This window comes from Microcoleus sp. T3_B1 (assembly GCF_036700445.1).
In the GTDB taxonomy this organism is placed as follows: Bacteria; Cyanobacteriota; Cyanobacteriia; order Cyanobacteriales; family Microcoleaceae; genus Microcoleus.
Map to the genome: position 1 here is coordinate 1 of NZ_JAUBOX010000013.1, position 57,547 is coordinate 57,547.

A 57,547-nucleotide genomic window follows, 5' to 3' on the forward strand; every position below is an offset into this window, starting at 1 on the left:
TGAGAGGGATGAAGCTGAGGCGTACTAATAGACCGAGGGCTTGACCTCTCTTTCTACATGGTGATGATGATGACTTAATTCTCTGCAGTCTTCAGGGTTTTTTACCCTTATTTTTTTTCCGTCTCTACACAGACGCACTGGCATCACTGGGATACTATTCCTTTTTCCGTTGTTAGAAGTCCGGGTTGCTAATCTGAGGGAAGAGGATATGATTGCGTCTAATTTTCATCAATTCCGCAATGGGTGCATGGCAAAGCTCCCTCCCTACTCCCTCCGCTTCGCTGCGCCCACGATTGACCGTATAATCCAATTCAAAAGCTACTATGACGGCGTTGCGATCGCCTCGACGACCGTAAGGCGACCGATGTATGTAGGAATTCCCATAAGCTTGAGCTTGTGTCCTTGTAAAATCGCACAACTATAAGCAACTATAAGCTAAAGCTATTAAAAATATTAAAGTTTTATAATATTAAAGTTTTGAGGCGGTCGTCACCAGGGTAACTTTTTTCAAGATTATAGCCTCCTGTTTTACAATCCTTAAACATTGCTTCGATACCACTGCGACATTTAAACGCTGTTACAGCTTGTTTCAATTTCGCGATATTGGTGAGTAAATACCAGTCTTCATCTTCGCCACTATTTCGATATTTTCGTTGCCCATAACCAGCGACATCAAAACAGCCAAATCCTTGCTGCTGATTTTAACTCCTGTCACATAAAAGCTCGTACCTGCTACTAAACCACACTCACTCAACCGCTTAAATTCCTCTCCTTCTTCTTGAATATAGCGTCCCTGTTTTACTCTCAAAACAAACCTTATGTTATTTTCACACAGCCCACTTGCCAGCTTAACGCTTGCAAATTCAGGCGTTTCCTAAAAGGACCATTTTATATTTTTTTAGCAGACCAAGAATGGGGCAGATTAAGCTTTGTTGTTCTCGGATGTTGCTACAGGCACAGCGAAGGCAATATCTGCTACTACAACGGTAAAGCTCTCTTGTCCCCAATCAGGCTAATCATCAACATATTTTTATCTCGCCACTGCGTTCTATCAATGGCGACCTTCAACTCTTGTTTCTTTTTAAATTGAGTTCTCCAGATATATTTAAGCAGATGAAACCAAAGCTTTTCTATCTTGAGGATAGGTAGCTTGAGAAACCGTTGAATAGAACGTCGTCTGCTCTCAAACATGATTGGGTATGGCATCAATTTCGCCAATAACTCAATACTCACTTGTTTATGGGTTGGGAGCAGAAAAACTAAAATAGTCACAGTCAAGTATTCGGTGTTTTTGAGCTGGTGTTGGAAACAAATTTGGTATGATTGAGGTAACATTTTTAACTGATGGGGCTTCTTAACAAGACTGACCCCATATTTTTTTTACCAAAAATCGGTACTAGCCCCGTCATCTGTATTGGTTGATATATTTTACCATAAGCTCAGGAGAGCTAGAAACGTTATATATTCCTGCGTCTCGGATTGATATAAAAAAAGAAAATTAATAGTGTAGGTTTTGTTTCTCAACCTAACCTACACTATTAATAATTTGTGTAAGGGGAATGTTTATTCCTAACTCTCATTCTTCACGACACGGAAGTTACGGAAATACGGATAACTGTTGTTTTCCTGATTCCTTCTTCTTTTTTGCTTATTCCTTCTTCTTTCAACGTCCCCATTCCTAATTACTAATTCCCAAATGACTCGCTTAGCCACAACAATAGAAGCCATACTTTACCTAAAAGGTCAGCCAGTGTCGATCGCAGAAATCGCCGAGATTGCCAAGTGCGATCGAGCCGAAGCCGAAGACGCCATCATCGAACTCATGTCTGACTCGTCCCACCGCGACAGTGCATTAGAAGTCGTCGAAACCCCCACAGGATACAGCCTGCAACTCAGAGAAGAGTTTGCCAGTTTAATGCAAACTTTAATACCTCCAGAATTAGGTGTGGGAGCTTTGCGGACGCTGGCGGCGATCGCCCTCAAAGGCGGCATCGCTCAGCCAGATTTAGTTAACTTGCGAGGTTCAGGAGCTTACCAACAAGTGCAGGAACTGGTAGAAATGGGTTTCGTCCGCAAACGGCGGCCGACTGAAGGGCGGTCGTATTGGTTACAAGTTACCGAGAAATTTCACCGGTACTTTCAAGTAGACCAACTGCCAAAACAATTACAAATTGACTTTCAGGCAAATTTGTACCCAAGCAATGACGAGTAGTTTGAAGTAGAATGTAACCAGCCAGAAATTAAGAATCGCCAAATGGTTTTTCACCCTGACTTTGACACATCCAATGCCCAACAAACCGCAGTCAATCCACTGCTGAAGTACCTCCAACACCAATCCCCGGAGGTGCTAGCCCGCGTCGCCAAGTCTGTCAGCCCCGACATCAGAGAAATAATCTCTCATAACGTTCAAGGACTTGTCGGCGTTTTGCCTTCAGAAAATTTTAACGTCGAAATTACCACCGATCGCGAAAACTTAGCAGGTTTGCTAGCTTCAGCGATGATGACAGGATATTTTTTGAGGCAAATGGAGCAAAGGATGCACCTCGAAGAAAATTTAGCAAGCACCAGCTCGATTCAACCAAACTCACCCAAAGACAAGTAAAAAGGTCAACGGGTTGGGGAAGCCAGAAAGATGAAAGTTGTTCAGAAAAATCCATAATCCTGAATCATGGAGGCACAGGGAATTAAGAAACCGGGCTGTTAACCGGCAATCCCTAGCGCTACACCGAGGATTTTGGTGAAAAAACCCGGTTACTGCTTCCAGGACTATAAAGCATCAGATTCATCTTCCATCCTCCACCCTTGCAACTAATACCAATTTCAAAAAAGAATGCAACTGCAGATAAGATCCAAATCCTTATGCAGTAAGTCATTCTTAATTCTTTAATCGAAAATCGAAAATCGAAAATCGAAAATGGTATTACCCACCGGCGGAGCTACCCGATAGGGGAAAAGCACCCGGACGTACTTTAATATTCTGAACTTGACCCAAACGGTTAATTTCCAGTTCGAGTTCTTTGCCCACAACCGTGTTTTCCACCCGTTCTTGCACGTCACCGGGAGTGTTAACCGCAATTCCGTCAACTTTTTGAATGACATCTCCGGGGCGCAAGTCGGCTTTTTGAGCGGGGGAATTTTCCACGACTCGCGCCACGGCTACGCCTTGATCGAGGGTAATTTTATTATTATCGAGCTGTTTGTTGAGTTCTGCCTTGGTGGCTGCTGTCAAGCTGACCATTTGAATGCCGAGATAGGGATGTTCGGCTCTACCTTTGGCGAATAGCTGATCGGAAACTCGTTTGGCGGTTTCGATCGGAATTGCAAATCCCAAGCCCTGAGCGTCGGCGCGAATCGCGGTATTGATGCCAATTACTTCGCCTTGGTCGTTGAGCAGCGGGCCGCCTGAATTGCCGGGGTTGATGGCGGCGTCGGTTTGGATGAAGCGGACTCGCTTGTCGGGGATGCCGACTTGGGAACTCGATCGACCCGTAGCGCTGATAATGCCCACAGTCACGGTATTGTCGAGACCTAAAGGATTGCCGATCGCGATCGCCCACTGTCCCGGTACAATATTGTCCGATCGACCCAAAGCCACCTGCGGCAGTTCCTTAGCATTAATCTTAACCACAGCGACATCCGTCAGCGGATCGACTCCCTGCACCTTACCCTCAAACTCGCGGCCGTCTTTGAGCGTCACCTTGACAGTATCCGTCCCGGAGACAACGTGAGCATTAGTAACGATGCGGCCGTCAGAAGTGAGAATAAACCCGGAACCCGTACCTCTCTTGGTTCGTTCTTCCGGCTGCGGCAAATTCTCCCCAAAAAACCGACGAAACAAAGGATTTTTGAAAGCTTCGGGCACTTGATTCGCCACCTTGCTTGAGGCGTCAATCCGCACTACAGCCGGGCCGACTTTTTCGGCTGCTTCAGCAATAAAATTGGGATTGCTGCGATCGACCGCCCGATTTTCCTGAACTGAAGGAGAGGGATAGGGGGGGATTTGCTGGCGTACTACTGGCAAAACCAATCCGGTTTCCAGATTGTTTGAGCCTTGCAGATAGCGATTTCCCAACCATCCCATACCTCCGCCGATTGACAGCAGAGTCACATAAAGGGTCGCTTGCTTAAAAGATAAACTCATTTAATAACTCCCGCTAAATACCTCATCCCCGCAGACAGGTTCCGAATCAAGCTTTTTTGTCTTGGCGACGGGAAGGAAGCGGGGCGGGGCGTACCGCTTCCTCAAGAACATAGCTGTTAACAGGCAGGCGCCCATTTGCATCACAGGCAATTTTGCCGGATTTGCCAAGAGCGACTCAAACTAATAATTCTCATCCTAACTTGGCTTAGCCTGGGATTTACAGTCTGGGGGGTGGCTAGAGCTTGTAAATATGCAATTTTACAGGATTTTAAAATTGTCAACTGTCCGAAATGAATACTTTTTTATGTACATAATGACTTTTAAACCCTTATTTCCGCTGATTTTTGCACTAATTTGGTCGATCGCACCCGTTGAGAAAACGGCGGCAAATACCGAAATCCCACCTGCAAATCTTCCTTCAGGTGCACCTGTAGAAAACCCCGACCCCGCACGCGATTGCCCGAGTCCGGCTATGTCTCGGTTGCGCCGCCACACGGTGGCCCAGGGCGAAACAATAGAAAGCATCGCGCGGCAGTACAATGTGATTCCTGGGGCGCTGATCGGGATAAATCCGATGTTGCGGGGCGGTGGAGTATCTGCTGGAAGTGCGATCGTCATTCCTCCGTACAGTGGCATCGAGGTAGAAGTGCCTGCAGGCTGGAATTGGCAAAAACTGGCAGAAGCTTACAAAGTGCGCGCAGATTTGCTATTTGAGGCGAATGGGTGCAGGCCTTTGGGGAAAACGGTGTTTGTGCCTGCGGTGAATAGGTCGATCGGGCCTTCTATCAATCCCGATGCAACGCCATCGGTGCAAGGATTTCCGCTGCCCGCGCCAGCAGTGGAAGCTTTGCGTTACGGGCGGCAATTGCATCCGGCGCGGCGCGAATTTTTTTTCCACAGCGGCGTAGATTTTTTGGCGTCGGAGGGTACGCAGGTTTTGGCGGCGGGCGAAGGGACTGTCGCCTTTGCCGGGCCGCAGGGGGATTACGGGAATTTAGTGGTGGTGAACCATGAAGCGGGGAAGCAAACGCGCTACGCTCATTTGAAAGATATTGCGGTAAAAGTCGGTCAAAAAGTGCAGTCTGGAGAAGTTTTGGGAACTGTGGGGACGACGGGAAAACGGGACATTACGCCATCTCATTTGCATTTTGAAGTTCGGTACAATTCGGGTTTGGGTTGGGTTGCTGAAGACCCGCTGCTTTATTTGCAAGCGACTATTAAAAAATAGGATTGTTAGTGTGCTGGGGGTGACAACCCGCCCCAAATCCAGACGGGGTAAGGATTGAGCTGTGTTGTGGTAAAAAAAGATAGGCAGCAGAATTATTACACGATTGCCGATCGCAAAAAATATGTTACCAACATTTTACCAGACTCACTTACAAAAACAACTGACGCAAACCCCGTTTATTTTACTCACAATCTTTTTGAACCTGATAGAATCCGAGAAACAAGTAACGATCGCACTAATCGGGTTTCCATTAATCACTTATTGGTGAACAACTTATTGCCCGATCGCACATTTCTCTCAAATTCGATCGCCCTGAAACCGACTGAAAATTTGTGTGCTTTGTGACACAGCCCGCCGGGGGTTGAAACCCCCGTCTCATAGCTAAAGCACGGCCCGCCGGGGGTTGAAACCCCCGTCTCATAGCTAAAGTCGGTTGAAACCGACTAAAGATTCGCCTCAAACCGATAGGCATCAACTAACTCTTCAGTCCTCTTTCAGAGGACTTTCGCTATGAGACAGGGAATTCATTCCCTGGCGGACTCGCGGACAAACCAACTGGCTTTCCCTGCGCGGACAAACTAACGGACTAACAAATCAAATTCGATCGCACATTTCTCTCAAATTCGATCGCCCATCCACAAAAAACCCGATCGCCCCAATCAACACAAAAACCTGATCGCCCGTTTCTCAAAAAGCCGAGATCCCTTCCCATTCTCCCGCAGTTGGGTAAATTTGACAAAATTTGATAGTTTTGCTATAATTCCCTGAAATTAATCACAATTAAAGCTCAACTATAAATGTATGGAAGCTGTAATTGAAAGCATTGTAAGTAAGCTGCGTTATTTAGGTAAACCGCAACGAGAAGTTGTTCTTAATTTTGTTGATTTCCTAACTTGGAAGTCAGCGCCGAGCCTGTTATCAACCGTAAGTGATTCTGATGCAGAAATCAGCGATTGCGAGTTTGAAATACTTTTAGATGAATTGGCTGATGAGTTCATTCAAAACATGGGAGTAAATGTCCCTAGGGTATCGGATTTTGCGGTGAGTCGTGCTGGTATCTATGAGGATCATCCCTAGCGCCGAATGAATCATTTAACTAACAGCGTATTCGGTAAACTTTCTAGTAAAACCAGACTTAAAAGCAAGTACGATATCAGTTTTTGGGACTCCGAATTCGACCAATTCTTCAGCTATTCCTGTATCTGTCCTATCCTGTTGAATCCAGATTTTATCATCTTTAAGCTCAATGTGAACTGAAACGCCGTAGACTCTTAATTGGTCGTTCCAGCCTGCGAGAATAACCAGGTAATTACCGCTTTCGCGATCGCGAATAATTTTAACTTCTGTTCCTTCTCGTACAACCATGTCTGAGAAGTTGTTCAGAATTTTGTCGATCGCTTCAGTATAGTTTAATTTCTCCATAAGACAATTTCCTCCGAATCGGGACGAAAAATAATCAGCTTGATATCGTATTCTTCCACACGTCCTTGAATGAATTTTAACCTAAATAATTCATTGTAGGTTTCTAAAGGAACTGCTAAGTACACAATCAAATCTGGCATAATATCTCTCAATGCCGCTCGACAGTTGAGAAATTGACCGAGGGCTGCATGAAACTGGTAGAAATCCGATCGCTCTCGAAAGCTCTTGACTTCCACAGCTATTTTTCGACCTGCTTTTTCTGCACTGATTAACTTTTCTGCGGTCAAATCGATAAACATTGCTAAACCTTCGTCATCGACTTGCACCCGAAAGTTTTCACGGATAACTATCCATCCATCTTTTTGTAAGGCAGCTTTGACAGTATCGTGAAAAACATCTTTAGCAGGTATTTACACACTTCATTGCTCTCACTCTCTATTTTATACCAATCATTAAAACCCGATCGCCGGATCAACAAAAAACCCGATCGCCAGATCAACAAAAAACCCGATCGCCCATAAAGCCAAAAAATCCCATCGCACATAAACCCAAAAACCCGATCGCACATTTCTCTCAAATTCGATCGCCCCTCCACAAAAAACCCGCTCGCCCATAAACCAAAAACCAGGCGGTTGAAACCCCAAAAACCCGGCGGTTGAAACCGCGTCTACACAGACAAAACCCGCGAAGGCGGGTTGAAGATTTCACCCGATGATTTTCAATCTCCGAATACCCTCTTCGTCCGCGTAGGCGGACATCGTTTGTGTAGACGCGGTTTCTAACCGCCGGGATTTCAACCGCCGAGGATTTCAAATTAGATCGCCCATCAACTCAAAAACCCGATCGCCCAAAAACCCAAAAATTCGATCGCCGCAATCAACACAAAAATTCGATCGCACATTTCTCTCACATTCGATCGCCCTGAAACCGACTGAAAATTTGTCTGCTTTGTGACACAGCCCGCCGGGGGTTGAAACCCCCGTCTCATAGCTAAAGTCGGTTGAAACCGACTGAAAATTCGCATGAAACCGATACACATCAATTAACTCTTCAGTCCTCTTTCAGAGGACTTTCGCTATGAGACAGGGGTTTCAACCCCTGGCGGACTCGGCAACGAACCAACTAGCCCCTGGCGCGGACTAACTAACGGACTAACAAATCAAATTCGATCGCCCGATCGACAAAAAACCCGATCGCCCATCAACCCAAAAATCCGATCGCCCATCCACAACAAACCCGATCGCCCTTAAACCAACTCCACACCACACACCGCTCTACTGTCGAATTGAGTAGGGATCTGGGTTAATCCACCAGTGAGAAAAAAGTCAGGCAGAGCCCCGAATGAAGCGAATCCATTAGCGTTGTCTCTTATACCTGTAATGACAACACTACCCGATATTCCTGGCCTACCAGTAGCCGCAAAACCAAGATCATCACAGTCCCCAAAAGCGTTTGACTTATTTCGGATCTCGAAACTTACCGTGCCACTCGAAGAGGAAACGGGAATGTTTTTGGTTTGTATTTCACCACTTCTTGTCCTAAGTTCTACGAGTATGTTGTTTAGTTTGTTTTGTGGATCGCAGTAGGTAACTTTGACTTCTGCCGTTTGTCCATAATTGAGAACTGAAGGGATGACTTCTGCCTTAAAGACTTGCTCCGAACAAGTTGGTGGAGGTGTTACAGGAGTAGTCGCAGGTTTATCGCAAAAGTCAAATGGAATACCCGTCTTATCAGCAAGAAACTTTCGGAACTGAGGCAAAAAGTTGGTTTTAGAAGGTTCTGTCGGCTTCTCTTCCCCAAAAAATAAATCAGTGAGATCCTTAGTAGATGAAGCTAAATCTAAAGTACCTCCTACAGCATTTTCTAAGTCTTCTGCAAGTCCTGCTGATTTGAGAGCTTTCTCAATTCCTATCCCAGTCAATTCGTCAATTACCGCATCACCAAGGTCTTTATCGCTACCTGTAAGAAGTTTGCAACTGTAGTCAAGGACTTTAAATCCAACAGACGCTGCCTTCAATTCTGCGCCAATAACGTCAAGTGATAGGCTAAGTCCTCCACTAGGAACAGCAAACAATATACCAGTAACTAATGCAACGTTAGCAGCAAAATCAACCACTTTAGCCAGTTTTGCAGTTCCTTCACAGAAGTCTTTAACCGACTGACAAGCTTTCGCAAAATCTGGTTGACCAACGGTCGGAGGAGTAACTGGTGGTTTAGGAGTAGGTATTGGAGTTGGCTCGATTGGCAGAGGAAAATTTACTTTGTCAATAACCTGACCATCCTTAAGCCACGATATAACACCTTGATCCGGCTTTCCAGTTTCTTGACTTTGTTGATACTCAACTCGCGCCGTTTCATTAGAGCCTTCAAGCGTGATATCAGCGCTTCTACCATCTCGATTAAAGAGCGTTGTACTACCACGAACACCAGTTGTACGATTGGGTACGAATATAACTGATTCTACGAAACGTCCGTCAGCATCATCTTGAATAACAGTGATATATTTGCTACCATCACTCGCCGGAAACTCCATCTGAAATCTGTTGTCAGAGAGCTTTTTTACTTCCGGTAAATTAATGGTGACTCTATCTTCAGGACGATCTGGTTCCACATCATAAAGTCTGAAACGACCTCTTAAATCATCTGGTGTAACTCCCAAAACAGTACCTAACAAAGCCCCTGTTGCAGCCACCTTAATATCCACAGCCGAACCACCCGAAGGCTGCAATTTCGACTCTAAAACAATATCGGATTCCTTAAGATTTGTACTAAGTCCGATGAAATCGATCGTTCTTTGAAAGTCGGTGATTAAGTCAAACGTAGGAGAGCCTAAAGCCGCCTCAGAGCGCAGAAAAAACACATCTTGACCCGCACCACCAGTCAGGGTATCGTTGCCCAAATCGCCAATCAGGAAGTCATCGCCATCTTCCCCATTCACAATATCGTTACCGCGACCACCCCGCAAAAAGTCGTCTCCACCTCCACCGAAGATTACGTCATTACCTGCGTTTCCGTTGACACCATCGGCACTTTCACCACCCTGCAAAGTATCTGCACCATCACCGCCAAGGAGACCATTTTGGCCCGCACCGCCACTGAGAAAATCGTTTCCCAAGCCGCCGTAGAGCAAATCAGCACCACCGAGGCCCTCAATTCGGTCATTTCCTTCGTCGCCATAGACGATATCCCCAGATTCCGAACCCGTAATCGAATCCGCACCGCCTAAACCCCGCAAACCACCTAAAAGGGTATCCAGCAAACCGATCGCGATCGTAAATGTGTCGCTTCCCTCAGTTAAAATGTAAGCACTACCATCGCTCGAAAGTGAGCCAATGCCGACTTGAGAAGCCGATCGCCCGATATCCCCATCAACACTACCGGAGATAAAGTCATTTCCCGTGTTACCATTCAAAAAGTCTGGCGCGATCGAACTTTCTAGCGTATCGTTGCTTCCCAAGCTAAAGATATTCTGAGCATTCGATACCGTCTCTTGAGTCGTGGCTTTTTTCGAGCCACAGCCGCAATCCGCTTGATTCGTGGCGCTGCTACCGTTCAATATGTCATCGTTCTTGTCCAGCAAAGCTAAATTGTCAGGCATATACTGTTGCTTTGTGTTGGTGATTTAAGAAATCTACCTCACCTGTCTCATCTATGTCATGGCTGAAAAAGCCCGAAAAAGACTGAAAAAGCCCGAAGTTTCCTTAACTTTATATTTCTTCACTTAACCCATGCAGCCCAACGACGATCGCCCGTTGCAAGCCGTCCCTGACGATAACGAATTGCTGAAATTGGTCGATGGTCTAATATTTGAAAAAACAGGTAAACATCTCAACACGCTACAGCAGTTAGTGTTGCAGGGAATGTATGATGGCAAAACCTACGAAACGATCGCCCGCGACACCCGCTACACTACAAAATACGTCCGAGAAGTCGGCTACAAGCTACTCAAAAGTCTCTCCGCAGTGATGGATGAAGAGATGCAAAAAGGCAATCTCAAAGCTGCGATCGATCGCAGAAATATTAGCAATACCTCAAACTTCGGCAGAGATTATATTCAATACGTCGAATACGTCCACACCCTCAACCTCAACCCCTGTCCTTCTTTGCCTAGCAAATCTGACAACAAATACGCCACTGAATCCAGATTCAAAACTCAGATCGAACGACTCGAAATTGATGTTGCTGATGTCGTTTGTAAGTTGCACAGTCAAGGTATCGAACCATCCCAAATCGCTCAGTTGCTTGGTCTGCCAGATGTGACGATAGAAACAATATTGCGTGAATTATCATAGCTAAGATGCGAGATATTTGTAGGGTGCGTCGCTGGGAGATTTTCAAGTTGATTTAGAGATTGTCGATCGCGACGCACCCTACGATATAAAGTAAAATATAATTAATTATCTCGAAGTTCTTTTTCTTGCAAAAGTTGGGTAGCCCAAACCCGATCTTCTTCCGATAGAGACGGTACGGGTTCTCGATCGTAATCGATCCGATAATCATAGCCAGCGCGATCGTAAATACCTGCAAATATTTCTGGTAAATTAACAATAGGTTCTACATCTTCCTCGCGCAAGGGAAGCGGAAATATAGGTAGAGAATCGCGGAGATTAAAAGCATAAAGTTCGGCAAACGGACGGCGATTACTGGGACTGACCAAAACCCGATAATCGCTTTGAATAGAGTTATTAAGAATGGGCATAGATTCCCATTTTCGTAGTAAATCGATTTCGACTAAATTGGTTAAGCTGCCTAAAATACTCTGGCGTTTTTTGAGATAAGTAATTCTTCCTTCTCCACTACGTTTGTTGACAGGAGAAAGAATTTCAATTGCGGTGACAACTTGTTTCGTTGCCATTTCTCGCACTTCCAGGTAAGTCTGTTTAATTTTTTCAGGAGCAGGCACTTTGACGGTAGTCGGAAGTGTTACAGTTAAAGTGGCAACTGAACCTGTAGGAATATTCGGGTTATTAGATTGACGCTTAATCGCGACATCGGGGATACCTACTAAAAGGGACTCGTCGTTACTTTCATTTGGATCGGTAATTTCATAGATTCGTTTGTCGATTGCAACCTCATATTTAGGGCGAATTTGAGGGACTAAGGATGCCGCGATCGCAGAAATTAACCAATGATGAGTTTCCTGCCAGAAATCGGGGTGTTCTAAGTAGGGATCCATTCCAGGAAAGGGTGAAGGCATAGGACTGTTCTCCGATGTATTGACTCTCAAATCATTTTAGCATTTTTAATTTGGTAGGTGCGTCGCTTTAAAGCGAGGCAGATCCTCTGGATATAGGTTCCCAGGCTGAGCCTGGGAACCAGTTAAAGCTTGTCAAGAACAGGCATCCTGCCTGTTCCACAGTAATTATTGGAGATGTCTATTTGTAGATGAATTTAATCTGTTGTGGAACAGGCATCTTGCCTGTTGCAAAAAGCGGGCTTTCCGGCCCACCCCACAATAAATTTAATTTTTTGTGGAACAGGCATCTTGCCTGTTCCTAAAATCATAGACACCCCAAATATCAACTACAAAACAGCAGCAACACTTGCCATCAACAACCCTTGAAACAATTTCACCCCATCAGTTTCGCCCAACATCGGATCGGATGCCCGTTCTGGATGCGGCATCATTCCTAACACATTGCCCGCCCGATTGCAAATACCGGCAATATTATTTAATGAACCGTTGGGATTCCCAGCATCGCTAATTTTGCCCGCCGGAGTGCAGTAGCGAAACAACACTTGCTTGTGCTCTTCTAGTTCTGCTAATGTATCCGCATCAGCATAATAGTTGCCTTCACCGTGGGCGATCGGCAAATCGATGATTTCACCCATAGTATAAGCCGCAGTCCAACGAGTATTACCGCGTTCGACTTTCAAAGAAGCGCGATCGCAAATAAAATTCAATCCCGCATTCCGCACCAGAGCACCGGGCAACAAACCAGCTTCAGTCAACACCTGAAAACCGTTGCAAATACCCAGTACAAGTTTGCCCTGTTTCGCGTGTTCCGCAGTAGCCCGCATCGCCGGAGAAAAACGGGCGATCGCGCCGCACCGCAAATAATCTCCATAACTGAAACCACCGGGAATTACAATGATATCAATATCCGAAATATCGGTATCTTCGTGCCAAATCATGCGAGTTGGTTGGTGCAGTAACCCTTGAGTCACCCACACCACATCGCGATCGCAATTTGAACCCGGAAAAACAATAACTCCAAATTTCATAAGCTGAAGGAAGAAGGAAGAGGGAAGAAGGAAGAAGGAAGAAGGAAGAAGGAAGAAGGAAGAGGGAAGAGGTGTAAACTTAAGACTGAAATCTTATGTTTCTCTCGCTTGTATCTAAGTCTCGATCCCCCTAAATCCCCCTTAAGAAGGGGGACTTTGAGTGTTCCGAATCCCCGCTTTTTAACGAAGACTGTGAATGCTCTTGTCCCCGCTTTTTAGCAAAGACTTTCAGAACCCTCTTGTCCCCCCCTTATTAAGGGGGGTTAGGGGGGATCGAAGAGCTAGGGGCGATCGCATTTATGCCGCCGCTGTCTCCACAGCAACAGGAATTTCAGTCAAATCAAAGCGATAATTTTCAATCACTGGATTGGCCAAAAGTTGGTCGCAAACGCGATCGAGTTGTTCGCGGGCCTGGGACTCACCAGCAGCAGTCAGCGTCAATTCAACGTATTTCCCGATTCGCACACGCTCAACATTGTCGTATCCCATGTGTTGCAAACCAGACTGTACGGCTGTGCCGGCGGGATCTAAAACAGAAGGGCGGAGGGTAACATAGATTTGGGCAAGATATTTCTGAGTCACGGGAATGTTGCGGTAGGTGATGTGAAAGTTAGCCCCATTGTATTCTACAACCGAGCTGCGCGCCGATCGCCCTTTGGTTCGCCCAAGTAAGATAGCCTAGAAACAGGGACTGATTTGACTCTAGCAGATTACACAAAAAAATTATGAGAACCAACCGCACCCGCAGTCAGGAGCGTATTTTACACTTGCTCAAGCACTTGAATCGATCGCTCTCAGCACAAGATATCTACTTAGAACTGCGTAACAGCGACCAAAGCATGGGCCTAGCAACAGTTTACCGCTCCCTCGACGGTTTAAAGCGAGAGGGGTTCGTTCACGTCAGAACGCTTGCTAGTGGTGAGTCTCTCTACGGTGCCGCCCACCAAGATCAACATCACCTAACTTGTCTGGAATGTGGCGCGTCAATTACGATCGACGAATGCCCCGTCCACCACTTAGAAAGCCAACTACAACAATCTCATTCTTTCAAAATTTATTATCACACTTTGGAGTTTTTTGGATTGTGCGATCGATGTACTTTGGCTCAAGAATCTTAGAGAAGTTATTAGTCATGAGTGATATCAATTCCGGTTGCACGAGTGAAATGATTGTTGAGTGTTGAGTGTTGACTGTTGACTGTTGACTGTTGACTGTTGACCGAAAGCCTCCAGGATAAAAGCCCCCGGATTCATTCCGAAAGCAGACTCAGGACCCAGAAATAAAAAACGTGTCTCCGATGAAACTTGCCGAACGTATTTATCCGTGGGGTCAATGCTTCAATCTAAAATCTAAAATCTAAAATCTAAAATCGATTGACTCGGTGTCCAACCGCGCAGGCGGGTTTTGTTTGTGTAGCGACAGATTTCAACCTGTCGTTTTATTAACTAGCTCAAGGATGCAAAAACTCTAAATGGTCTCCTGGAATCGATCGCAATTTTGCAGCCGAGCCTTGCATTTTCAACCTGCCGCGTTCTAACATGATAATCCAATCGGCGCGATCGATCACTCGCGGCCTGTGACTGATAAAAATCGTCGTTTTCCCGTGTCGATACATCAACAAATTTTCTAAGACTTCCGCTTCGCTTGCGGGGTCAAGCCCTGCGGTAGATTCGTCTAAAATCAATACTGGTGGGTTGTTGAGAATGGCGCGGGCGATCGCCAATCTTTGTCTTTGTCCGCCAGAAATATTCGCTCCAAACTCCCCTAAAACTGTTTGATATTTATCAGGCAATTGGCTGATAAATTCATCCGCCCCCGCAATTTTGCAAGCTTTCACAATCTGTTCAAAGCTGATATCTGGACTGCCCAATCGAAAATTTTCCATAATCGAACGGCTCCAAAAATGCGCTTCTTGGGGTACAAGAACCACCTGCTGTCTGAGACTGTCGAGAGACAAATCCTGCAAGTTGTAATCGCCAATTCTAATATTACCAGATTGCAGCGGGTACAGACCAGCAATTACTTTTGCTAGCGTACTTTTTCCGCAGCCAGAATAACCAATTAAAGCAATTGCTTGACCGCCGGGAAAGGTGACAGAAAAATTTTCCAGCAAATCAAGTCTGCCGGGGTAGTGAAAATTAACACTCTTGCAAACAATACCGTCGCGCCCCTGAATAGTTACAAAAGGTTTATTCGTATCGTCTTTAGTTTCCGGTTCAGCATCAATGACTTCCGACAGCCGTTGAGTTGCTGTCTGCACGCGAGTCATTTCATCAGTAAATCCTACTAGCGAATTCACCCAAGTAGTAACGTTTTGATTCATGCTAATAAACGCTAGCAACTGACCTATACTCAATACCTTGTCAATCACCAAACCGCTACCAAGCCACAGCAGAGTAATGCTGCCAGCAGAGGCAACAAAACCTGAAAATATATTGTTGAGAATGCCAATCTGTGTAGTGCGAAAAGTGAGCTTGGCTAAGCGACCGAAGCGGGTTTGAAATTCTTCCCAAAGTTGCTGACCGCTGCTAGTAGTTTTGACAGTCAGCGCGCCTTTAAAAGTTTCTACTAAAACGCCTTGAGTTTCTGCTTCCAGCACAAATAAACTGCGCGTTTTTTGCTGCAATACGGGCAAAAATACCACTGTAGAGGCAGTCATTAACAGAGCTATAGCTGTAGCTGCTAAAGTCAGTTCCTTGCTGTAAAATAACATAAAAATAAAAGAAACTACAGCGATAAAAAATTGACTAGGCAAGCTGATAGCGACTTGAGAAACTAATTTATTGATTTCTTGGATATCTTGTAATCTACTGACAATTTCGCCACTGCGTCTGGTTTCGTAAAAGCTCAAAGGCAATCGCAGGAATTTGCGCGCGAATTCCATCACCAATCCCAATTCTAAACGCTGGGAAAACTGAGCAATTAAGTTCGACTCTACCAATCCTAAACTGCTGCTAAAAAGGTTCATAACTATAACTGCGATCGCCACACTCGCCAGGAGTTGTCTGTCGCCCCGCACCAGGATGTCGTCAGTGAGCAGTTGAACGAGAAAAGGCGAAGAAATCGACAGCAAACCCAACACCACATTCAGCAAAAATGCTTCCATTAAAATCGGGCGATAAATCCCAATCCGGCGCATCCATTTTTGTAAGGAATTGGCGGGCGGTTGACCCTCTGCGGCCGCAAAAAACCGCTCCGCATCGGGTTCTACTAGCAAGCACAGCCAATCTGTCCAAGCTGCTGCTAATTCTGCTTTAGAAACATAGCGCATACCGACGGCTGGATCGCCGATCGCATATTTGTTGCCCTGTTTTCCGTACAAAACAACCCAGTGATAGCCGCTCCAGTGAATAATCATCGGTAGAGGGGCATCATCGAGCTTGTCTAAAATAGCAGCCGCGGCTCGCACGGATCGAGCATTAAAGCCGATCGCCTCAGCTCCTTGTTTCAAGCCCAGTAAACTCGTCCCTTGTTGCCCAGTGCCGGCAAATTCTCGCAAGCGGCTAATTGTAAAATTCTGTCCGTAAAATTTGGTGATCGAAGCCAAACAAGCCGCCCCGCAATCTTCTTCGCTCTGCTGGAGAACAACCTGATATTTCTTAAACCTGTTAACTTGTCCGAATAATGGCATTTTGCCGATCAAAGGGAAGTTCTTTAACATTTTGCAAAATGAATAATGGTAGAGCATAAATAAGATTACTCATCACCAACTACCAAATCAGCAAAAAGCACCCATAAAGTTATGGGTGCTTTCTCGATTCCACAGTTATATATCTGAATAGACTAGCACTAAACTTTAGTAGTAGGCGTAGCGGACTACTCTTCTGTATGAACCGTCGCAATTCCGGCGGTACACGACCCAACTGCGCCGCTGCCGCTGACAATTGTATCGATTAGTATAGTGACCGCCGTTGACGCTAGCTGATTCTTCAGGGGTGAGTTCAGCAAACAGTGAATCGTCCTTTGTTTCTTGCATGATTTGACTCCGTTTAAGTTAATAAAATTGAAGGGAAACTAGAAATATTATTTAATTTCTAGAGCCTCGTGTAAATACTGACTAATACTTCTGGTAGTGCTGTGCGGCTTCCGGAATATTACCGATAAATTTTGAAAGTTTACTCGATAGCACAACTTGACTCAGCTATCTAAACCACTAGGGTTTTGTAAGGGCGATCGCGGCTCGGATCGTACAGATAAAGCTGGCTAGGCTGCGGCAGGAAAAACAGCATATTCAGGCCATAGCTGCTGTTATCAGTCTCGCTGTTGCTGTTAGCGCCACTGACACCGCTGGTAATCCTGCCACCGCTGACAGTAGCAGATTCTCGATCGGTTAGTTCGGTGAAGAGTGAATGTTGTTGATTTTCGGACATAAAGAACTCCTACTGATATTTCATAAACCTGTTGACTTGTCCGAATAATGGCATTTCTCGGATAAAAGGAATGTTCTTTAACATTTGGCAAAATAAATAATGAGTAGAGCCTAATGAACATTACTCTTCACCGAGTACCCAATCAGCAAAAAGCACCCATAAAGTTATGGGTGCTTTCTCGATTCCACAGTTATAGATCTGAATTGACTAGCACTAAATTTTAGTAGTAGGCGTAGCGGACTACTCTTCTGTATGAACCGTCGCAATTCCGGCGGTACACGACCCAACTGCGCCGCTGCCGCTGACAATTGTATCGATTAGTATAGTGACCGCCGTTGACGCTAGCTGATTCTTCAGGGGTGAGTTCAGCAAACAGTGAATTGTCCTTTGTTTCTTGCATGATTTGACTCCGTTTAAGTTAATAAAATTGAAGGGAAACTAGAAATATTATTTAATTTCTAGAGCCTCGTGTAAATACTGACTAATACTTCTGGTAGTGCTGTGCGGCTTCCGGAATATTACCGATAAATTTTGAAAGTTTACTCGATCGCACAACTTGACTCAGCTATCTAAACCACTAGGGTTTTGTAAGTGCGAGCGCGGCTCGGATCGTACAGATAAAGCTGGTTAGGCTGCGGCAGGAAAAACAGCATATTCAGGCCATAGCTGCTGCTGTTATCCGTCTCGCTGTTGCTTTTAGAACCACTAACACTGCTGGTAATGCTGCCACCGTTGACAGTAGCAGATTCTCGATCGGTTACTTCGATGAAGAGTGAACCTTGTTGATTTTCTGACATAAATAACTCCTATTAATACCTATGTACTTACTTACTACCTACGCATACAGGAAAAACCCGGTAACAGTGCCAAAACTCTTTGCGGAAACGCCGTATTTCATGACCACGAATTTCAAAGGTGGTACCCGCCACGTGATTTATCCGTGGAATCAATCCAAAATCTAAAATCGAAAATCACTTATTGCCCCCGCATTTATCTCGCGCAAGTCAATCCAAAATCTAAAATCTAAAATCTAAAATTGAATGACAGTGGCCCGCTGGCTTCACTCCTCTTGATATTTGGCGAAGTTTGTGGGTGGGAACGGCAAAGCTGTGCGGATTTTTACCTTTACCCTGTGAATTTTGATTTAGACTTCTAAACCTATGCTTGGTTTCCGGAAAGCCGATCGTAAAAGTGACAAAAGAAATCAGCGATTGAGCTCTCCCTCTCCCCCAACTCAAAACTCAAAACTCCAAACTATTCCCCTCTCCCCCTTGCCGCCATGTCTCTCACTCCCGAAGCCACACCCACTGAAACCTTTGATAACGACCAGTTTTTGCCCCCTGTCAGCCGCTGGACGACTTTGGGGGGCATTTTGATGGTGGCGACCTTTGGCGGGGCGATCGCCCTCGCTAGCGTCACCAAATACAGCGCTACAGTCAAAGCAGATGCGATCGTCCGTCCAGCCGGAGAAGTGCGCGTCGTGCAAGCAGCAACCGAAGGAACCGTCGAAAGCATTGCTGTCAGCGAAAATCAGACAATAAAAGAAGGAGATGCGATCGCAGTTGTAGACGCTTCGCGTTTGGGCGACCAAAAAAAGCAGTTACAAGAAATAATTAATCAGTCTCAAACAGCAGCACAGCAAATCAACCAGCAACTGCGCGACTTAGAAAATCAAATTTTGGCCAGCGCCCAATTTAAAAACATCCAAAGTGAAACTTCCGCCCAACAGGAATTAATCGAAGCCGCTTTAGTAAAATTTGCCACATCGCTGCCAGATGTCGCCGAAAGACTGGGCAGAAGTCGGCGGGTTTTGCTCGTTAAGCGATCGTCTCTTCAACAACAATTGATTCAAGCTAAAAAAGAACTAAATCAAATTGACTTAAAACTCGAAAATAGCGTGATCCGCGCGCCCGCTGATGGTACAATTCTCAGATTGGAAGTACGAAATACTGGTCAAACCGTACAAGCCGGCAGCGCGATCGCCCAAATCGTCCCCAGCGACGTACCCCTGGTAGTCAAAGCCAAGGTGACATCCCAAGACATCGCCCGCATCCAAATCGGCCAACCCGTACAGATCAGGATTTCAGCTTTGCCTTTCCCCGATTACGGCACATTAAAAGGAACTGTCAGCGAAATCGCCCCAGATGCGATCGCCCCTCAAAATCCCACTAATAATTTAGGTACAGCTTATTACGAAGTGGCAATTAAGCCCGAACAAACTTATTTAACAAAACTCAAATCCGCCAACGGCCAATTCTTCGGAAACTCCCAGGCTAATGTTCCCCGCCAGTATTCGATTCAATCGGGAATGGAAGGCAGAGCCGATATTATTACCGGCGAAGAAACTGTTCTGACATTTGTTTTGCGGAAAGCCAGGTTGCTGACAGATTTGTGATTAGTCATTAGTTATTTTGAGACGGCGGTTGAAACCGCACACTCTTCAACCCGCGAAGGCGGGTTTTGTTTGTGTAGACGCGGTTTCAACCGCCGAGTATAGTTAGATATATACTAAATACATAACATCGATCGCAAATATGAAAATCAACGATAAACTCAAGACCATTTTAACTGAATTGCGATCGCACTTCGAGCAACTTTACGGCGATCGTCTCACCCAAATGGTACTCTACGGTTCCCAAGCGCGGGGCGACGCAGATCCCGACTCAGATATTGATGTTTTGGTAGTTCTCAAAGGGCAAGTCAATCCCGGCGAAGAAATCAAAAGAATCAGCCATATTCGGGCAGACTTGTCTCTCCAAAATGATGAAGTGATTAGCTGTTTGTTTATGGACGAAAATCGGTTTTTGCACTACAACGGGCCTTTATTGAGGAACATTCGTAAAGAGGGAATAGCTTTATGAAACCCGAACAATTAGAATTAATCCAGAAATCTCGCGAAAGCATCAGTGCGGCAAAATTACTGTTAGATAATGGCTTTCCCGGCTATGCCGCTGCTCGCGCTTATTATGCTATGTTTTACATTGCTGAGGCATTTTTAGCGGAACAAATTAACTGTGCTGAACAATTTATCGAATTAGATCAAAATCTGATTGGAACTCTGCCGTCATCCTAAATACCAATGCTGAAAATGCGATCGTTAATATTAATTAAACACTCCAAACTTTTATAAACCTAAACAGTAACGAACCGCCGATTCAACTTCTAACATCTTTTCTGCGGAAAGTTCCCCTGCAGAATCAGTAGGAAATCGCTCTCGATCCAAAGATCGAATCTGAAAACAGAGGAAAACTGTTTCTATTTGCAAACCACTTTCAGACGCAGAAACACGCACATTTGTTCTATATTCGCGGTGAATATTAGTTCCTTTAGTGCCGAGAATGACAGTAACAACTAAGGGTGACTGGTTAATAGTATCAATCGAAAGCACCAAAACAGGTCGCATTCCAGCTTGTTCTCTTCCATGAACTGGGTTAAGATTGACAAAATAAATTTTCCCTCGCTGAATGCTCATAGTGCTTGTAAACCATCCATTTCTGCCACAATAAACTCTCGATCGATCGCAGCAATCTCAACTTGAATATCTGGATCGTTGGCCATCTCTGCTATCTCTGCTTCCAGGTATTTAGCATTAGCGAGTTTATTAGCTATGTAAGTTTTCTCCCGCACTCGGCAAGCGATACGTTCCAGCAGCCAAAGTTGTTCTTCTATCGACAGGGAACTAATAGAACGTTCAATTTCTACTAAAGTTTGTGAAATCATTTTAGTTTCCTCTTGTTTTTTGCCCCATCGCAAATCATCGAGATTTTTTTGAATGAGACCGGGCCCATTCCGAATAGATTCATTATTGCGATCGCTTACTTATCTTGTATCTATATTATACGACATAGTGGCGTAGCAGCTTATGACGCACACTCCAACGACTCCAGACGATTCAGCAAGTCGGGTTTTCCCCTTGTTTTTCCCCGACAAAGAATGTAAAATTCTAAAAACATGGGTTGTCAGCAATGAACGAAGCGCGCCACCAAGGCTATCTCAATCTGATTGAATCGCTACTGAATTGCCCCAACGGGGAAGAAGTCCAAATTTTGGAGGCAAACTCCGAGTTAGTTGATACAGGGTTGGTGCAGGTAATGTTAGATGAAGCAAACAATCTTAGAACTTTTAACAACCTGGATGATGCTAATTCTTTAATGACTCTTGCAGGGCATCTCCTGGGTAGTTATAGCAATACGATGCTAGAGAAATCCTCACCTTACAGTTATATTGAATTCCTAATGGAAGTGTTGCAGAAAACGCAAGATAGCAATGGCGACCGTACTGTAATTTATGCCCTGGTGCGGGATAATCTAAACTTAATCAATGATAATTTTGCTGCGGTTTTGCAAAATTGGGCGAGGGAAACTTTGCCAAAGTTAGATAAAAAAAAACAAATTTATATAATAGGAGTCGTTGGGAATTTTAGTAATGCAATCGCGGACTTTTCTTTAGGCAGCAGGGCGAGTAATTTGGAAATTGCAATTGCAGGTTATGAAGTTGCCATGACAGTTTTTACCCGTCAAGAATATGCTGAGAATTGGGCAGAAACTCAAAATAATTTGGGGATTGCCTACCTGTACAGAATCAGAGGGAAAAAAGCGGAGAATCTCGAAAAAGCGATTGCCACTTATCAAGCATCGTTACAAGTTTACACTCGCGAGGAATATCCTGAAGATTGGGCGGGGACTAAAAATAATTTGGCGAATGCCTACCGCGACAGAATCAGAGGGAAAAAAGTGGAGAATCTGGAAAAAGTGATCGCATTTGATCGGGAATCATTGGAGGTTTACACCCGCAAGGCATTTCCCTTTAAATGGGCAATGACTCAAAATAATTTGGCGAATGCCTACCTCTACAGAATCATAGGCGAAAAAGCGGAGAATCTCGAAATAGCGATCGTTACTTATCAGGAATCATTGGAGGTTTACACCCGCGAGGCATTTCCCTTTGAATGGGCAAGGAGTCAAAATAATTTGGCAAATGCCTACCGCAACAGAATCAGAGGGAAAAAAGCGGACAATCTAGAAATGGCGATTTCCGCTTATCAAGCAGCTTTGTCAATTTACACCCGCGAGGCATTTCCGATAAATCATGCTGAAACCTTATTTAATCTCGGACTTGCCTACCGAGATAATTACCAACTCCCAGCAGCTTACAATACCTTTAATGCTGTCATTGAGACAGTCGAATCAATGCGGAGTGAAATCATTATCGGCGGCGAAGCTGACAGACAGAAATTAGCTGAAGAATGGAATAAACTTTATCAGCAAATGGTAAAAGTTTGCCTAGACATGGAAAACAAAACCGCCGCCCTAGAATACATCGAACGCAGCAAAACCAGAAACCTAGTAGAATTGTTTCACAAATCTCGCAGTCTCCCGCAAAATGTACAGCGGATTAGTTTTCAAGAAATTCGCAGTCTGTTACGTGAAGATGAGGCAATTTTGGAATGGTACATCACCTTTAACGGGTTTAAAGTTTTTATTATCACCCGCGAGTCCCCTCAACCAATTCTCGGACACTCTTCATATCAAGACTTGGAAGCATTAGAGAAGTTTCAGCAGGAGTATATCGACGACTATATCAATCACCCTGATAACTGGATAAATCAGCTAGAAACCCGCCTGGAAAAATTAGCTGAAATATTGCACATTGATGAAATAATTTCTATACTCCCCGAAAACTGCCAGCGCTTGATATTAGTTCCCTTCCGATATTTGCACTTATTCCCGCTTCACGCCTTAAGCAGCCGAAGGCTAAGACAAAATGTAGAAGAAACTGGCAGTCTCCTCGAACTTTTCCCAGGCGGTGTGAGATATACTCCCAGTTGTCAGCTATTACAATTATCTCAGCGGGTAAATCCGACTGGGGAAGAGTCATCACCCACAAGATTGTTTGCCATTCAAAACCCGACAGCAGATTTAGACTTCACCGACATCGAAGTTGAAGCAATTGCCAAATCCTTTAATCCTGCCAAAGTTTTGATTCGGGAAAAGGCAAGTAAGACAGGATTGCAGCAACAGCTTGAAGCGTTGCACAATGCCGACATCGCCCACTTTTCCTGTCACGGCTTTTTCGATTTTTCCAATCCCCGGAAATCAGCTTTAATCTTAGCTGGGGCAAAAACTGCCACCGATGGTACTGACTCCGAAAACAAAAGTTATATTCGTTCTCCCCAAGACGAATTGTTGGACATTAAAAAATGTCTGACGCTGGAAGAAATCTTTGATTTGCCGCTGAGTAAGTGCAGTTTAGTTACGCTTTCCGCCTGCGAAACAGGGTTAACGGATATTAGAAATAGCACTGATGAGTATATCGGATTGCCTAGCGGTTTTTTATATGCCGGGGCAACGAGTATAATTAGCACTTTGTGGACGGTGAATGATGTATCTACCGCGATTTTGATGATTAAGTTTTACGAACTTTTGCTGTCTGAAACTCGCCCGCCTGTGGCGATTGCTTTGCGGGAGTCTCAAATGTGGCTGCGGGATGCAACGGTGCAAGATTTGGTAGATTGGGCCGAGCGTTCAAAGTTACTGGATAGTGAAAGTAAAAACAGGATTCAAAAGAATTATAAACGCGATTACGATGATGACGATCGCCCTTGCCAATCCCCTGTATACTGGGCGGCTTTTTGTGCCGTTGGACAATAACCCAAAGGTTTTTTGCATGAGTGGGGGCGGGTTTATTAGTTGGTTGGTTTGATTTATAAATCTCGGCGAACCCGCCCCTACAAATTTGTTAAAATTGGGGATTTGATATTGTAAAAAATAGATATAATTGCTGTAGGGGCGGGTTCGCGACTGTCTGTGAAACCACACCGTAAATCTCAAAAACCCGCCCCGGCATCGTGGGTGGGGGCGGGTTTATTAGTTGGTTGGTTTGATTCCAAAACATCGGCGAACCCGCCCCTACAAATTTATCGAAATAGGTGATTTTATGAACTTAAAACCTCCCCAACTAATTTTCGGAATTGTCCCGTTTGCAAATTTAAGCTGAAACGATCGCCCTCCATTAATTCAATTACTAAGTTATCATCGCTCGCCGAAAATTGTTCGGGAACATCGGGCAATCCGCGATTAAATCTGAGGGAACCATTCGAGTTAAATAATAATATCTCATTTTCAGTCAAAACAGCAGTTACTTTGTGAATAACAGCCATCTGAATTAAATTACCCGTCAAAGGCATTGCCAGACAAATGCGGCCGCTTTCCAGGCAAATAGCTACTAACTGCTGTTCAATTCCCATCCATAGCATCTTTTTCTCGTGAGAATGCTCGATACTTAACTCAACTAATTGACCCCGCCAACTCAGTCCGTAACATCCCAAAACTTCCCCCAAGTCAAGGCAAGCAAATGTTTGAGCGTATTCGTGGCCAATAATTTGCCGAATGCCTGGAATTTTGTCGAATTCTGATTTGCTAATAGTTTCAATTTTCATGGTAGCTGGTTATTGATAAATTAACGGTACAATTGAAGTAACTTGAGGATTTGCATCTAAGTCGCCTTCAGGATAAAAATATCGAACCACAATCGCCCCCGGTTTTTCTCCCCCTCTCAATTCTACTTTACGAGAAATGTTTGCGCCATATTCGTTAATTGTTCGATCGCCTTCAACTTCTGGTGCATTTAATCCTTCGGCAAATATTTCTAATAGCTTTTCTTTCCCCCCAGATACTTCGTCAATTCCTAGCGTTCTCAAATCTCTTAAATTATCTAAAGACCGCCTAGTATTTGTGGGAGTAGAGGTGACGCGACCAAAAAAGAAGTCAAATTTACTAGATTTGACCGTGAATCCCGCACCTTGAATTACTTCATCACTTGAGGTCAATGCTTGCAACTCCTAAAAAAATTGACACTAAATTGTCTCCGATGGTATCATAGAATTCACATAGAGACAATGCTCGAACAAAAATCCTAAAAATCTCCAAATTCAATTAACACAATAGAAAATCTGCCATGAATGACGACCAACGTTATATATCAGCATTTCTGCAAGTTTTTGAGACTAAAGCCGAATTATTAGAGGATGTGGGAGCAGTAGAAGATTTAGCAAACCTCAACCAGATGATATCTCAGATGGTTGATGAATCTGATGAGGAAGTAGCGGATACTATTGGGATATGGTGCAAAAAATATCCTAAAATCAGAGATACCCTCCGTTCAATTATTAATAGAAAACCAGAACCCCAACCCACCAAAAAAGAAGAGCAAGAACCAAAACTATTAAACCGCTATCCAGAGTTACCCGAAAGCCTCAAAAAACGCCTCCCCAATTCACAGCCACCGCGCCAATAACATGAGCGACAAAATTTCTGCCCCCAATGTCTATTTATATGCTTTCCAACTGTACAATGACAGTCAGGGCAGCAATAATCCTCTGTGGAAACACTGCGACAATATCCTCGCCAACTTCACCGATAAACAGCTAACATCCAACCTAGTTTTCCCGCAAAATTCCCACAGCTACCGCGAGGATTTGTTGCAAACAGTCGCACTACGATTTAACAGCAATCCGCCCGTAGAAGGTTTTGCCCAACCGCTACAAATTCAAGACAGCTATGCTTTCTGCTTAAATATAGGTTGCCCGGAAGACGGCACTGCTGATAATATAGATGTCGATCTAATCCAGCAATTCAACCCAAATCAAGCCTTACTCATCAGTGGAGATGATAACTTTTTAGGTCAAACTCTTCTGATTACCGCATGGCTTCCCGAAAACTCACCAAATAATTTAGATTCCCTCAAACCCCTCGCCGATAAATGTCGCGATGCTTTATTTCAGGGCGACTCGCCGCCTGTATTTTACCGAGCGAGTAAACTGTTCGGTAGTCCGATTTTTGAATACGGTTCAATTAGCGATATTGCGAATTACCGCCACCTGCTTGTCTGGCTGCTTTCCGACAAACAAACCGACAAGGATTTTAACACTTGCCAGGAAGAAATACTCGACCTACTATTTCACCGCAACAAAATTATCAAAGCTTTTCAAGACAGCCGCCAGATTTACCGCGAACTCGATCGCGAATACCGCATCATTGAGAAAAATATGGAGATTTTGCAGGCTCAATTTTCCAGAGGAACTGTATTAACTTCCGCCCAATTGCAGGAATTTCAGGAACAGTTAAAGCAACTCTTCAGCAAAGCAGTAACTTATACTCGCCTGCTGCGGAAACTCGAAGATTATGACAATACAATTGCGCTAAATCTTAACAATTACACTGACATTTTGTCGAAAATTTGTGATATACTAGGAATTGATAAGGAAGAACTATCAATATTAAATAACTTCAGTAGAAAAACGGCTCCTTATATGCGATCGCAAATTGCCGGAGACTTAGGATATTTCCGACACGGAACAAGCTTAATCGAACAGGCGCTCGCCTCAATTCGCGGCATAGTAGAAATAGAACAAGCCAGGAGCGATCGCACCAACCAAATCGCACTCCGCAACAGCGAGATAGCAGAGAAAAATCGGGACGATCGCCTAGAAAGCACAGTACAGGCGATCGGCGTCGGTTTAGCAGCCGGCGGCATCGCAGCCTCCAGCGGCACAGACAAAGTATTGCAGACAGTGCAAAACCATCAAATCCCAATTTTAATGCAATGGCATCCCTTTCTATTTTCGTTTGCCTTGAGTTTTGCTATCGCTCTTTTCGCAGCCGGCCTCACTTGGTGGCGCACTAAACCGAAAAACAGTTGACAGTTGACACTTGACAGCGAGCTTTTTAAGGCTGGGATTTAGATCCTTGCCGATCGCTCGAATTTCAACCAAGAGTATCTTAAATCAAAATAACGTGTCAATATAGAAATGTGAGTTCAATTCTATTCTTTCCTCATGGGCAAACAGCGCGTTCTTTCGGGAGTTCAGCCAACCGGCAATCTTCACCTCGGCAATTATCTCGGTGCCATTCGCAACTGGGTAGAAAATCAAAGTCAGTACGAAAATTACTTCTGCGTAGTCGATTTGCACGCAATTACCGCACCGCACAATCCAGCAACTCTAGCCTCCGACACATACACGATCGCCGCACTCTATTTAGCTTGCGGCATCGATTTAGAATATTCTACTATTTTCGTGCAATCCCACGTCTCGGCGCACACAGAACTAGCATGGCTGCTCAACTGTATTACGCCGATTAACTGGCTCGAAGATATGATTCAGTTTAAAGAAAAAGCAGTTAAACAAGGTGAAAATGTCAACGCCGGTTTGCTAAATTATCCGGTGTTAATGGCAGCAGACATTTTGCTTTACGATGCCGACAAAGTGCCAGTGGGAGAAGACCAAAAACAGCATTTGGAACTCACCCGCGATATTGTCATCAGATTAAATCACCAATTCGGCACACCCGAAAAGCCAGTATTGAAACTTCCCGAACCGTTAATTCGGACTGACGGTGCGAGGGTGATGAGTTTGACAGATGGCACGCGCAAAATGTCGAAATCTGACCCTTCCGAACAAAGTCGAATTAATTTATTGGATTCGCCAGATACGATCGCCAAAAAAATCAAGCGCTGCAAGACAGATGCCGTGCGCGGTTTGACTTTTGACGACCCCGATCGCCCCGAAGCTAGAAATTTGCTGACACTTTATCTCCTGCTTTCCGGCAAATCTAAGGAAGAAGTAGCAACAGAGTGTGAAAACATGGGTTGGGGAGATTTTAAACCCTTGCTGACAGAGACGACAATTAATGCCCTCAAACCTATTCAGGATAAATACAAGGAAATAATGGACGATCGGGGATATTTAGAGTCTGTACTACGTCGTGGAAGAGAACAAGCAGAAGCTATTGCTAATCAAACTCTAACTAAGGTTAAGACAGCTTTCGGTTATTCTTTACCTGTTTAGTTGTTAGTGGTTAGTTGTTATTGGTTACTGGTTAAGAATGACCACTGCCAACTACCCACTAACAACTGTCAACTGTCAACTGTCAACTAACAACTGTCAACTGTCAAATAACAAATAACCCATAACAGACAAATAATCATGAACCGTTTTCGCACAGCCTGCACCACCCCCGGAGAATTTATAATTACCGCCGAAGTTGCCCCCCCAAAAGGCGGCGACATGACTCACACAATTCAAATGGCTGAACGCCTCAAAAACAGAGTGCACGCCATTAATATCACCGACGGGAGTCGCGCAGTGCTGGGAATGTGCCCCCTAGCAGTTTCGGCGATTTTAGTTCAGCACGGAATTGAGCCAATTTGTCAAGTTGCTTGTCGCGATCGCAATCAAATTGGCCTGCAAGCCGATCTCATGGGAGCCCACGCTTTAGGCATTCGCAATGTATTAGCACTTACAGGCGATCCCGTCAAAGCGGGCGACCATCCGAAAGCAAAAAGTGTATTCGACTTGGAATCAGTTCGACTGTTACAAGTCATTCAGAAAATGAATGGCGGCAAAGACTGGAATGACAAACCTTTAACAGACGGATTTACCGATTTATTTGTCGGTGCTGCCGTCGATCCGCAATGCCCCAGTTGGTCGGGTTTGCAAAGTAGATTTGAGAAAAAAGTAGAGGCTGGAGCACAGTTTTTTCAGAGTCAATTAATTACTGATTTTGAAGTTTTGGATAAGTTTATGCACCACGTTGCTGCAGGCTGCAACAAGCCAGTTTTAGCAGGAATATTTTTGTTTAAATCAGCTAAAAATGCTGAATTTATTAAAAAATACGTGCCGGGAGTTCACATCCCACAAGAGACGATCGACCGTTTGGCTAAAGCTCCAGAACCCTTGCAGGAAGGCATAAAAATTGCTGCCGAACAAGTCAAGCTAGCGCGGCAGATTTGTCAAGGAGTTCACATGATGGCCGTCAAACGAGAAGATTTAATTCCTCAAATTTTGGATTTGGCAGGAATCGAACCACTGAGCTAAAATTAACCGTTGGGGCGGGTTTTACCAACTATCAATGCCTAACATTAACGATCTTATAAACCTGCCCACCCCCGCGCTACCATTTTGAACATCCAACTGTTGGGGCGGGTTTGACCAACCATCAATGTATAAAACTAATGAGCTCGTCAACCCGCCCTCCCCCGCTGTAGATAATCCAATAACTTCTGAGTTTGATTAATAAACTACTTTGAAAAATGCTCGATCGACTAAACGGTTATTAAATAGGAGCAACTGGCAATGACTGACTCAGAAATACTTAATTCTGATACGATTAAAATACTAGATACTAGCATATCCGAAGTTACAGTTTACACCGATCGCGCTTTGGTGACGCGGCGCGGTACAGTCGCTTTGACGGGAAACGAGCGAGAATTGGCGATCGCCTCTCTCCCCGCAACCCTCGACACAGAGTCAGTCAGGGCCACGGGTGCGGGTACAGTTGCTGTGCGATTGCTGGGAGTGCGCTGCCACAGAGTGTTTAGCAGCGAACCAGTGGGCGATCGCACTGCCGAATTAACCCAACAAATTAAGGAGTTACAAACCCAAAGACGGGGAATTAACGACAAAATAACCGCCCGAAAAATTCAGCTCCAATTTGTGGAAGGTTTGAGCGAAAAAAGCGTCGGTTTCTTTTCCAGCAGCATCGCCAAACAGCAGGTAGGTTTAAACGAAACTGGCGAATTGCTCAATTTTTTAGGAACTAATTACCTAAAATATGTAAGTGCGATCGCCCAACACGAAAAACAGCAGCGCGAAATAGACAAGCAAATAAAAGCTTTGCAGCAGCAGTTGGGGCAAGTACAAACTCCCCATTCGCAGCAAAGTTTTAACATCATTGTTGCCATTGAACCCAGTGGCAGCGGGAATTTTGAACTAGAAGTTTCCTATGTAGTCACGCGAGCCCGTTGGACTCCCCTTTACGACTTGCGAGTAAACACTACCAACAACCAAATTAATCTCAATTACCTAGCCGAAGTCAATCAAAATACCGGCGAAGATTGGACGGGAGTAGGGCTTACTTTATCTACAGCCAAACCCGGAATGGGAACTCTCCCACCAAAACTAGAACCTTGGTATATTGATAAAACCGAGCCAGAGCAATTTTTTGGTAGGGGTTCATCAGAGAATGATTTTTTAGACCTAGAAGAGGTATTATCTGAAGGTTTTGCAGGCCGTTCACGCTCCATAACACGAGCGCCCCTAGCAGCTCAAATAGCCACAGCCCAAGTATCTAGAGAAGGCGGTACAGTCTCATTTCAAGTAGGCGGAAATACTAAGATTCCCAGCGACGGCACGCCGCACAAAGTCACTATTTTCGGCGAAAATTATCCCTTTAAACCTGAATATATTGCAGTTCCGCGATTAGTCAGTTTTGCCTATTTGCAAGCAGTTGTTGTGAATCCGCTGACAGGCGCAACTCTGCTTCCCGGTAAAGCAAATATCTTTCGCGACAACACTTTTGTTGGTACTGTGCAGTTAGAAAATGTTTCCCCCGGCCAAGAATATAAACTGAATTTAGGAATAGATGAAGGGCTAAAAATAGAGCGGGAATTAGTAGAAAGACAAGTAGATAAAAAACTGATCGGTCAGCAGAGGCGCACGAGTTACGCTTATCGCTTAAATGTGACAAACTTGCATCAGGTGCAGATACACCTGACACTAAAAGAGCAATTGCCCGTCAGCCGTAATGAACAAATTAAAGTGCGATCGACTCTCACTAATCCGAAGATAGTAGCAGGTGAAATGGGACTACTAGAATGGATAATGTCTCTGCCACCGCAAGCAAAGCAAGAGTTATATTACCAGTTTGTTGTCGAACATCCTCCCGACTTAACAGTCACGGGTTTAGATATTTAATATTAAGTCGATAAAAACTTGTTTGTAGTCAGGACTTTAGTCCTGATTCGTCACCACGGATGAGGACTGAAGTCCCGAAAAACTATCAAATTTACCTGTAATTGGTAAACTGCAAAGCCATCGGATAATCTTCTTGCTTCAACCGTTGAATCACCAACTGCAAATCATCCTTATCCTTAGCCGAAACGCGCACTGCATCACCTTGAATCGAACCTTGAATCTTTTTAAACTCATCTCGAATTAATTTAGTGATTTTCTTGGCAACTTCCTGGTCAATCCCTTTTTTCAGTTTGATTTCTTGGCGTACTCTAGTACCACTAGCAGCTTCAATTTTCCCATAATCAAAAATTTTCAGAGACAAATTGCGCTTGGCGGCTTTAGTTTGCAAAACAGTGTGAATTGCGTCGAGAGTAAATTCGCTGTCCGTATTTACCGTAATGGATTCTGCGCCCAATTCTACGGTAGTTTTGGTATCTTTTAAGTCGTAGCGGCTTTGAATTTCTCGCGTTGTTTGGTCAACAGCGTTAACTAATTCTTGCCGATCGAACTCGCTGACAATATCAAAGGAATAACTAGCAGCCATAAATTAGTAATTGGTAAGGGGGCATTGGCAAAACAGGGCATTGGGCATTGGGCATTGGCCAAACAGGGCATTGGGCATTAACAACTAACCAATAACCAATAACCAATAACCAATAACCAATGACTACTGAAAATTAGCCGTTAACAGCCATTAAACTGAAATAGAATAAAGAAACAGTGCAAGAAGAACTAATCGCAAACATGAGCGATCGCGCCAGTGGCACATTCAGAATATAGAAAACCGAAAACAACAACCGGGCGATCGTAAAAGCGATCGCAGCCCAACCCGCCGGTTCCGAATCTACCCCCGTCACAAAAGCCATCAAAGCCGCCGCTGAAAACAGCATAAACGTCTCAAACGAATTTTGGTGAGCCCAAGTTGCCCGCTGAGCGTAAGCAGGCAACCTCTCAAACATAGCGCGGGGGGCTGCTTGATCGTAGCCTAGCTGCAAGCGGGCGAACGCAACCACCAAAAACGGTGCGTAAACCAGCGCAGCAGCAGCTGCAATACAATCAAGCAGAATAACCGACACAGGTAATCCCAACAGCATCATCCGCCTCGCAGTTCAATCAAAATAGAACAGAGTAACCACCTTGCGCTGTTCCTCCGCATCCTGGCAAGTTTTCAGCAAAGTGTGGCTTTCGTGAAAAGCAAAACATATCAGTTGCTGGCAGCGAGAAATAATCTCCTGATTGCACATGGCGCTTGCTTCCGGGAGAGACAAGCTATCATTTTTGGGATTTTCTACCAAATGTATCACTTGTTCGAGTTGGTCGCGAGACTCCCGAGGCTGGCGACTCATGCTTTGTGGCAAAATCACCGTCAGCAGATTAGGATCTGCTCGCATTGCCCCCCGAATTGCGGCTGAATTGGTGCCTGTAGCGCCAGAAGTGATGAGCTGATTGCCTCCCAGAACTATGGCGTAGCTCAGCATCTCAATTAGCTGCTGGTGGGTAATAGGAACGTGGCGAGAACCCAAAAGAGCAATCCGCTTGGAGCTGGTTTGCTGGATCGCCGCTAGTTCTTGTAAAAAATCATCTACTCTGGGTAGCTCAATTGATTGACTCAAAGAATTTATTAAATTAAATAAAACTACGTTGTGGATTTTAGCAGACTCACTAGCCATTGCCGCCAAAAAGAAGTTAAGAATTGCTGATTTACCGGATCAGACTAGAGGATCGGGAGATTTGAGGAAGCCAGAAGGCAGAATGTCTTCCGACATTGGCCAGCCGGAGCTCAAGGTAGAATTCAAGAAAAATTGAGAATTTAAGAATTTTAGCTTTTTATTTATTTAAACAAAAAGTTCTCTCTGCCGAATACCTTCTTCCCTCAGCTCCGGCTGTGTTATTAATGGACTCGATCGCTCAGGCCCAAGGATGCCATCATGCCCTCAAGGTCAAAATGTTCTGCCATTAGCTGAGTAACGCATTCCACCTTGATCGGTTCGTGCAAGCGCACGCTGCCAAAGGTGCTGTCGATAATTTCCACCGTGGTTAAGGTATCCAAATCAACAGACAAAACCGGAATTTCCATTTCTTCTGCCCTGCCAATCACCAGGGGAGAAGGAGGCAAGTGACCTGTCAAAATCAAGCACTGAGTCGAGCTTTCCAGAGCCGCTAGCTGAATGTCCGTGCGATCGCCCCCCGTCACCACCGCCATATTTCTCGCTTTGCGGAAATACTTCATAGCCGAACTAACATTCATCGCGCCAATTGTCAAGGTTTCCACCATCAAGTCCAAACGGTCTCGACGGCACAGCACATCAGCTTTTAATTGGTGCACCAATTCTTTGACACTGACACTTCGCAGCAAAGCACTTCTCGGCAGCATTCCCAAAACTGGAATACCCGCAGCCTCCAGAAAAGGCCGCACAGTCGCCGTTACGGATTCGAGTTTGTCCGAGGGAACGTCGTTGAGTACCACGCCCAGCAACCGCGAACCCAAACGCTGTTTAGCCGACAGCAAATCGTCTACATACAGATCGATCGGGCGGGCTACCAACAGCACAGAGGCATCAATTGCCTCAGCGATTTGAGCCAAAGACAAGTCAAACAGACTGCCTTCCTCCAAATTAGCTGGGCCTTCTAACAGCGCCAAGTCTCCGCTGGGAGCTTGCAAATATTGCGCTAAAGACTGGCGGTAATCTGTCTTGTCTTCTCCCCGCAAACGCTTGTGAACCGTCTCTTCATCCAAATACAGCAGTGTTGACGGCATCTGGCTTTCTGAGAGATTCAGCGTCTCTACCGCGAACCGCACGTCTTCGTCCTCGATCCCAGCTCCGGGCGAGCTGAAACAGGTTCCCAGAGGTTTGCCGTAGGCGACGGCCAGTCCTTTTCCCCGGAGTCCGAGTGCCATCCCCAGGGCGATGGCCGACTTGCCGCTGTAAGCTTTTGTGGAACCGATCAGCAAATATTTAGTCAATTTTGGTACGCCTTCAATCCTCAATTTGCACCTGTCTATTTCAATAAATTTAGTTTTTTCTACAGTATTTCTGAACTGATCCTCAATTTGGCAATACTATTATACTCGATTTTGTCGCTTTTGGGCACATTGTTTTTTTGCGGAAAACTTTTATTCACCTGTTCGCAACCCTTTTCTTCCCATTCTTTTTACTTGATTTTGGGAAACCACTTTTTCAATTGTTTGTTTTGCCAGCAGGTTTTGATAAGTATTTATCGCCCATAATTCCTTTGAAAGCCGATTTTAATTGTAATACTTTTAGGCATTCGGATTGCCTCGCTGAGATATCAACCTCGAATTTTATCGAGTAAAAATAACACGGTAAAAATGGTTAATTTTACATTAAAAGCCTACTTAGAGGGTTGAAGATAGTTTTTTTAGTGGCTAAATAGAGGATTGTATAGGAAGAGAGTACGGTGCTTGCCTAAGCAGTTTTGCATATAATTAAAAATGGATAGGTTGTATGATTAGTTATTAATTATTAGTGCGATCGCCCGCGTTAAAACTGATCGGTGGCACTGCGAGCAATAAGCTGCTTAGAATCCGGGTTCTAGCTTCTCAATACATAAATTGTCGGGCGGCGTGGGCTGGAATTTCGGCAGCCCAGAGGCTGATTGCGATGCTAGGCCGATCGCAGTTCAAGGGCTGTAGATTGAGTTTCCTTGAGCGGATCTACAGCCCTTTCCTCTCAGCTACCGAGTCGCAAAATTTGAACGAAATCGGACGGCCCGATTCGCCTCACGGCGATAGCTTCGCTCGCGCGTACTCGCACAGCACCAATGTCCGAAACAGGCTTTTGGGCTTGTCCCACAACAAATACAGCAGTTTTCAATTGGATGAAATACAGGTAGGGACTCAGGCTTTGTCTGAATCCCTACGCGAAATCTGTATCACGCTCAACTGAAAACTGCTGTAGATTTACTTTAGCAATGGGGATAAGTGCTGATCCCCAAAGATTATTGAGAATGATCCAACAACTCCCTTACTATTTCCACTTCTCAAATAGGACTGGCGCACCAATCATGTAATGTTGCCGTCGTGGCGTTACACTATTGGTGCGCCAGTTATAGCGCCCGTCAATCGATTTTAGATTTTAGATTTTAGATTTTAGATTGAAGAAAGCAACCCCACTGATAAATCCGGGGGCTGGCGATCGGGAGCGAGGAGCTTTTTTCTAGATCCACGAATCAATCCGGGGGCCCCGGATTAAATTGCTTGATTGTCAATTGCCGACTTTCGGGAGTGTGGCTGCGGTGAAAGTTATTCATCCATTCGCATCAGCTTGCGGTAAAATGTTTTAGAAAAATCGACGGTACGAGTTCGCTGAAAAGTCAGGAGAACCTCAATTAAGCAACTAACAAACTCAGAGCTTTGCATAGTCACTTCGTAGCTGAGTTCAGCATTGCCGTCAAACAACACCCGACAGCGGGTTAAGTCGATCGGCAGCGACGAGATATTCCAACTAGCGACAAACGGCACGCTGTCCCCGCCGTCAATTTTTCTTGCTCCCTCCAAGCTTTTGAGCTTGTAGAGCGCAATCGCGTGCGGCAAAAACTTGCGCCTGGGCTCTTGACAGAAAGGCGCGTAGACTTTCACTTCTTTGTCGTCGGCTGGCTTGAGTTGAGGAATAGACATATTTCCACCTCAGACAATTATTACTAACAGATAGTTTAGATCCCCAGAAAAAACTAGCAGATATTCCAGGTCGATCGCAAGCAAAAGTCAACCCAAATACTCTATGCAGTACCCGTTTACCAGGGCCGTACAAACACCTAACCCGCTGGTTGTCCTCCCGTCCGCTTTCGACAAAAGCCCAGAAACTGATACAGTAGATGCTTATATCTAAAATCAAAAACTATTGGTGGTTGAATCAAGTAACCTATGCAGGAGAGTTCTTGGCCAGAAAACGACGCTCGCAGCGAGCTTAACTTAGACATCTCTGATTTAGCTCAAGAAGAGCTCAAGAGTTTGACCTCGCACTCGAAGCTCAGCAAAGTATTTGCTATACCAGACATTGGCGACAAGGTGTTTGACGCGGAAACAAAAGCAGAGCTCCCGGTTGCGGTGTCTGTGCCGGGAACTCCCTCTTTTCCTCAAAATCTGTACCGGGGACGGCGCGGAAAAGCCGCCGCAGTGCTGACTGCGATTTGGGCCGGCACGATCGCCCTGCACTTGATTTCTTGGGGTGCGTGGGTAGTGTGGGGGTTGACGGGATTGCTGTGGATGCAAGCATTTCGAGTTTTGTTTGCCGAACCCAAGCCCGCACTGCCACCTCTTGCCGATGAAAGTCGAGAGGATTGGCCTTACGTGTCGCTGCTGGTGGCAGCGAAAAATGAGGAAGCGGTGATTGCCAGATTCGTAGAATCCATCTGCAATGTAGATTATCCGATCGACCGCTACGAAGTTTGGGCGATCGACGATCACAGCAGCGACGGCACACCGCTAGTATTGGAACAGCTAACCAAAAAGTACCCCCAGCTCAAAGTATTTCGCAGGGGAGCAAATGCCAGCGGCGGCAAGTCGGGAGCCCTGAATCAAGTGTTGCCGCTGACTCGCGGGGAATTTGTCGGAATATTTGACGCCGACGCGACGGTAACGCCGGATTTGCTGCGCCGGGTGCTGCCAGTGTTCCAAGGAGAAAAGGTAGGCGCTGTGCAAGTCAGAAAAGCCATCGCCAATGCTTCGGTAAATTTTTGGACTCGTGGCCAAGAAGCAGAAATGGCTCTCGACAGTTTTTTCCAGCAGCAGCGGATTGCGATCGGCGGCATTGGAGAATTGCGCGGTAACGGCCAATTCATGCGCCGCACTGCCTTGGAAAGCTGCGGAGGCTGGAACGAGGAGACGATTACCGACGACCTGGATTTGACGGTGAGGCTGCACCTAAACCGATGGGACATTGAATTTCTCCCTTTCCCAGCCGTGTCAGAAGAAGGAGTCACTAACGCTCGCGCCCTGTGGCATCAGCGCAATCGCTGGGCAGAAGGTGGCTATCAGCGTTATCTTGACTACTGGCGCCTAATTTGGCGGAACCGCATGGGAACTGGGAAAACTTGGGATTTATTTGGATTTTGGGTATCTCAATATTTCTTACCCACAGTAGCCCTACCCGACTTTGTGATGTCAATTGCGCTGCGCCGGATGCCGATCGCCAGTCCCATAACTTTTATGACCCTTACCTTGTCGGTGGTGGGAATGTTTGTCGGTTTGCGCCGCACTCGCAAAGAGACCAAATTTGACGTAAGGCGAGTTTTTCTCACCTTGCTGCAAACGCTGCGGGGTACTGTGTATATGTTCCACTGGCTGCTGGTAGGGACTGTGACGGCTCGGATTGCGGTACGGCCCAAGCGGCTCAAATGGGTCAAAACCGTCCATCAAGGCGCTGTTAATAGCCTCAAGTAAACAATTCGCAGAAATATCTCGGCACAGTATGGCCGAACGTCCGAAGATTTTCTGAGACAAAAAAACACCAACGCTCGCCAAATATCTCCCCGCCAGAGCCTAAGAGTAAAATTTGGCAATTCCGAGAAAAAAACACTTTGAAACAGCTTAGGTAATAGGTAATCGGCGAGCGGTAATAGCGAATAAGTAATCGGCAATACAAAAGTCTAAAATTAAAAGATAAAAGCGAGAATTTTTAACTTTTAACTTGACAAAAAACCAATTACTATCTATTAATTATGAATTGCCAATTAGGACGAATTGCTTGTTGCCAACTACCCGTCACCCGTAATTGATAAATGGATTTGTTAGAGTACCAAGCTAAATCTTTATTTCGCCAGATGGCAATTCCGATTTTGCCGTCGCAGCGGATTGACAATCCCGCCGACCTCAAAGGACTGAAAATTCCTTACCCCGTTGTACTCAAATCGCAAGTGCGGGCTGGGGGACGGGGCCGGGCGGGCGGTATCAAGTTTGTGGAAAATACGATCGATGCAGTAGCAGCCGCTCAAACAATTTTTAATTTGCCGATCGAGGATGAATATCCCCAAGTCCTGCTGGCAGAAGCAAAGTACAACGCCGACCAAGAATTGTACTTAGCGGTACTCCTAGACCCCGTAGCGCGCCGCCCGGTGCTTCTGGGTTCGAGCCAAGGAGGTATGGATGTCGAAGGGTCGATCGAGCAAATGCAGCAAGTTGCCGTAGATCAAGAATTTTCCCCATTCTACGCGAGGCGTCTCGCGCTGAAAATGGGATTGCAGGGAGACTTGATTCAATCGGTGAGCACCATTGTCGAAAAAATGTACCGGCTGTTTGTCGAAAAAGATTTAGACCTAGTAGAAATCAATCCTCTCGGCATCAGTCCAAGGGGAGAGGTAATGGCTTTAGACGGTAAAGTCACCGCCAACGACGATGCCTTGGGACGACATCCAGATTTGGCCGCACTATCGGGAAAGAGGCAAAGCAGCGGGTTGGCACGGGAAAGAAGAAGTCCCCATGCCTCTGGCGATCGCTCCCATTCCCAGTCCAAGGTTCAGCACTTGCCGGAGTTTGACCCCAAATTTAAATCCCCAATCTCGAATTCCGAATCCCTGCAATTAATCGAACTAGACGGGAATATCGCGATTTTGTGCAACGGAGTGGGCCTGACAATGGCAACTTTAGATGCTGTAACCCACCAAGGAGGAAAACCAGCTAATTTTGTGAATATTGGTTCCCTAGACCGCTACTATGCAGCAAATGCCCTGCGCGATCGCGCGGAGTTGGGTCTGGAGTTAGTCGCTCAGGATAAAAGCGTTAAGGTGATACTTGTAAATATTTTGGGCAGCGCCTCCAAGACCGAGGAAATAATCGCTGCAGTAGCCGGCTATTTGGAACGGAAAGCTCGCGCTAACCGCCACATCCAAGTTGTGCTGCGGCTGGTAGAGATCGATGCTGATGCTGTTAAAAAGCGTTTGGGACAGTTGCCGGTGCAGCTAGCTAGCACTTTGGATGAGGCCGCGGCCGCTTCTGTATCCTCCGCCAAGTAGCGGCAGTCGATCGGCAAAAAACGAGATTTCTGTACAGGTCAATCACCCGGCGCTGCTCGGAGTACCGAGACAGCGCGGGCACAGAAAGAGCCTAGTTGACCAGTCTAAGTGGTTCGCCCACTACGTTTAAGGTAAGCGTTCAAGTACCTACCGGAGGATGCGTGCTAGTCTTCCGCTCTAGAACTTAAAAGTTAAACAGGTGTAAGGGTTAAGCCAGTGCTTTTAAGATAGTTACCGACCTTAAACATTGACGAAGCAAACATTACCCCGTAAGGGAGGACTTAAATGTCTAATTTGGTTTTTGTACTTGATACCAAAAAACGACCGCTCAATCCAATCCGCCCCGGATTGGCACGTAAATTGCTAACTAATGGCAAAGCTGCTGTCTTCAAAAGGTATCCATTCACGCTAATTTTGAAAGTAGAGGTAACAGTACCGCAAAAACCAATCACTCTCAAAATAGATCCTGGCTCTCGAACTACTGGAATTGCGTTAATACAAGGAGAAAACGTAATCTTTGGTGCAGAGCTAACACAGCGAGGACAAGCTATTAAAGCCAGTCTGGAGTCTCGCCGTTCATTGCGTAGAGTCAGGAGAAATCGCCATACCCGCTATCGTCGGGCTAGATTCTCAAACAGGACTCGCCCTAAAGGTTGGTTAGCACCAAGTTTGCAACATCGTGTCGAAACAACACTGACATGGGTGACTAGATTGATGAAACTCGCCCCCATTGCTTCTATTGCTCAAGAGCTTGTCAGATTTGACTTACAGCAATTAGAAAACCCAGAGATTTCTGGAATCGAGTACCAACAAGGCGTTTTGCATGGCTATGAGATCCGCGAGTATTTGTTGAACAAATGGGAGAGAAAATGCGCTTACTGTGGTGAAATAAATATACCATTACAAGTCGAGCACATTCATCCCAAAGCCAAAGGCGGAGCTAATGGCATTTCTAATCTTTGCCTTGCTTGCGATGCTTGCAACAAAAAGAAAGGTACTCAAGATGTTGAGCAATTATTGTCTAAAAAGCCAGAGATTTTGAAGCGGATTCTATCTCAAGCAAAACGTCCGTTAAAAGACGCAGCAGCCGTTAACTCAACTCGTTGGACATTATTTAATCGACTCCGTACAACTGGCTTGCCTGTTTCTACAGGTAGTGGTGGCTTAACGAAGTTCAACCGCATTCAATTAAATTTACCTAAAACTCATTGGCTAGATGCAGCTTGTATCGGAAAGGTTGAGTCATTGAATATTTTAACAAGCAAGCCACTATCGATCAAAGCAACTGGTCACGGGACACGTCAAAGGTGCCGCACTGGTAAATTCGGCTTTCCATCTCGCTATGTTCCCCGGTTTAAGTTTGTTAAAGGTTTTCAAACGGGAGATATTGTCAAAGCGATTGTAACCTCTGGCAAGAAAATTGGTACATACGTTGGACGTGTTGCCGTAAGAACCAGTGGCTCATTCAATATTTCCGCCTCAGAATTAGTGTCAGGGATTAGCCACAAATATTGTTCAGTTATTCACAGAAAAGATGGTTATTCGTATGCAGCATAAACCTGGCCCCCCTTTTCCTCTCGCCGGTGACCTGGGTACAGGTACAGCGGGAGTCTCCAAGGGGGAAGAAAGATGAATTTAACTCCTGAAAGCAAAGTCCTAATACAGGGCATTACAGAATCTCCCGCGTCCACCCGCGCCGCCCTGATGATGAAAGCATACGGCACGAATGTAGTCGCCGGTGTCAGTCCCGGTCGGGGGGGGCAGGAAGTGGAGGGAATTCCGATTTTTGATTTGGTAGAACAAGCAGTGGCGGCAGTGGGTCACGTTGACACTGCGGTAATTTTGGTAGACGCTTACTCGGTGCTGGATGCGGCTCTAGAAGCGATCGCCGGAGGAATTCGGCAAATCGCGATCGTCACTGGGGGAGTGCCTCCTCTGGATATGGTGCGCTTAGTCAGAAAAGCAGAAGCCACCGAAACTTTGGTAATCGGGCCCAACAGTCCGGGGATTATTGTGCCCGACAAACTGCTGCTGGGAACTCACCCCAAGGAATTTTACACTCCCGGCCCGGTGGGAGTAATCAGCCGCAGCAGCACTTTGACTTACGAAGTTGCCCTAGAACTGACGGAGGCTGGGTTGGGACAGTCGATGGCGGTTTGTATTGGCTGCGACGCGATTGTCGGTTCTTCTTTTATGCAGTGGCTGCAAATTTTGGACGAAGACGACAGTACGGAAGCGATGGTTTTGGTCGGGGAAGTTGGCGGGTGGAGTGAACAAGCTGCTGCTTCTTACATCGCCTCGGCGATCGACAAACCCGTGGTTGCTTATCTGGCCGGCCGCTACGCTCCCAAGGGGCCGTCTTTGGGCCACGCCGGCATCCTGATCAGTTCTCGCGCGGCTGCCCAGAAAGCCTTTGGAGTTTCGGCCCCAAACAAAATGGCTGCCTTTGAAGAGGCGGACATACCTGTGGCGGCTCGACCTTCAGAGATTCCTAAGTTACTCAAAAAATTGCTCAAGAAAAATTGATTGCTTTGGAGTTTCCACAAAAGTCCTAACCCTCTTGAGGGTTGGGATAGGGGTAGGGCGGGGGCGGGTTTGCTCTCATATCATTTCCGGTTACACTCATACATGATGTTGACGGTTGACTGTTGACGCCGTGAACAGTCAACCGTCAACAGTGAACAGTCAACAGTGAACAGTGAACTCGGATTTACTATTCCGAGGCTAACCGATTTGATCTCAAAAGTGTCTGCAGAATGCCACAAAAGCCGCTTCAACCCGCCTTTAGGACATTTTTATGATTTTTTTACCAAAGCCCTCTGACAGGCGTCACCGGCTGCGGTGCGGGTGCTGGCAAGGGGGCGGCGCGGCGCGGCGCTGGAGGCGGAGTTGTTGGCTGCACGCTGCGGCGAGGTTCGATCGGACTTTCGGTGGGAGTTGTTTCAGTTGTGCGAGTTGTCGATCGCGTCACATCTTCAAGCAGGCTTCGCAGAGTTCCGGCTATACTCTGAACTTTCCCAACAGTGGTGCGAAGGCTGGCAACATCTACGTAAACCTCGTTAAGAGGATACTTTTTCAGGATTTCCAGCAGCGATACCTTACCGTCGTCCCCGGCAGCCAGGATCACCGCTGCCCGCAAAGCTTTCCCGCTTTCTGTGCGGCGCTGAGTCCGAATTGCTTGACCGATGTCGTCAGTGATTTTTTCTCCGGGAGTGCTGTAAACTACCCTCGCCAGATTAGCAGGCTTTAAACCAATTTCTAAACCCATGAACCCCCGCAGCATTTGCGCGTCCATTTTGGAGAACCGGATAATTTGTTGGAGGGTTGGCGTCGTCGTGCCGTTTTTAGCAAAGTCTTCTAAGTCGCTGATATTGATGCCTTGTCTGATCGGGCCAAATGTGAGGACAACTTTTTCGGCCCCTAATGCTCTACTGCTGCTAGATAATATGCTCCCGCTTGCTCCTAAAAGTAGGGCAATGCCGATCGATACAAATTTTGTTAATTTCATATTCACCGCTAGATTAAAATTATTTTTTCGAGATTTGTACATTTTTGTACATTATAGATGCAGCAGTTATATTCTACAATGTCGCCCGTGTAATTTGTGCCCGCGTCACACCCACCATCTCGACCGAGACTTTTTTTCGTTCTTGACTTTAAAAATAAGTTACCACATCTGCAGAAATCTGTTCGCTTCTATTCCTTCTGCCTTCTACCTTCTACATCTGCAGCCTTCTATATCACAGTGTCTTCCGCCTTCTACATAAGTGCCTTATAAAAATTCTAGGAACCGCCCTGACGGGGAGGACTTTCTTAATTGCACAAACATAAGGGTTCGATTGCTTCTTCTTTCTCTCTTAGACAACTAAATCCCTCTTCCTTCTTCCGACTTCCTTCTTCCGACTTCCTTCTTCCTTCTTCCTTCTTCCGACTTCCTTCTTCCGACTTCCTTCTTCCGACTTCCTTCTTCCGACTTCCATCGGACTGACATCCGTTACATCCGTTACATCCGTTACATAATCCGTTGCCGAACTTCCTTCTTCCTTCTTCCCTCTTCCTTCTTCCCTCTTCCCTCTTCCTTCTTCCCTCTTGCTTCTGCTATATGTTGAAAACCAAGCGCAAATCCAAGAAATCCAAACACAATCACAGCGAAAAAACCACAGCGCTCAGCAAAAAAGAAGTAACTGCACAAAAACGCAAAATTTCCCAAAAGCGCAATGAATTGGTGCAGGCGATCGCCATAAGCTGCTTAGTCAGCGTTGCTCTCAGCATTCCCCTGTTGTTCGTAGCCCGCCCTAAGATTGCTATTGCAGGAGGCGCCGCCGCAGCCATCTTGCTGCTTTCCTACAAATACCCCCGTCAAGCTTTGTGGACTTTTCTAATTTACCTGCCTTTCAGCGGTACAATTACCTACGCAGTTGGCGGCGGGAATGCTGCATTTCAAGTAGCCAAAGATGCTTTCTACATACCAGCCCTCATCGGCCTAATTCAAAGCTGCAAAAAGAAACAGTTGCCCATGTTCATTCCCAAACAAATGCTTTCTACCTTCAGCATCCTGTTGATGATGGCAATGCTGACTTTAATTTTTGTCAACGGGGAGATGCAGCTCAACCCTAGGGCGGGCGACAAACCAATTCTGCAAGGAATTCTCGGATTAAAAGTATTGATAGGTTACATACCGCTGATTGCTTGTACCTATTATCTGCTCCGCACTAAGAAGGATTTGGTATTTTTTAGTCGAATGCACATCGTTTTGGCGATCGTTTGCTGCCTTCTCGGTTTGATTCAGTACCTGTTGCTGCAAAGTGGAAAGTGTGCCGGAACCCGAGGAATGACCGGAGCAGAATTATATAAAGCAACGCTGCAAGCTAGATGTTTTGTCGGCGGTTCTTTGGTGTTCAGTCCAGAAGTCAAGATGGTCCGCTTGCCGGGAACTTTTGTCGCGCCTTGGCAGTGGGCCTGGTTTTTAATTTCTAATGCTTTTTTAACCTTTGCCTCTGCCTTTTGCGATCCTTCATTCTGGTGGCGAGTTATCGGTTTATTGGGCATGGCATTAGTATTTGCCAATGCAGTTATTTCCGGTCAAAGAGCTGCTTTAGTTATGGTTCCCCTTGCTACAGCAATCCTGCTAGTTCTCACCGGTCAATTAGTTAATTTAAAACGATTTATTCCCATCGGTGCAGGACTGGCGATTCTGCTGTTTGTCGGTGCAGCTATTAACCCGGGAATTGTCGAGCAGCGGTGGGAGAGTTTTCTTAGTCGCTGGAATGCTGCACCGCCCCAGCAGTTTCTCTTTAATCAGTTCGAGCAAAGCCACAATTTTATCATTGACAAACCTCTCGGTAAAGGTGTGGGACGAGCGACTAATTCAACGCGAATATTTGGTACCACGCAGCTAATTGAAACTTTCCAACCTAAGTTAATCTACGAACTCGGTTATCCGGGAATGATTAGTTTTCAGATCATGCTTTTACACTTAGCTTTTCTAACTTTTAGAGCTTACCGATCAGTCAAGGACAAAAGTTTGCGGAGTTACGGAGCTAGTTTTTGGGTGTTTGTTGCATTTATTACGATCAATACTCAATACTATCCGCTGGATGTAGATCCAGTGTCCGTGTATTATTGGGTTTTAGCTGGGGCGATTTTAAAGTTGCCCAAAATTGATAAACAGGTGCAGGATGAAAAACATCAGGAAGTTGAGTCAAATGAATTGCAAGTTCACCAGGCATTAAATGAGAAAAAAATTATTGCATCTTCCCCAATTTGAGAAGAGTTTTGAGTGTTGAGTTTGGTGGATTCTTTCTTGTTCAGTAACCTGCTTTCGCTCCGGGGTAATGCCAATATAGCCCAATACGCTTGGGCCCGTGGAAAATTGTAGCGAAAATGTTGGGCGGAGTGAAACGGAGGGTTCGTTCCACTCCGCCCAACCTACGCACGATCGGTTTTTTTAACACTAACCCAAGCGTATTGCAATATAGCAATCCTCGCATCAGTTGTAAAAATATGTAGCGGTAGTGCTAAGAGACTGTTGGCGAATTAAAAAAGGGTGAAACCAAACATCCCATAATCATGGAAAAAAACTATGATGAGGCAGAGGGAAAAAGAGCAGAAAAACGAGAGACACGGGTCAAGCCAATCGGAATGTGGCGCCAAAATGCCCACATTCTTGACAGATTCATGGCAGCAGCAGTCATAATATGTTGTAGACGAGTTTTGGCAAGACCCATGTAACGAGCGTTACGCAAACCAAAAACACGAATTCCTTGAGACAGAGAGCTTTCAACACCAGCCCGTAGGGCATAACGCTGTTTAAACTCCTGGGTATGTTGTCTAGCCCTAGCTTTGGCTAGAGCTTCGTAAAGAGGTTGAGGTTTGAGAGTCAGAACACGAGCCTGTGCCGGCGAATGAGTACATTGAGAGCGAACAGGACAACCAGCACAATCGGGGCGACGAAAGCGCACTTGAATGACCGGATTGCCATAGTTATCCGAGCGTTGATGCCAGGATTTGCTGATGTGGCCTTGGGGACAAGTAGCATGGCGATGCTCCCAATCAACGGTAAAACAAGAAAGCTCAAAGCCCAGCTTAGCTTTTTCTTGCCAACTAGAGTCAGAGGGTACAGGGCCAAGGAGTTCAATACCTAATTGTGTCTCGCTGGTGAGCAAGTGTTGAGCATCAACATAAGCAGTATCGACAATATGTTCTTGTGGTAACAGGTGTTTATCAGCTAAAGCTTGATGAATCACATGAGTCATTTCGACATCTCCGATGGTTGCGGGTGTCGTTTCAACATTGGTAATTAAATGAGGCAAATCTCGATCGCAAGTTTCTGTAAGATGTACTGTATAACCTGTCCAATTAGTATCTCTTTTTGTCCGATTGCGAGCTTCGGTATCATAGGGGGAAGTAATTAACTGCTTGTGGGGCGGTAAATTATCAGCTTCTCGCCAATAAACTTTGCCTCCCGACCACCCATATTGCTGTATCCAGACACAGCGTAAAATTTCTACCGCTTAGAGACAAAGCGCAACCATTCAGGACTCAAGGGATCATATAAAGCTGACAACAAGTGATGACCATCACAGCCAATAGTCAATACCAAGCTTTGTTTTTCAGTTTCAGATTGCGGCAAGCGATATTGCTCAAATCTCGTGCCATAACGCTCAGACCAATCCTGATTGACTACTGTTAATAACCATTCATCGGCAACAGTTGCTAACTGATTTAAAGCATGACGTAAAGTTTCTCCAACGCATTCGAGGCGGTTCATTTTACGGATGGCTCCGATGACATGGGTGGAGTCAGTTCTGGCTTTACCCCTGGCTTTGAGCCATCCCCTATCTTGAAAATGTGCTAGCATTTTATCAAGTAATTGACTTTCACGTCCCGCAGCAATTAACCGACTTCTCCATTCACTTAAAACTGAATAATTAAAACCGCTATCAGTAATTTCTAATCCCAGAGCATACTTCCAGTCAATACGACTTCTGACCGCTTCTGCTGCTTGTCGGTCAGTCAATCCCTCGGCAAATTGCATGACACTGATTAATGCTAATTGTCCAGGTGATAACGCACTTTGACCGCAGTCGGCTCGAAACAAGGTTACAAAGTCACTATCACAGTACAACACTCCGAGTTCATCGCGCATTTTCATATATGGGTTTCCTTTGGGAAATGAGGTTCGTGCTATAGAAGCGGTCATTTCTGGAATCGATGACCAGTCGCGGAGGTGAAGAGTCATAATAAATGATTTAATATGGTGTCTCATTACACCATCATTCTGGCTATTCAGGACGGCAAGGTGTGAGGGGTCAAACCCCTTAGACATTCGCCAACAGTCTCTGCTAAGAGTGCCTACCCCAGTCAAGGCGGGGCAACCGGGCGTGGGTTTTGCCCCTACAAGAATTACACAAATCATTTAGGATTGCTATATAGCCCGCCCTTCTGGGTTTATCTGTGCTAAAACCCACCCCTACAGCATATTGTGGCTCTTAACTTTACTACGGTTGCCAAACCGGATTGCTAGCATTCAAATCCTTGTCGTTTGTCAATTTAGTCAAGGCCGAACCGTCCCGATTAATTACATACAAGTTGCTTTGGTCTCCTTGGATTTCGTTAAATATAAAAGCGATTTGCTGGCTGTCTGTAGACCAAGCTAATTCTGAAATTCCCGACGGTTTTAGCCGAGGAGCGAGTTGATTTAGCTGGTTCCCGTCAGCCTTGATTGTGTAGAGTTTTTGATTGTTGAACTCTCCGGTGACGAAAGCAATAAAATTGCCATCCGGCGACCACGAAAATTCGTCGTAGTTTCTGGGTTTTTGGGTGAGATTCTTTGCTGTGCCCCGGTTAATGTCGAGCAGGTAAATATCTTGCTGTTCGCCTGATGAATCGCCGGGTTTATTGTAATAGTAAGCAATGCGGCTGCTGTCGGGCGACCAAAATAGTTTGACGTTGTAAACCTCATTTTGCGGGTTGTTTGTCAAATTTTTGATGTGGGTCCCATCGGCATTAATTGTGTAAATTTGCTGTTTCGGATAAGCGCCGAACAGGAAAGCAATTTTTGTGCGATCGGGCGACCAAACAAGTTCACTTCCGCCGGATACATATTCGCCGGCAATTTTAGTTAGTTTGGTCATTTCCGAACCGTCGGCATTCATTTTGTAGATATTTTTATCCTTGACAAATACTACCTGCTGGCCGTCCGGTGAAAGGTAAAATTCCGATGAAATTTCTGTTTTAGGTGGCTCTCCTCCTACTTCCCAATTCCGAACTAATTTACTTCCTTTAATGCCAGAAGTGTCGCTTATATAAAGTGACTCACTGCCGGGAGTATCAGAGGTAAAACCGTTGCAAGAACGGGCAAAAACAAGTTTCTGGCTGTTGGAAAACCAAGCTATTTCAAAATGAGCTGCTTTGCAACCAGCCTCAGCAAACTGTTTAGTTAGTCGAGAACCGTCAGCATTGACTGTATAGATGTCGCTGTATCCGCCAACGAAAGCCAGTCGCTGGCCGTTGGGCGACCACACTAGGGGAGCGATAACATCTATATTAGGTGTAAGTTCGCGGCGAGCCCAACTGGTAGCATTGACCGCAAATAAAGGGGATCTGTTCTCGCTGCCACGCATCTGGAGGGCGGTAAACGCTAGTATCCTTGGTTTTTGGGCTGCGGTTGGGGGAGGGCTGTGAAGGCTCAAAAACAAGCTGATTAAGAGTGTTAGTGAAAATATGCCGATCGCACTTATCGGCCATAATTTATTGAAGCTGAAAAGTTGCAGAATTTGCCACAAGCTTTTCAGGGGCGGCCAAGATGCCCAACCCCTACTCCCCACACTCAACTGAAAATCTTGTGGAACAAGCTTTTGTGGAACGGGCATCTTGCCTGTTCCATATCCCAGGGGGAAATGCAAGTTAAAACGCATTTTATCGATTCCTCTGCTAATTTTCAAAGTGTTTGTCTGTCGATATGCCGCGACAGCCTCAAACTCTGTTTAATTCTGCCAATAATTAGCTCGAACATTTTTTTGCGAGACGGATTCTTGCTGCTGGGCGGCATCCCTAACTCGCAACACATCAAGTTCAAGTCAGTTGCACTCATTGCCAACAACTTTTGCCTCACCTCTTCTTCATTACCATTCTTAGCTTGTAAACGCAGTTCTTCATAAACTTCTAGAACATTGGCAGCCGATAAATTAGCAGGTTTATTAACATCAGCACCCGTGGGAATATCCGAAGTTTTTGAGCCAGCAGAAATCACTCCCCGCTTGACTTGAGTCTCAAGCCGGGTTAATTTTCGAGCAACGTCCCGCAAGATTTCCTTAAGTTCGCCAATTTCCTCAACCAACCCCCCGCTTTCTTGTTGGGAAGCCGCCAAAATTTCTTTTTTACTCATTTCAGATACTCCTCACACTCGCGCCATAGTTTTTCAAATTCTCTAACTAATTCTCGCGGCAGTTCTCCCTCATTTATCGCCCGTTTTAGCCCGACGCTTTCGCGAATCGTCGATTCTAAAAATCTAACTTCTATGTTATTATCTTTTGATATCTCATCGCAAAGTCTCTTTACTTCTCTCATGTAAAACTGAACTTCATTTGTCAGCAATCCTCCATAGGTTTTAGCTTTATTCATAAAGACTGCTATCTTGGGAAACGGATAAGGCTCAATCCGTTTCTGAAGCGAGTTTAAAACTAAACTCAATCCCCTAGAACCAAAATAATCGGGATTGACGGGAATTAATATTAAGTCGCAGCAAGAGAGTACGCTGTAGGTGAGGAGACTGAAGGAAGGCGAACAGTCAAAAAGCATCAAGTCGTATTTGGGGAGATTGGCAGAGTTGGCGATTTTGCCGATGAATCTGCGGATGAAGTCTTTAACACTTTTCCCCTCAAATCCATCGATATCCAACCAATACAATTCTTCAACTGAAGGGACAAAATGCAACTGTTCGTCAATCTGATAAATGGTGTCGAAACCAACGGGAAATTTAAAATTCTGTCCGGCTTTTTTAAAGACTTCTAGAGCGTCGTAAATTGTAAGTCTATGCTTGAGAGATTGTTCGTACCACTTACCAAACTTATCATCTAAATGACCTGTATTTTCGTTAAGTCCGATCGCCTCTGTGAGCGACATTTGCGGATCTAAGTCTAACATCAAGACTTCTAAGTCGGTTCCTTGGGATATAATATTTCCCAGACTCCAAGTGACGGTAGTCTTCCCGACACCGCCTTTGAAGTTGATTACGGCTATTGATTTAGGACTCATGGCTGACTTTGTTTGGATTTTGCTCAAATATAAATTAAAACATATTGTGGCGGTTAGTCGATCGCGCGATCGGGCATGAGAATCCCGATGTGTCGATTGACATAAAAAGCAGACTATGATATAGAAAACTATCATAAAATAAATAGCACCTTATGTCAAATCAACTAACTCATTTGCAAATCAAAAATTTTCGCTCACTAGCAGATGTAAACATTCAAATCAACCCTCTCAACATTATCTTCGGCCCTAATGGAGCTGGAAAAACTACATTACTCGATACCATCTGGTTTGTGCGAGACTGTGCCATCAGGGGTGTTGATTTAGCTTCTTCTGAGAGAGATCATGGGATTGGTCTGCTGTGGGATGGAGCCGATGAGGGGGAAAATATATCAATCAAAATTGTAACCCCATCGGGTGAATACGAAGTTTCATTTGGTTATTCTTCAGGTAGAATCGAACCTTTTGCGGGAGAAAAGCTTTTTTCCAATCATGATAATAAATTGATTGTTCGCATTATAGGCAGTGACAAAGCTCAGGTTTATCGTACAGACCTGCAAGAATTAGAATTCATTACACTTAGAGAACCAGAGAAATTAGCCCTAACCCGATATATAGCATTTGAGAATAGCGAACCCGCTGCCTCTAACATAGACAACTTATTGCGCGTTGTTCGCAACTATAACTCCCGGTCAGCTTCTTTGTTCAAGATAAAGCGATTTGGTTCAGAATCTGATTCTGGAGAGCGATTACAAGACAGGTGCGAAAATTTATGGTCAGTTTTGCGGAATTTACATGATAAGCGAGTCATTGATGAACGCTACGATACAATCATCAGTTTTATGCAAGAGAGCTTTCCAGCTTTTGATAATCTGTTTTTTGAACAAACAGGTCGATACACAGTCTATGGCAACTTCTTAGAAAAAGGACGGCGCAAACCAATTAGATCATCAGGAGTATCTGACGGTCATCTCCAGATGCTGATTAATCTCACAGCTTTGTTCTCTGAAGGACAGAATCGTTATTCACTAATTTTATTTGATGAGCCTGAAATCTCGCTTCATCCTTGGGCTTTAGCTGTTTTTGCTAAAGCTGTAAAACTCGCTACTGAAAAATGGAATAAGCAGGTTTTTATTGCGACTCATTCACCTGTATTAATTAGTCAATTTGAACCAGAAAATATTTTGACTGCGGAACTTGACAAGGAAGGAAAAACCGTCCTCAAAAGGATCAGTGAGATAGAAGGTATTCAAGATTTACTAGAAGAATATGCTACTGGATCGCTATATATGGCTGAGATGATTGCGCCTCAAAGTAAATCTGCATTAGAGGTAGCAAGTTAATGAAGAGTCACGATACTACGAGTGACCAGCACTGTTATTTTTTCAAGTTTGGATTGCTGGTAACAGGAAAAACGGAAGAGGAACACATTCCCAAGTTATTTAGAACTCTGATGGAATTGGGTATTTGCTATTTTGAAGTTATTCGCAAGGTTGAGCAGCTAGGCGTAAGAACTTCAGAGAAAAACCTTGAGATGGTTGGAAGTGGTAAAAAGATTCCTAATAATGATGTTGTAAGAATTGGATTCCCAGCGAGAGATTACTTAAAAGATCCATGTACTTATGTCCTGCTATTGGATGACCTAGAACACAATCGAACCGATCAAGCACAACAAATTTTTGAGAGATACCGAAATGCACTTGATCCTATTTTGCGCGACAAAAAACACCGTGCTTCAGTTCACTTTTTAGTGAATATGCTAGAGGCATACTACTTCGCTGATGCTGCTACCGTCAATGCAGTGTTAGGAACCAGCTTAAACGATTACGAGGGAGATGTGGAAACGATTCGCCATCCCAAAGGTGAACTAAAACAGATATATTCGGGATTTAATGAAAAGGAACACGGCGGCCGAATTCTCGATAGACTTGATCTTGAAAAGGTTTTATCTAATCCGAATACTTGTGCTTCTCTGAGAACCTTATTTGCATGGTGTTTAAAGGCTTTGGGGCAAATAGCTACCGATAAATATCAGCTTTCAAGTGGAGAATTAAGTAAAATAACCAAAGCACAATTGGATAATATTTAATTTTTTAAGTTCTGGCAGGTTTTTACGGCAGATAAAATTTAAGGTGCACATTGTGCACCCTACAAGCTTTTTTAGCGTTTCACCAGTAAGGTGCACATTGTGCACCCTACAAGTTGTTTTAGCGTTTTACCAACTTCTTAGAAACCTTCCGCAAGCGAATGGATTTCGGTGTTACTTCAACCAATTCATCCTGCCCGATGTACTCCAAAGCGCGTTCCAAACTCATATCGACTGGTGCTTGCAATTGCGCCAATTCTTCACCGCCAGATGCGCGGTGGTTTGTCAACTGCTTCGACTTGCAAATATTCAGCTCCATGTCTTCATCTCGGTTGTTTTCTCCGATAATCATCCCTCTGTAAACCTTGGTTCCGGGGGTAATGAAAAACACGCCGCGGTCTTCAGCATTTTTCAGTGAATAAGTAGTTGCAACTCCTTCTTCAAAGGAAATCAATACTCCGTTGCGACGGGCGACAATTTCTCCACCCAGGGGGCGATAGTCGAGGAAGCTGTGGTTCATAATTCCAGCGCCGCGAGTCAACCGCATGAACTCGCCTCGGAATCCAATCAAACCGCGAGCGGGGACTGAAAATTCGATTTGGGTGCGACCGGTGCTGCTGACGTGCATATCTTGCATTTCTGCTTTCCGCTGACCGAGGCGTTCGATGCAGCCGCCGACTGCTTCTTCGGGTACGTCTAACACCAAACATTCAAAAGGTTCGCAGGGACGACCGCCGACTTCGCGGAAGATTACTTGCGGTTGGGATACTTGAAATTCGTATCCTTCGCGACGCATATTTTCGATCAGGATTCCGAGGTGGAGTTCGCCACGGCCGGATACGAGGAATTTGTCGGGAGAGTCGGTTTCTTCGACGCGCAAGGCGACGTTGGTTTGGAGTTCTCGCATCAGCCGATCGCGAATTTGCCGCGATGTTACCAAACTACCTTCTTGACCGCAGAACGGCGAATCGTTCACGGAGAAAGTCATCTGCAAAGTCGGTTCGTCTACTTTGATTAAAGGCAGCGCTTGCGGGTCGTTCGGACAAGTAATTGTCTCGCCAATATACGCATCAGCAAAACCGGCAACGGCGACAAGATTACCAGCAGTAGATTCTGGGATATCTATCCGCTTCAGGCCTTCAAAGCCCATCAATTTGGTAATTTTTGATTTGACAAGCGCGCCGCTTTCTGTGATCAAGACTGCTTGTTGACCAACTCTAATTGTGCCATTGTGGATGCGACCGATGACGATGCGACCGACGTATTCTGAGTAATCTAAGGTGGTTACTTGCAGTTGCAGCGGCTTGTTGGGGTCGCCTACGGGGGGTGGTACGTGGTCGAGGATTTCTTCAAAGAGGGGCTTCATATCTACCCCTTCGTCTTCGAGGTGTTTTTTGGCGTAACCGCTTAAGCCGGAACCGAAGAGATAGGGAAATTCGCACTGATCGTCGTCAGCACCTAGTTCGAGGAACAGATCCAAAACTTTATCGACGGCTTTGTGGGGGTCTGCTCGATCGCGATCGATCTTATTCACAAAGACGATCGGGCGCAGTCCTTTTTCTAGGGCTTTTTTGAGCACGAACCGCGTTTGCGGCATCGGGCCTTCGTTGGCGTCTACGATCAGCAGACAGCCGTCAACCATGCCGAGAACTCGTTCGACTTCTCCGCCGAAGTCCGCGTGTCCGGGGGTATCGACGATGTTGATCAGGGTTTCTCCGTACCTGACGGCGGTGTTTTTGGAAAGGATGGTAATGCCACGTTCGCGCTCGATGTCGTTGGAGTCCATGACGCAATCTGGGATTTCTTCCCCTTCGCGGAAGATCCCGGACTGTCTGAGGAGAGCGTCCACAAGGGTGGTTTTGCCGTGATCGACGTGAGCAATGATGGCGACGTTGCGAATGGGAAGACTCATAATGCGTCTGGAACGTTAAACGGATCTAACTAAAGATTTCTTAATAATTGTAGCGCATGGAGTCAAGGGCCGATCGGGCGGGGCTGTAAGATTGGAGTGCGATCGTCGCTAGAATCAAGATTATGGAAGCGCAACCGAAAGAAATTGAGCGTTACACTACCCCTGACGGCAGAGTTCCTTTCGATCGGCGATCTTGAGTTGGCCCTGGTGAAGAAGGTTGGATACGGGGCGATCGCCGATATTAAGATGAGGGTGCAAGTACGATCGACTTTATGGAAGTACAACCCAGAGATATTCAGCGTTATATCAGACAAAATGGCACAGTTCCCTTTGCAGAATGGTTTACAACCCTGCGGGATGTTAACGCTAAAATTAGGATTGATAAAAGGCTTCAGCGGGTTAGCGGTGGCAACTTAGGAGACTATCGCTCAGTTGGCGCAGGAGTCTGGGAATTAAGGATTGACTATGGCCCGGGCTACCGAATCTACTTTGGACAAGCGGGAGCTACGATTGTGCTTATCCTGTGCGGTGGAGATAAAAGCACTCAAGACCAAGACATTGTTAAAGCTCAGGAATACTGGAGAGATTATGAAAGACGCCAAAGTGCCGACGAGTGATAGTTATCATTCTTTTAAAATTTCCAATTTCAAAGACCCAAATTATGCTGCTGCTTACCTCTCACTGATCTTTGAAGAAGAGGAAGAAGGCGATTTAGAGATGGGAATAATGCGAAAATCGCTTCGAGATGTATTTGAGGCTCTGGGCGAACCAATTATGTCTGATGAGGAGGCCTCATTGCATCTGGAAAAATTAGATGTTTTGTTGTCGCAGAATGGAAGCGCCACAATTTATGCTTTGGCTAATTGGCTGAAGGCTTTGGGATTGAAGTTAACGGTTGTGGTTGATGAAGGGGATAAAGGGGAAGAGGAAGATTCTGTTGGTACTGCTGAATTGGCGGAAGTTGGTAATGTTTGATGACTCGCCCATTTCCCAAACATGGCTTTTTAAGTTTTTTTGATTTTAGGGTAGCACTATGTCAGAAACCGAACTAGATTTAGTATCAATAGCCACGAGAGTATTGCAGATTGAAGAAGAGCAAGTTATTCTGAAAAAATATTTAGCCAAACTTAAGAGGCAGTTAGAGGCACAGGAACAGCGATTTAACGATCGCCCTGAACCGCAAATGCTAGAAAGTTTGACGGCTGAAATTGCGTCCCTGCAACAGCCGTGTGATTTGGGAAATGGCGATATGTCTGTCATTGCCGATCGACCGATCGAGCTTGACACCGAGACAGAAAAGCAAAAGTCAGACTTTCAGTATCAGTTAGTATGCGATCGTCCTAACAGTCGCGCTGTGTTGATGGAAGCTTTATCACTAGCTCAAGAGCGGCTGATTATTGTTTGCCCTTGGCTCAATTGTAACAGCATTAATGATGAATTGCTGCAAAAATTTAGAGCGTGTTTGAACCGAGGATGTTTGATAAATATTGGTTGGGGTTATCTGGGAGACAGGCAAAAAATCGGCAAGGGATGGCGCTACAATGCTTTGGCAGATTTGCAAGAATTAGCCAGCGAATATCCAGATAAATTTTGTCTCTCTTTATTGGGAACTCACGAAAACTTTTTAGTCTGTGATTCTAGTTTTGCCATGTTGGGTAGTCATAACTTGCTGACTAACAACGACCAAAGTGCAGAAAAAGAAGTGGGAATTCGCACGACTGACTGCCAAATTGTCAAGCAATTAATTGAGCGATTTGAAAGCAGCGAGGTATTAAATGAGGAGGAGATAGAAAGGCGGTTTGTAGCGAGTTCGGATTACCTGGATCGAGCCGATTATTTGGAAGGATTAGCGGTGGATGCTGAAGATATTGCTTTAGAGGATAGCTGTGAGGATGTGGAGGATGAGTCTGAGGAATGTCGAGAACCTGTTGTTGCCGTTGAGGAGTTTTGGGAGCGTTGCACTCAGGGAGAAAGAGATTTTACAGGGATTAATTTAGCTGGTGCTGATTTGAGCGGAAAGCGTCTAAATTCTGGTGTTAATTTGAGTAAGGCTAATCTGAATAAAGCTAATTTGATTGGTACAACTTGGCAGGCAGTAAATCTTAGTGGGGCAATTTTGAAGGGAGCAGATATGAGGGATGCACGTTTTGATGGCACAAATTTTAGTCAGGCTAATTTATCAATGACTAATCTCTCGAATACAAATTTATCCAGCACCAATCTGCATCAGGCAAACTTAGTCAACGCCAACCTTTCTCAGGCTAATTTATCTAGTGCCAATCTGCATCAAGCCAACTTGGTAAATGCCAACTTGTCTCAGGCTAATTTATCCAGTGCCAATCTGCATCAGGCAAATTTAATCAATGCCAACCTCGCTCAGGCTAATTTACAATCAGCTAAACTAGAAAATGCAAAATTGAGCAAGGCGAGTTTAAGAGGAGCAAAACTAGAAAATGCAAATTTTAGTGAAGCCGATTTGAACGGTGCAAACCTCAGCGGATCTCACGTTAGCCAACATCACACACGACCCAAATTCACAACTGCAAACCTGGCTGAAGCTAACTTGAGCGGGCTATACTTGAGGAAAGTAGACCTAAAAAATGCTGATTTGACAAATGCAAATCTGAGTAATTCTAACCTTTTAGAAGCCAACCTCGATCGAGCAAATCTCAAAGGAGTTCAGCTTCAAGGAGCGATTTACAATGAAGCAACTTTATTTCCTACTGATTTCGATCCCGTGAAAGCGGGCGCTTACTTAATTGCTCCTTATGTATCGCTGCCAAATGTCGATCTAACTGGTAGGGACTTGAGCAGTGTTAACTTGATGGGAGCCAATTTACAAGGTGCTAATTTGATTTCTGCACAATTGAATAGTTCTAATTTGAGAGATGCGAATTTGAGTGGGGCCAAACTTCAGGGAGCAAACCTAGAGGGCACAAATTTGAGCCGATCTAATTTAAGACAAGTTAACTTGAACGATGCAAGATTGTCTCAGGCTGATTTAACCACAGCAGACTTAACTGAAGCTGACTTGCGGCAAGCTGATTTATACGGTGCAAAGCTGGGTGGTGCTGATCTAATTTCAGCAGACATCCGTGCAGCAAGATTAGACTATGCAGACTTATCTGGCGCTAACTTAACGGGTGCAAAAATAGGAGGAGCAAACTTGGGAAATGTTAAACTCACTGGTGCAATTATGCCAGATGGAGCTACTCACGAATAAAATTAGTTAAGGGGTTTGCTAAACAAACTCTACTCAACAAGCGTGAATACACTCTTTCACCACACAATAAATATTCCGCAGCCCCTCTACCTGCAATTCTGACAACCCGTGCTTAATCTTACCTACCAACTTACCCCAGTTGTAGAGTTCTTCCACACCGCGAGACTGCCGAAATTTCCCCTCATAAAAATCTACCCAAAATATCGGTGCTTGATGTTGGCTGCTTCTCCAGCGTTTCCGCCACCGAATGCAATCTTGCAGCGTCGGCGGTTCGACTCCTAAAATTGGCGGCATATCTCCGTAGCTGACAAACCGACTAATCCCAACTCCGACAACGTGGATGACGTAAGCCCAGCAGCGAATGTCCCGAATCTGTTCTGGCTTGACTTTCAAGACTTTGGCAACTGCTTCTTTGGTTACAA

Annotated in this window: 58 protein-coding genes and 1 pseudogene (1 of these 59 cut by a window edge); 26 read left to right on the forward strand and 33 right to left on the reverse strand. The window is 45.2% G+C overall.

What is annotated here, in order from left to right; genetic code table 11:
• Positions 1–589: 589 nt before the first annotated feature.
• Positions 590–808, reverse strand: a complete 219-nt coding sequence (locus tag QT990_RS09490) for a hypothetical protein (RefSeq protein WP_333140974.1) — start codon at positions 806–808, stop codon at positions 590–592.
• A 170-nt stretch (positions 809–978) separates the two neighbouring features.
• Entirely contained in the window at positions 979–1,272 is a 294-nt protein-coding gene (locus tag QT990_RS09495; RefSeq protein WP_333300918.1) for a hypothetical protein, read from the reverse strand.
• 424 nt (positions 1,273–1,696) lie between these two features.
• Here QT990_RS09495 and scpB point away from each other — a divergent pair, with 424 nt between their 5' ends.
• Positions 1,697–2,212 carry an SMC-Scp complex subunit ScpB gene (scpB, locus tag QT990_RS09500; protein WP_333109076.1) on the forward strand — a complete coding sequence of 172 codons (516 nt, stop codon included), beginning with the start codon at positions 1,697–1,699 and terminating at the stop codon, positions 2,210–2,212.
• A 42-nt stretch (positions 2,213–2,254) separates the two neighbouring features.
• A complete protein-coding gene (locus tag QT990_RS09505; protein ID WP_006635907.1) occupies positions 2,255–2,602 on the forward strand; it encodes a DUF760 domain-containing protein in 348 nt (115 codons plus the stop codon).
• Between the two features lie 318 nt (positions 2,603–2,920).
• Here QT990_RS09505 and QT990_RS09510 read toward each other — a convergent pair whose 3' ends face one another.
• Entirely contained in the window at positions 2,921–4,141 is a 1,221-nt protein-coding gene (locus QT990_RS09510) for an HhoA/HhoB/HtrA family serine endopeptidase (RefSeq protein WP_333140972.1), read from the reverse strand.
• Positions 4,142–4,445: 304 nt separating this feature from the next.
• Between QT990_RS09510 and QT990_RS09515 the strand changes: the two genes are divergently transcribed.
• From QT990_RS09515 to QT990_RS09525, 3 genes are all read left to right on the forward strand, one after another.
• Complete coding sequence (locus QT990_RS09515) at positions 4,446–5,369, forward strand: M23 family metallopeptidase (RefSeq protein WP_333140970.1); 924 nt, start codon at positions 4,446–4,448, stop codon at positions 5,367–5,369.
• 66 nt (positions 5,370–5,435) lie between these two features.
• Positions 5,436–5,714 carry a hypothetical protein gene (locus QT990_RS09520; RefSeq protein WP_333140968.1) on the forward strand — a complete coding sequence of 93 codons (279 nt, stop codon included), beginning with the start codon at positions 5,436–5,438 and terminating at the stop codon, positions 5,712–5,714.
• A 456-nt stretch (positions 5,715–6,170) separates the two neighbouring features.
• Positions 6,171–6,446 carry a hypothetical protein gene (locus QT990_RS09525; protein WP_333140966.1) on the forward strand — a complete coding sequence of 92 codons (276 nt, stop codon included), beginning with the start codon at positions 6,171–6,173 and terminating at the stop codon, positions 6,444–6,446.
• A 15-nt stretch (positions 6,447–6,461) separates the two neighbouring features.
• Here the strand turns inward: QT990_RS09525 and QT990_RS09530 are convergent, their stop codons facing one another.
• The 5 genes from QT990_RS09530 to QT990_RS09550 form a co-directional block, all read right to left on the reverse strand.
• A complete protein-coding gene (locus QT990_RS09530; protein WP_333109083.1) occupies positions 6,462–6,791 on the reverse strand; it encodes a XisI protein in 330 nt (109 codons plus the stop codon).
• Complete coding sequence (locus tag QT990_RS09535) at positions 6,779–7,201, reverse strand: element excision factor XisH family protein (RefSeq protein WP_333140978.1); 423 nt, start codon at positions 7,199–7,201, stop codon at positions 6,779–6,781. The genes QT990_RS09530 and QT990_RS09535 overlap by 13 nt, the downstream gene beginning before the upstream one ends.
• A gap of 42 nt (positions 7,202–7,243) precedes the next feature.
• Complete coding sequence (locus QT990_RS09540) at positions 7,244–7,405, reverse strand: hypothetical protein (RefSeq protein ID WP_333140964.1); 162 nt, start codon at positions 7,403–7,405, stop codon at positions 7,244–7,246.
• Between the two features lie 212 nt (positions 7,406–7,617).
• A complete protein-coding gene (locus tag QT990_RS09545; protein WP_333140962.1) occupies positions 7,618–7,830 on the reverse strand; it encodes a hypothetical protein in 213 nt (70 codons plus the stop codon).
• Positions 7,831–8,037: 207 nt separating this feature from the next.
• Complete coding sequence (locus tag QT990_RS09550) at positions 8,038–10,389, reverse strand: calcium-binding protein (RefSeq protein ID WP_333140960.1); 2,352 nt, start codon at positions 10,387–10,389, stop codon at positions 8,038–8,040.
• 130 nt (positions 10,390–10,519) lie between these two features.
• Between QT990_RS09550 and QT990_RS09555 the strand changes: the two genes are divergently transcribed.
• Positions 10,520–11,083, forward strand: coding sequence for a hypothetical protein (locus tag QT990_RS09555; RefSeq protein ID WP_333140958.1), 564 nt, complete (start codon positions 10,520–10,522; stop codon positions 11,081–11,083).
• A gap of 101 nt (positions 11,084–11,184) precedes the next feature.
• On the opposite strand, the gene QT990_RS09560 is transcribed toward QT990_RS09555, so the two are convergent.
• The 3 genes from QT990_RS09560 to purS form a co-directional block, all read right to left on the reverse strand.
• Positions 11,185–11,988, reverse strand: a complete 804-nt coding sequence (locus tag QT990_RS09560) for a DUF4058 family protein (RefSeq protein ID WP_333140956.1) — start codon at positions 11,986–11,988, stop codon at positions 11,185–11,187.
• A 326-nt stretch (positions 11,989–12,314) separates the two neighbouring features.
• Complete coding sequence (gene purQ / locus QT990_RS09565; protein ID WP_333140954.1) at positions 12,315–13,016, reverse strand: phosphoribosylformylglycinamidine synthase subunit PurQ; 702 nt, start codon at positions 13,014–13,016, stop codon at positions 12,315–12,317.
• A 297-nt stretch (positions 13,017–13,313) separates the two neighbouring features.
• On the reverse strand, positions 13,314–13,598 hold the full coding sequence (purS, locus tag QT990_RS09570) for a phosphoribosylformylglycinamidine synthase subunit PurS (protein ID WP_333055476.1): 285 nt from the start codon (positions 13,596–13,598) through the stop codon (positions 13,314–13,316).
• A gap of 143 nt (positions 13,599–13,741) precedes the next feature.
• Between purS and QT990_RS09575 the strand changes: the two genes are divergently transcribed.
• On the forward strand, positions 13,742–14,134 hold the full coding sequence (locus tag QT990_RS09575; RefSeq protein ID WP_333055475.1) for a Fur family transcriptional regulator: 393 nt from the start codon (positions 13,742–13,744) through the stop codon (positions 14,132–14,134).
• A 332-nt stretch (positions 14,135–14,466) separates the two neighbouring features.
• On the opposite strand, the gene QT990_RS09580 is transcribed toward QT990_RS09575, so the two are convergent.
• From QT990_RS09580 to QT990_RS09600, 5 genes are all read right to left on the reverse strand, one after another.
• Positions 14,467–16,677, reverse strand: a complete 2,211-nt coding sequence (locus QT990_RS09580) for a peptidase domain-containing ABC transporter (protein ID WP_333140951.1) — start codon at positions 16,675–16,677, stop codon at positions 14,467–14,469.
• Between the two features lie 135 nt (positions 16,678–16,812).
• Positions 16,813–16,992 (reverse strand): hypothetical protein, encoded by a 180-nt coding sequence (locus QT990_RS09585; protein ID WP_333140949.1) that lies wholly within the window; start codon positions 16,990–16,992, stop codon positions 16,813–16,815.
• Between the two features lie 169 nt (positions 16,993–17,161).
• The gene (locus QT990_RS09590; protein WP_333140948.1) at positions 17,162–17,386 is read right to left on the reverse strand and encodes a secretion protein HlyD; all 225 of its coding nucleotides are present in this window, start codon (positions 17,384–17,386) and stop codon (positions 17,162–17,164) included.
• A gap of 220 nt (positions 17,387–17,606) precedes the next feature.
• Complete coding sequence (locus QT990_RS09595; protein ID WP_333140946.1) at positions 17,607–17,786, reverse strand: hypothetical protein; 180 nt, start codon at positions 17,784–17,786, stop codon at positions 17,607–17,609.
• A 169-nt stretch (positions 17,787–17,955) separates the two neighbouring features.
• A complete protein-coding gene (locus QT990_RS09600) occupies positions 17,956–18,183 on the reverse strand; it encodes a secretion protein HlyD (RefSeq protein WP_333140944.1) in 228 nt (75 codons plus the stop codon).
• 482 nt (positions 18,184–18,665) lie between these two features.
• On the opposite strand from QT990_RS09600, the gene QT990_RS09605 reads away from it, so the two are divergent.
• The 3 genes from QT990_RS09605 (at position 18,666) to QT990_RS09615 (ending at position 20,459) form a co-directional block, all read left to right on the forward strand.
• Positions 18,666–19,781 (forward strand): HlyD family efflux transporter periplasmic adaptor subunit, encoded by a 1,116-nt coding sequence (locus QT990_RS09605; RefSeq protein WP_333140942.1) that lies wholly within the window; start codon positions 18,666–18,668, stop codon positions 19,779–19,781.
• A gap of 139 nt (positions 19,782–19,920) precedes the next feature.
• Complete coding sequence (locus QT990_RS09610) at positions 19,921–20,247, forward strand: nucleotidyltransferase domain-containing protein (protein WP_333140940.1); 327 nt, start codon at positions 19,921–19,923, stop codon at positions 20,245–20,247.
• Positions 20,244–20,459 carry a HEPN domain-containing protein gene (locus QT990_RS09615; RefSeq protein WP_333140938.1) on the forward strand — a complete coding sequence of 72 codons (216 nt, stop codon included), beginning with the start codon at positions 20,244–20,246 and terminating at the stop codon, positions 20,457–20,459. Before QT990_RS09610 ends, QT990_RS09615 begins: the two co-directional genes overlap by 4 nt.
• 51 nt (positions 20,460–20,510) lie before the next feature.
• Here the strand turns inward: QT990_RS09615 and QT990_RS09620 are convergent, their stop codons facing one another.
• Together QT990_RS09620 and QT990_RS09625 are read right to left on the reverse strand one after the other, a co-directional pair.
• On the reverse strand, positions 20,511–20,858 hold the full coding sequence (locus tag QT990_RS09620) for a type II toxin-antitoxin system PemK/MazF family toxin (protein WP_333306125.1): 348 nt from the start codon (positions 20,856–20,858) through the stop codon (positions 20,511–20,513).
• On the reverse strand, positions 20,855–21,106 hold the full coding sequence (locus tag QT990_RS09625; protein WP_333108022.1) for a hypothetical protein: 252 nt from the start codon (positions 21,104–21,106) through the stop codon (positions 20,855–20,857). The genes QT990_RS09620 and QT990_RS09625 overlap by 4 nt, the downstream gene beginning before the upstream one ends.
• A 245-nt stretch (positions 21,107–21,351) precedes the next feature.
• Between QT990_RS09625 and QT990_RS09630 the strand changes: the two genes are divergently transcribed.
• Positions 21,352–24,036 carry a CHAT domain-containing protein gene (locus QT990_RS09630; RefSeq protein ID WP_333306127.1) on the forward strand — a complete coding sequence of 895 codons (2,685 nt, stop codon included), beginning with the start codon at positions 21,352–21,354 and terminating at the stop codon, positions 24,034–24,036.
• A gap of 284 nt (positions 24,037–24,320) precedes the next feature.
• Here the strand turns inward: QT990_RS09630 and QT990_RS09635 are convergent, their stop codons facing one another.
• Together QT990_RS09635 and QT990_RS09640 are read right to left on the reverse strand one after the other, a co-directional pair.
• Positions 24,321–24,824 (reverse strand): hypothetical protein, encoded by a 504-nt coding sequence (locus tag QT990_RS09635; RefSeq protein WP_333108020.1) that lies wholly within the window; start codon positions 24,822–24,824, stop codon positions 24,321–24,323.
• Between the two features lie 9 nt (positions 24,825–24,833).
• Entirely contained in the window at positions 24,834–25,214 is a 381-nt protein-coding gene (locus tag QT990_RS09640) for a hypothetical protein (RefSeq protein ID WP_333140931.1), read from the reverse strand.
• Positions 25,215–25,342: 128 nt separating this feature from the next.
• On the opposite strand from QT990_RS09640, the gene QT990_RS09645 reads away from it, so the two are divergent.
• From QT990_RS09645 to QT990_RS09665, 5 genes are all read left to right on the forward strand, one after another.
• On the forward strand, positions 25,343–25,681 hold the full coding sequence (locus QT990_RS09645) for a hypothetical protein (protein ID WP_333140929.1): 339 nt from the start codon (positions 25,343–25,345) through the stop codon (positions 25,679–25,681).
• 1 nt (position 25,682) lies between these two features.
• The gene (locus tag QT990_RS09650; protein WP_333465173.1) at positions 25,683–27,086 is read left to right on the forward strand and encodes a hypothetical protein; all 1,404 of its coding nucleotides are present in this window, start codon (positions 25,683–25,685) and stop codon (positions 27,084–27,086) included.
• A gap of 135 nt (positions 27,087–27,221) precedes the next feature.
• A complete protein-coding gene (trpS, locus tag QT990_RS09655; RefSeq protein ID WP_333102566.1) occupies positions 27,222–28,232 on the forward strand; it encodes a tryptophan--tRNA ligase in 1,011 nt (336 codons plus the stop codon).
• Between the two features lie 138 nt (positions 28,233–28,370).
• On the forward strand, positions 28,371–29,261 hold the full coding sequence (locus QT990_RS09660; protein ID WP_333140925.1) for a methylenetetrahydrofolate reductase: 891 nt from the start codon (positions 28,371–28,373) through the stop codon (positions 29,259–29,261).
• Between the two features lie 258 nt (positions 29,262–29,519).
• Positions 29,520–31,139, forward strand: coding sequence for a mucoidy inhibitor MuiA family protein (locus QT990_RS09665; RefSeq protein WP_333140923.1), 1,620 nt, complete (start codon positions 29,520–29,522; stop codon positions 31,137–31,139).
• A gap of 91 nt (positions 31,140–31,230) precedes the next feature.
• Here QT990_RS09665 and QT990_RS09670 read toward each other — a convergent pair whose 3' ends face one another.
• From QT990_RS09670 to ebsA, 5 genes are all read right to left on the reverse strand, one after another.
• Positions 31,231–31,722, reverse strand: coding sequence for a YajQ family cyclic di-GMP-binding protein (locus QT990_RS09670; RefSeq protein WP_333102569.1), 492 nt, complete (start codon positions 31,720–31,722; stop codon positions 31,231–31,233).
• A gap of 133 nt (positions 31,723–31,855) precedes the next feature.
• Positions 31,856–32,272: an MAPEG family protein gene (locus tag QT990_RS09675; RefSeq protein WP_333140976.1), complete on the reverse strand. Its 417-nt coding sequence runs from the start codon at positions 32,270–32,272 to the stop codon at positions 31,856–31,858.
• A 15-nt stretch (positions 32,273–32,287) separates the two neighbouring features.
• Positions 32,288–32,791, reverse strand: a complete 504-nt coding sequence (locus QT990_RS09680; protein WP_039887610.1) for a hypothetical protein — start codon at positions 32,789–32,791, stop codon at positions 32,288–32,290.
• A 278-nt stretch (positions 32,792–33,069) separates the two neighbouring features.
• Positions 33,070–34,167: a phosphotransacetylase family protein gene (locus QT990_RS09685; RefSeq protein WP_333140919.1), complete on the reverse strand. Its 1,098-nt coding sequence runs from the start codon at positions 34,165–34,167 to the stop codon at positions 33,070–33,072.
• Positions 34,168–35,442: 1,275 nt separating this feature from the next.
• A complete protein-coding gene (gene ebsA / locus QT990_RS09690; RefSeq protein WP_333140917.1) occupies positions 35,443–35,817 on the reverse strand; it encodes a type IV pilus biogenesis protein EbsA in 375 nt (124 codons plus the stop codon).
• 246 nt (positions 35,818–36,063) lie between these two features.
• Here ebsA and QT990_RS09695 point away from each other — a divergent pair, with 246 nt between their 5' ends.
• The 4 genes from QT990_RS09695 (at position 36,064) to QT990_RS09710 (ending at position 41,675) form a co-directional block, all read left to right on the forward strand.
• Complete coding sequence (locus QT990_RS09695; RefSeq protein ID WP_333140915.1) at positions 36,064–37,581, forward strand: glycosyltransferase family 2 protein; 1,518 nt, start codon at positions 36,064–36,066, stop codon at positions 37,579–37,581.
• A gap of 338 nt (positions 37,582–37,919) precedes the next feature.
• On the forward strand, positions 37,920–39,149 hold the full coding sequence (locus QT990_RS09700) for a succinate--CoA ligase subunit beta (protein ID WP_333140913.1): 1,230 nt from the start codon (positions 37,920–37,922) through the stop codon (positions 39,147–39,149).
• A gap of 285 nt (positions 39,150–39,434) precedes the next feature.
• Positions 39,435–40,706: an RNA-guided endonuclease IscB gene (gene iscB / locus QT990_RS09705; RefSeq protein WP_333140911.1), complete on the forward strand. Its 1,272-nt coding sequence runs from the start codon at positions 39,435–39,437 to the stop codon at positions 40,704–40,706.
• Positions 40,707–40,778: 72 nt separating this feature from the next.
• Positions 40,779–41,675 (forward strand): CoA-binding protein, encoded by an 897-nt coding sequence (locus tag QT990_RS09710; protein WP_333140909.1) that lies wholly within the window; start codon positions 40,779–40,781, stop codon positions 41,673–41,675.
• Positions 41,676–41,955: 280 nt separating this feature from the next.
• Here the strand turns inward: QT990_RS09710 and QT990_RS09715 are convergent, their stop codons facing one another.
• Together QT990_RS09715 and QT990_RS09720 are read right to left on the reverse strand one after the other, a co-directional pair.
• On the reverse strand, positions 41,956–42,657 hold the full coding sequence (locus QT990_RS09715) for an alpha/beta hydrolase (protein WP_333140907.1): 702 nt from the start codon (positions 42,655–42,657) through the stop codon (positions 41,956–41,958).
• A gap of 357 nt (positions 42,658–43,014) precedes the next feature.
• Positions 43,015–43,140, reverse strand: coding sequence for a hypothetical protein (locus tag QT990_RS09720; RefSeq protein WP_333140905.1), 126 nt, complete (start codon positions 43,138–43,140; stop codon positions 43,015–43,017).
• 111 nt (positions 43,141–43,251) lie between these two features.
• Between QT990_RS09720 and hpsL the strand changes: the two genes are divergently transcribed.
• Positions 43,252–44,916: a hormogonium polysaccharide biosynthesis protein HpsL gene (gene hpsL, locus QT990_RS09725; protein WP_333140903.1), complete on the forward strand. Its 1,665-nt coding sequence runs from the start codon at positions 43,252–43,254 to the stop codon at positions 44,914–44,916.
• Positions 44,917–45,229: 313 nt separating this feature from the next.
• Here hpsL and QT990_RS09730 read toward each other — a convergent pair.
• The 4 genes and pseudogenes from QT990_RS09730 to QT990_RS09745 form a co-directional block, all read right to left on the reverse strand.
• Positions 45,230–46,890: pseudogene (locus tag QT990_RS09730) on the reverse strand (IS1182 family transposase).
• A 259-nt stretch (positions 46,891–47,149) separates the two neighbouring features.
• On the reverse strand, positions 47,150–48,568 hold the full coding sequence (locus QT990_RS09735; RefSeq protein ID WP_333465174.1) for a DPP IV N-terminal domain-containing protein: 1,419 nt from the start codon (positions 48,566–48,568) through the stop codon (positions 47,150–47,152).
• A gap of 23 nt (positions 48,569–48,591) precedes the next feature.
• Positions 48,592–49,038, reverse strand: coding sequence for a hypothetical protein (locus QT990_RS09740; RefSeq protein WP_333140899.1), 447 nt, complete (start codon positions 49,036–49,038; stop codon positions 48,592–48,594).
• Positions 49,035–49,907, reverse strand: a complete 873-nt coding sequence (locus QT990_RS09745) for a ParA family protein (RefSeq protein ID WP_172192852.1) — start codon at positions 49,905–49,907, stop codon at positions 49,035–49,037. The genes QT990_RS09740 and QT990_RS09745 overlap by 4 nt, the downstream gene beginning before the upstream one ends.
• A 152-nt stretch (positions 49,908–50,059) precedes the next feature.
• On the opposite strand from QT990_RS09745, the gene QT990_RS09750 reads away from it, so the two are divergent.
• The gene (locus tag QT990_RS09750; protein ID WP_333140896.1) at positions 50,060–51,247 is read left to right on the forward strand and encodes an AAA family ATPase; all 1,188 of its coding nucleotides are present in this window, start codon (positions 50,060–50,062) and stop codon (positions 51,245–51,247) included.
• Positions 51,247–51,993, forward strand: a complete 747-nt coding sequence (locus tag QT990_RS09755) for a DUF4276 family protein (protein ID WP_333140894.1) — start codon at positions 51,247–51,249, stop codon at positions 51,991–51,993. Before QT990_RS09750 ends, QT990_RS09755 begins: the two co-directional genes overlap by 1 nt.
• A gap of 118 nt (positions 51,994–52,111) precedes the next feature.
• On the opposite strand, the gene typA is transcribed toward QT990_RS09755, so the two are convergent.
• Positions 52,112–53,902: a translational GTPase TypA gene (gene typA, locus QT990_RS09760; RefSeq protein ID WP_333140892.1), complete on the reverse strand. Its 1,791-nt coding sequence runs from the start codon at positions 53,900–53,902 to the stop codon at positions 52,112–52,114.
• 272 nt (positions 53,903–54,174) lie between these two features.
• Here typA and QT990_RS09765 point away from each other — a divergent pair, with 272 nt between their 5' ends.
• From QT990_RS09765 to QT990_RS09775, 3 genes are read left to right on the forward strand one after another with little or no spacing between them, the layout of a single operon-like run.
• Positions 54,175–54,519, forward strand: a complete 345-nt coding sequence (locus QT990_RS09765; RefSeq protein WP_333140890.1) for a type II toxin-antitoxin system RelE/ParE family toxin — start codon at positions 54,175–54,177, stop codon at positions 54,517–54,519.
• Positions 54,491–54,877: a transcriptional regulator gene (locus QT990_RS09770; RefSeq protein WP_333140888.1), complete on the forward strand. Its 387-nt coding sequence runs from the start codon at positions 54,491–54,493 to the stop codon at positions 54,875–54,877. Before QT990_RS09765 ends, QT990_RS09770 begins: the two co-directional genes overlap by 29 nt.
• Positions 54,878–54,935: 58 nt before the next feature.
• Positions 54,936–57,125, forward strand: coding sequence for a pentapeptide repeat-containing protein (locus QT990_RS09775; protein ID WP_333140886.1), 2,190 nt, complete (start codon positions 54,936–54,938; stop codon positions 57,123–57,125).
• Between the two features lie 33 nt (positions 57,126–57,158).
• Here QT990_RS09775 and QT990_RS09780 read toward each other — a convergent pair whose 3' ends face one another.
• Positions 57,159–57,547: the 3' portion of a hypothetical protein gene (locus QT990_RS09780; RefSeq protein WP_333140884.1), read on the reverse strand. The gene runs 52 nt beyond the window's last position; only the last 389 of its 441 coding nucleotides appear in the window; the start codon falls outside the window, past its right edge — the gene reads right to left on this strand; the stop codon is at positions 57,159–57,161.

Bases quoted from the DNA above. Each gene is read 5' to 3' on its own strand.
- QT990_RS09720 (WP_333140905.1), bottom strand. From the start codon at position 43,140: ATGTCAGTCCGATGGAAGTCGGAAGAAGGAAGTCGGAAGAAGGAAGTC.
- scpB (WP_333109076.1), top strand. From the start codon at position 1,697: ATGACTCGCTTAGCCACAACAATAGAAGCCATACTTTACCTAAAAGGT.
- QT990_RS09650 (WP_333465173.1), top strand. From the start codon at position 25,683: ATGAGCGACAAAATTTCTGCCCCCAATGTCTATTTATATGCTTTCCAA.
- hpsL (WP_333140903.1), top strand. From the start codon at position 43,252: ATGTTGAAAACCAAGCGCAAATCCAAGAAATCCAAACACAATCACAGC.
- QT990_RS09610 (WP_333140940.1), top strand. From the start codon at position 19,921: ATGAAAATCAACGATAAACTCAAGACCATTTTAACTGAATTGCGATCG.
- iscB (WP_333140911.1), top strand. From the start codon at position 39,435: ATGTCTAATTTGGTTTTTGTACTTGATACCAAAAAACGACCGCTCAAT.
- QT990_RS09575 (WP_333055475.1), top strand. From the start codon at position 13,742: ATGAGAACCAACCGCACCCGCAGTCAGGAGCGTATTTTACACTTGCTC.
- QT990_RS09715 (WP_333140907.1), bottom strand. From the start codon at position 42,657: ATGAAATTAACAAAATTTGTATCGATCGGCATTGCCCTACTTTTAGGA.
- QT990_RS09620 (WP_333306125.1), bottom strand. From the start codon at position 20,858: ATGAGCATTCAGCGAGGGAAAATTTATTTTGTCAATCTTAACCCAGTT.
- QT990_RS09530 (WP_333109083.1), bottom strand. From the start codon at position 6,791: ATGGAGAAATTAAACTATACTGAAGCGATCGACAAAATTCTGAACAAC.
- QT990_RS09515 (WP_333140970.1), top strand. From the start codon at position 4,446: ATGTACATAATGACTTTTAAACCCTTATTTCCGCTGATTTTTGCACTA.
- QT990_RS09740 (WP_333140899.1), bottom strand. From the start codon at position 49,038: ATGAGTAAAAAAGAAATTTTGGCGGCTTCCCAACAAGAAAGCGGGGGG.
- typA (WP_333140892.1), bottom strand. From the start codon at position 53,902: ATGAGTCTTCCCATTCGCAACGTCGCCATCATTGCTCACGTCGATCAC.
- QT990_RS09605 (WP_333140942.1), top strand. From the start codon at position 18,666: ATGTCTCTCACTCCCGAAGCCACACCCACTGAAACCTTTGATAACGAC.
- QT990_RS09765 (WP_333140890.1), top strand. From the start codon at position 54,175: ATGGAAGTACAACCCAGAGATATTCAGCGTTATATCAGACAAAATGGC.
- QT990_RS09660 (WP_333140925.1), top strand. From the start codon at position 28,371: ATGAACCGTTTTCGCACAGCCTGCACCACCCCCGGAGAATTTATAATT.
- QT990_RS09590 (WP_333140948.1), bottom strand. From the start codon at position 17,386: ATGTCCGAAAATCAACAACATTCACTCTTCACCGAACTAACCGATCGA.
- QT990_RS09645 (WP_333140929.1), top strand. From the start codon at position 25,343: ATGAATGACGACCAACGTTATATATCAGCATTTCTGCAAGTTTTTGAG.
- QT990_RS09555 (WP_333140958.1), top strand. From the start codon at position 10,520: ATGCAGCCCAACGACGATCGCCCGTTGCAAGCCGTCCCTGACGATAAC.
- ebsA (WP_333140917.1), bottom strand. From the start codon at position 35,817: ATGTCTATTCCTCAACTCAAGCCAGCCGACGACAAAGAAGTGAAAGTC.
- QT990_RS09615 (WP_333140938.1), top strand. From the start codon at position 20,244: ATGAAACCCGAACAATTAGAATTAATCCAGAAATCTCGCGAAAGCATC.
- QT990_RS09600 (WP_333140944.1), bottom strand. From the start codon at position 18,183: ATGTCAGAAAATCAACAAGGTTCACTCTTCATCGAAGTAACCGATCGA.
- QT990_RS09745 (WP_172192852.1), bottom strand. From the start codon at position 49,907: ATGAGTCCTAAATCAATAGCCGTAATCAACTTCAAAGGCGGTGTCGGG.
- QT990_RS09525 (WP_333140966.1), top strand. From the start codon at position 6,171: ATGGAAGCTGTAATTGAAAGCATTGTAAGTAAGCTGCGTTATTTAGGT.
- QT990_RS09695 (WP_333140915.1), top strand. From the start codon at position 36,064: ATGCAGGAGAGTTCTTGGCCAGAAAACGACGCTCGCAGCGAGCTTAAC.
- QT990_RS09755 (WP_333140894.1), top strand. From the start codon at position 51,247: ATGAAGAGTCACGATACTACGAGTGACCAGCACTGTTATTTTTTCAAG.
- QT990_RS09770 (WP_333140888.1), top strand. From the start codon at position 54,491: ATGAAAGACGCCAAAGTGCCGACGAGTGATAGTTATCATTCTTTTAAA.
- QT990_RS09580 (WP_333140951.1), bottom strand. From the start codon at position 16,677: ATGTTAAAGAACTTCCCTTTGATCGGCAAAATGCCATTATTCGGACAA.
- trpS (WP_333102566.1), top strand. From the start codon at position 27,222: ATGGGCAAACAGCGCGTTCTTTCGGGAGTTCAGCCAACCGGCAATCTT.
- QT990_RS09630 (WP_333306127.1), top strand. From the start codon at position 21,352: ATGAACGAAGCGCGCCACCAAGGCTATCTCAATCTGATTGAATCGCTA.
- QT990_RS09735 (WP_333465174.1), bottom strand. From the start codon at position 48,568: ATGCGTTTTAACTTGCATTTCCCCCTGGGATATGGAACAGGCAAGATG.
- QT990_RS09625 (WP_333108022.1), bottom strand. From the start codon at position 21,106: ATGATTTCACAAACTTTAGTAGAAATTGAACGTTCTATTAGTTCCCTG.
- QT990_RS09585 (WP_333140949.1), bottom strand. From the start codon at position 16,992: ATGCAAGAAACAAAGGACGATTCACTGTTTGCTGAACTCACCCCTGAA.
- QT990_RS09670 (WP_333102569.1), bottom strand. From the start codon at position 31,722: ATGGCTGCTAGTTATTCCTTTGATATTGTCAGCGAGTTCGATCGGCAA.
- QT990_RS09635 (WP_333108020.1), bottom strand. From the start codon at position 24,824: ATGAAAATTGAAACTATTAGCAAATCAGAATTCGACAAAATTCCAGGC.
- QT990_RS09710 (WP_333140909.1), top strand. From the start codon at position 40,779: ATGAATTTAACTCCTGAAAGCAAAGTCCTAATACAGGGCATTACAGAA.
- QT990_RS09700 (WP_333140913.1), top strand. From the start codon at position 37,920: ATGGATTTGTTAGAGTACCAAGCTAAATCTTTATTTCGCCAGATGGCA.
- QT990_RS09510 (WP_333140972.1), bottom strand. From the start codon at position 4,141: ATGAGTTTATCTTTTAAGCAAGCGACCCTTTATGTGACTCTGCTGTCA.
- QT990_RS09595 (WP_333140946.1), bottom strand. From the start codon at position 17,786: ATGCAAGAAACAAAGGACAATTCACTGTTTGCTGAACTCACCCCTGAA.
- QT990_RS09545 (WP_333140962.1), bottom strand. From the start codon at position 7,830: ATGTGTATCGGTTTCATGCGAATTTTCAGTCGGTTTCAACCGACTTTA.
- QT990_RS09560 (WP_333140956.1), bottom strand. From the start codon at position 11,988: ATGCCTTCACCCTTTCCTGGAATGGATCCCTACTTAGAACACCCCGAT.
- QT990_RS09675 (WP_333140976.1), bottom strand. From the start codon at position 32,272: ATGCTGTTGGGATTACCTGTGTCGGTTATTCTGCTTGATTGTATTGCA.
- purQ (WP_333140954.1), bottom strand. From the start codon at position 13,016: ATGAAATTTGGAGTTATTGTTTTTCCGGGTTCAAATTGCGATCGCGAT.
- QT990_RS09505 (WP_006635907.1), top strand. From the start codon at position 2,255: ATGGTTTTTCACCCTGACTTTGACACATCCAATGCCCAACAAACCGCA.
- QT990_RS09775 (WP_333140886.1), top strand. From the start codon at position 54,936: ATGTCAGAAACCGAACTAGATTTAGTATCAATAGCCACGAGAGTATTG.
- QT990_RS09550 (WP_333140960.1), bottom strand. From the start codon at position 10,389: ATGCCTGACAATTTAGCTTTGCTGGACAAGAACGATGACATATTGAAC.
- QT990_RS09750 (WP_333140896.1), top strand. From the start codon at position 50,060: ATGTCAAATCAACTAACTCATTTGCAAATCAAAAATTTTCGCTCACTA.
- QT990_RS09540 (WP_333140964.1), bottom strand. From the start codon at position 7,405: ATGGGCGAGCGGGTTTTTTGTGGAGGGGCGATCGAATTTGAGAGAAAT.
- QT990_RS09665 (WP_333140923.1), top strand. From the start codon at position 29,520: ATGACTGACTCAGAAATACTTAATTCTGATACGATTAAAATACTAGAT.